Here is a 57,671-nt window from a genome sequence, read left to right as displayed (position 1 = left end):
GAAGATTTTGCAACAGCAACAACCCGGTTTCCGGGCCGTTGCTGCCAAAACGGATGGGTTCCACGACGCGGAACCCATCCGAAGAGCCCACTGTGCCATGCACGGTGGGCTTTCCAATATATTTTTATGTATTTTGAGAGCTGGCTACTCCTAGAAAACGAGAATACTGTCCTGGATAGCCGAAATACTGTCCGCTCGAACAGAAATACTGTCCCAGCCAGCCATATACTGTCCGCACGGCCAAAAGGCACAAAAAAACCCGAAAGCTCACAAGCTTTCGGGTTAACATCATGCACGCCCTTCGCGGTCGTCTTGGATCGACAGCAGGCGTTGTTTCAAATCTTCTTCCATTTTGCCGATTTCAATTTCTGCCGCTTTGCGGTTTTTGCGTCCTTCAGCTTGGATGCGAAGCGTTTCTTCAATCGTGGTCAGCAAGTTTTCCTGCGTTTGTTTCAAGGTTTCAATTTCCACTATGCCGCGCTCATTTTCTTTGGCCGTTTCAACGGAATTCACTTTCAGCATTTCGGAGTTTTTCAGAAGCAATTCATTTGTCGTAGCGGTGACTTGTTTCTGGGCTTCGACTGCTTTCATTTGGCGGTTCAACGTCAAAGCGATGGCAATCTGGTTTTTCCATAACGGAATCGATGTCATGATGGACGATTGAATTTTTTCCGCCAAGGTCTGGTTGGTCTGCTGGATCATCCGGATTTGCGGTGCGCTTTGAATTGTGATCTGGCGAGACAGCTGCAAATCGTAAAGCCGTTTTTCCAGGCGGTCCAAAAACTGCGCCATATCGTTGACTTCCTGGTAGGCCATTTGGTCGTTCGATTGCTCGGCGCGGCGGCGTAGAGTTGGAATCGTTTCATTCAAAATTTCATCGCGTTTTAATTCGGCAGCGGCAATATAGACGTTCAGCGCCTGGAAGTAAGTTTTGTTCTGGTCGTAAAGCTGTTCCAGCATTTGCACGTCTTCCAATAGGCCGCGTTTTGAGTGGTCCAGCTGGATGCTGATGCGGTCCACTTGAGTGGAAAGCTTCTGATATTTTGTCATCATTTCCTGAACGGAGTACTTCGCTTTCGCAAACAATTTGCGCAACCCCGACTTTTTGCTTTGGGACAGTTCTTCTGGATTCAATTCCTGCAATTTTTTCATCAAATCATTCAAAACATCTCCAACAGGGCCGATGTCTTTCGACTGGACGTGATCCAGCATTTTATGGGAAAACTGGCTTAATTGGTTTTGCGCATTCGCTCCGTATGTTAAAATAGCTTCATAATTGCCGGCAGGAATTTGTTTGGCCAGTTCGCGCGCCTTTTCCTGTTCGTCTTTAGTCAACCGTTCCATTAACGCTACAGGCTGTCCGCCCGGCTTAGCCAGATTTACTTCCTGCGCAACCGGCTCCATGCCGAAGGGGTTGCCCAGCAAATCATCAAGTTCACTTTGATTCGAGCGATTTTCTGTCATGTTCCACGTCTCCTTCACTGTCAGTAGGGTATTGTTCGAGCAATTTCTGGTTGTTGTGCTGGTCGACGGTCAGACGGGCATAGTCGAGCTCCATCCGAAGCTGTTCGACATCGGTAGACAGCACTTTTTTCAAATCGCGTTCCAGCACATCGCTCATCGAATGCAGCGTTTCGCGTGTGTCTTGAAGAGCCACTTTCAATTCACGGTCTTTTACCGGCTGGCCGACAAGCAAAGCGTATTTCTGGGTTAATTCCACTGCAGATTCGAGATGCGAATAAAAGAACGATTCCGCCAAATAAAACTTGCGGGGATTTTGCTGCACATGGGCAACAATCTTGTTGGCGACTTTCGCCATATTCATTAACTGCTTAAACGAAGAGATTGAACGTACCTGGTAAGAACTCTTCTGCAATTGTTTGATTTTCAATTTGGCTTCTTTTACTTGATTGCGTACATTTTTATATTCACTCCGGGTCATGCCGAGTTTTTTCGAATCGGACGAATATTGTACATGTTTCATAGTAGAGGTGCTGGCAAGATATGTTCCGGCGGCCACGGCTCCTGAAGCGATCAGCCCGATTTCTGCACCCATATACAATACGGGAAACATGACGGTCATAAGAGGCAGGCTGACGGTCTGCCGTTGGATGAATTTTTCAAAAGGCTTCATGAAACTGTCCTCCTTTGGTGCAGCTGTTACTATATATACGAAATAAGCCGCTAAAAGTTTCAAATGATTCCTTGTCTCCTTCCTATTTTACAAGGAATAAGAAGCCAATACAAACTTTGCGACTGCCAGAAAAAAGGCAGTCAAAGAACTAGACATATTTAGACAGTTCTGGGAGAATGCTTATAGGGAAAGAATGGAGCGGATTTACATGCATGAAATTTTTTACACGAAAGGCTTCGAAGAACCGTGGTGGATGTTGGAAGGCTGGGAAAAAGACATCTATGAACAGAAGAGCTTTGACGAGTTTCAGAAAGCTCTCGCCTATTTCGAAGAAAGAAAAAAAGGCATGGACCAAAAATTCTCCAGCAGCAAATCCAAAGGACAGGGAGCTATTGCATATTGGAATGAAGGCGATTTGGCTTTTTGCGAAGATTGCGAAGAAAATCTGCAAATTTATCATGGATTGTTATGGACGTACAACAAAAAGCCTATAAATAGTTTTTAGATTTATTTGACTTATCAGTTTTAATTGCTATAATAGACTTATAGAACTAAAGATTACACCACGAACCGCTATTCACCTATTCAAAAAAGTGATCAGCTAGTGATGGTACTTTTTTGAATATGTGAATTTTTTTAATGGAAAAATTCCATATTGAAAATTTTTTATTCCCAGGAGGTTTTTACACATGCAACAAGGTACAGTTAAATGGTTCAACTCAGAAAAAGGTTTCGGATTTATCGAAGTTGAAGGCGGAGATGACGTATTCGTTCACTTCTCAGCGATCCAAGGCGAAGGCTTTAAAACGCTTGACGAAGGACAAAAAGTAGAATTTGAAGTAGAGGAAGGCAACCGCGGACCTCAAGCTACAAATGTAACTAAAATCTAATCTCCAAGACCTGCTCATCATTGAGCAGGTCTTTTTTTTATAAAACAGAGCAGTGGCCTTTAAAAAATACCATCAAAATTTCTAAGCTAATCAAAAACATATCAAAAGGCAGTGCAATAGTAGTTTAATTAGTTGGAACATTTTAAACATTCATTTATCGGGATGTGAAATAACATATTTTGAGGAAATAAAAAACAGATATTGAAGCCTATATCCTCAATTAGGGCAAACCGCTATTCTTTAAGAAACCGCCAGACAATGACGGCAAATTAAAGGAGTGAACCCCAATGAAATCTAAGAAACTACTGACATTAAGTTTGGCCGCCGCGTTAGCCTTATCGGCAACTTCTGCATCCGTCTATGCCTCTCCAACTAATGCCGTCAATGAAAAAGTGCACGTCAACCAGAAAAGCGGAACCACTGATTTCATCGCTGGGAAATTGACGCTGCCATCGAAAAAGTCTGCTAAAGATACTGTCTATGATTATCTGTCCGAAAAGGAAGGGCATTATAAAATCGGCAAAGAAATTGCTGCAAACTTTAAAGTAATCAGCGAAAAGAAAGACGAGCTGGGCTTCACGAACTTAAAACTTCAGCAAGTCTATAAAGGAGTGCCGGTATTCGGTTCTGTCATCTCCGCGCATGTTGATTCAGAAGGAGTGCTGACTTCCGTTTCCGGAGGGCTGGTTCCGCAATTATCTAAACAAGCAAAACTCCATAAAGGGCATCAATTGAAAGCAGCCGAAGCTTCCGCTTTGGCCCTGGCTGATTTAAAAGCTGAACTTGGCGGATCTCCCGAATTGGACCATGAAGAAGCACCGGAACTGGTTGTCTATCTAGATGAAGAAACCGCAAAATATGCGTATAGCGTCGAATTCGAATTTTTAGCGCCATCACCGGGCAATTACCAGTATTTCATTGACGCCCAAAACGGGAAAGTGCTTGATTCCTACAACCAGATCCATGAAGCGAAGGGAGCTTCAGGAGTTACCGCTCCATCCGGCACCAATTCCGTCGCGAGCGGCAAAGGCGTACTTGGGGACATAAAATCATTGAATACGGTCGTCAGCAGCAATGGGTCGTATTTAGTGGATAAGACACGGGGCAACGGCATTTTTACATATGATGTAGGCAACCGTACGCGAGTGCCGGGGACACTGTGGCTGGATGCCGACAACGCATATAATGCAGCCTATGACGGAGCGGCAGTAGATGCCCATGTTTATGCCGGCCAGACTTTTGATTATTATAAGAACATCCATAACCGCAACAGCTACGACGGGCAAGGGGCTCAGCTGGTTTCCACCGTCCATTATGGCCGCAGCTACAATAACGCTTTCTGGAACGGATCGCAAATGGTGTACGGTGACGGTGATGGCTCGACGTTTATTCCACTGTCCGGCGGGCTAGATGTTATTGCCCACGAATTGACGCACGCAGTTACAGACACCACAGCCGACCTGATTTACCAGAACGAATCGGGCGCCATCAATGAATCGATTTCGGATATCTTTGGCACGCTTGTGGAATATCATGCCAACAACAAACCGGACTGGCTGATCGGCGAAGATATTTATACGCCGAAAGTAGCTGGCGATGCGCTTCGCTCCATGGCCGATCCGACATTGAACGGAGATCCGGACCATTACTCGAAACGCTATGTCGGCACGAGCGATAATGGCGGCGTCCATATCAACTCAGGCATCAGCAACAAAGCGGCCTATTTGCTAGCAAATGGCGGCACCCATTACGGCGTCCAAGTGACGGGCATCGGCAATGCTAAAACCGAAAAAATCTTCTACCGGACTTTGACACAGTACTTAACGCCAAGCTCGAACTACAGCCATTACCGCGTGTCTACTATCCAGGCGGCAACGGATCTATACGGTGCAAGCAGTGCAGAAACGGCAAGTGTGAAAGCTGCCTTTTCGGCAGTCGGTGTGAATTAAATAGAATGGGTAAGGCCACTCGCTTAGAGTGGCCTTTTTTCATTTTTCAATACAGGTATTTGAACCTGAATCCGTTAGAATAAAACAGATAAAGATGACTATATATTCTGAAAATTAAAGGAGGTAAGATGTATATAAAAGGAAAAGCACAGATGACAAAAAAGGAGTGAATCCAGTGAACAGGAGCCGTTTATGTTGCTTGGCAGTGGCCGCCTTTCTGATTTTGGCTTCACCGGTTCAAGCTGCAACCGGTACAGCAATTACGGAGCAAGTCTATGCCAGTTCAGACAGCACAGCTCCAGCATTTATTGCCGGGAGTTTAACTAGGAGTTCTTCTGAAAGTGCGAAAGAAATCATCTATGCCTATCTGGATGAAAAAGAGGAGCTGTACGGGCTGGTTGAAGATGAAGCCACCCAGTTTCAAATCGTCAGCGAATCAGTGGATGAACTGGGATTGGCCAATGTGAAGCTGCAGCAGCTGTTCAATGGCATTCCGGTATTCGGTTCGATCATTTCCGCTCATGTAGATGCAAACGGTGTGCTGAAGTCGGTATCAGGTGAACTGGTGCCGGATTTAGCAGCAATTCCTGCTTTAAAGGAAAAGGCAGCTTTGGCGCCAGCGCAAGCATCTGCCGGCGCGCTCCAAAACTTGCAGCAGTTGTACGGGCGGAAAATGGAGATGGCTCCTTTGGAAAAACCGGAGCTGATCATTTATTTAGATAAGAAAGTTCCTGTGCTTGCTTACCATATCCGCTATGAGTTTTTGTCACCGGTACCCGGGAATTACCATTATTTTATTGACGCCAAAACGGGTGCGGTTCTGGAATACTACAATCAAATCCACGGAGCTGCACCGGACGGCATCGATTCGATAACCAATGGAACGGGTGTGTTGGGCGACCGGAAACAAGTAAATACTGTACGGAACAGCGCAGGATCTTATTTAATCGACCGGACTCGTGGCAAGGGAATTTTCACTTATGATGCAGCAAATGGAACCGAACTTCCCGGAACGCTGTGGCTGGATGTGGACCATCAATTGGACGGCCTTTTGGACGGGGCCGCAGTGGATGCCCATCATTATGCCGGACTGACTTTCGATTATTTTAAAACGGTGCATGACCGCAATAGCTACGATGGCCAAGGAGCAGCGATTGTGTCGACGGTCCATTACGGCAAAGCTTACAACAATGCATTTTGGAGCGGCAGCCAGATGGTTTACGGAGATGGAGACGGTGAGAAATTTCTGCCATTATCGGGATCTCTCGATGTGATTGCGCATGAATTGACGCATGCCGTAACAGAATCGACAGCTGGACTCATTTACTGGAACGATGCCGGAGCGATCAACGAATCGATGTCGGATATTTTCGGTGTGCTGATTGAGCATGCCTACAGCGAAACCCCGGACTGGCAAATCGGTGAGGATGTGTATACACCGAAAGTTGAAGGCGACGCGCTTCGCTCTCTGGCCGATCCGACGTTGAAAGGCTTGCCGGACCACTATACAAAACGCTACTTGGGCTTGGAAGACTTCGGCGGCGTCCACATCAATTCGTCGATCAGCAATAAAGCCGCCTACTTGCTTGCGAATGGTGGAACCCATTACAACGTTAAAGTGGAAGGAATCGGCATCGAAAAAACCGGAAAGATCTTTTACCGGACCTTGACCCAGTATTTGACGCCGACCACAAAATTCAGGCAGCTGCAGGCAGCAAGCGTTCAGGCGGCCACCGATCTGTACGGAGCAGACAGCCAGGAAGTGACAAGCGTCAAAGCCGCTTTTGCTGCGGTGGGATTAAAATGATAGGGGATTCACAGAAGAAGTTCCGGAAGAGCCGCAAGTCATCTGCGGTTCTTTTTTTACGGAATGGTGAAGGAATTGTTTAGCCGACCTATAGATGAGGGTATAATTCATCTAAATCGGCTTGTACGCTAAGACTGACTTAATAGGGGGATTCGCAATGGCCAATGCCAATGATTATTTGAAAAAACCGCTTCCGAGCGAAGCAGAACAGCAGGATTTTTATAAAAAATTGCGCAGCAAAATAGAGGGTTGGCTCGATAAACGTTCCGGATTCGTCAGCAAAATCGGGAAATACGTTTTGTTTGCCCCGGATCTGTTTCACTTGCTGACTCGATTGATGCTTGATTCACGCATTGATGCGAAAAGCAAAGGGGCCGTAGGAGCAGGGATTCTGTATTTCTTTGCACCGATGGACTTTCTGCCGGAAATCCTGGTAGGGCCAGGAGGCTTCCTGGATGATGTGGTTGTAGCCGTATTCATCATCAATACGTTATTGAACAAGTTCCCAATCGAAGTGATTGAAGAACACTGGGCAGGGGATGTTGAACTGTTGTCCGTAGTGCGCGGCGTCACGCATTCGGGCAATAAATACGTTTCCAAACTGCCGGCAGGCCGCCTGGTAAAACGTTTCATGAATTAAAAAAGCCGCGGCGTAAATGCCGCGGTTTTTGCATAGGTTGATCCTTTTGCTGAGAGAAGTGCAAACAGATTCTGCAAAAGTGAGCAACCTGTTTGTTATGCCTTCTCACTGCTTCAACAAATGAAAAAATCCCGCCTGCCGAACTTCGGCAGGCGGGATTTCGTTTATTAGTTTGTAATGCCTTGCGTTTCTTTCCACTCAAGGAATTCATCGTAAGTCAATTGCTTGTCAAGGATGCTTCCGTCTTCACGGATTTCAATCACACGGTTTGCAACGGTTTGGATAAACTGATGGTCATGTGAAGTGAAAACCATCGCACCTTTGAATGCAATCATGCCATTGTTGAGCGCCTGGATGGATTCCAAATCCAAGTGGTTGGTTGGTTCATCCAAAAGCAGGACGTTGGCATGCGACAGCATCATTTTCGATAGCATGCAGCGGACTTTTTCTCCACCGGAAAGGACAGAAGGTTTCTTTTTCACTTCTTCGCCGGAGAACAGCATTCTGCCGAGGAAGCCGCGCAGGAACGTTTCGCTTTCGTCTTCCGGTGAGTATTGGCGAAGCCAATCTACCAGCGATTGCTCGCTGCCTTCAAAGTAAGCGGAGTTGTCGATCGGCAAGTAAGCGCGTGAAGTGGTAACACCCCAGCGGACCAACCCTTCAGCCGGCTCGTCTTCTTCAGCCAGGATGCGGAGAAGCGCCGATTTTGCAAGCGGATCGCCGATCAAGACGATTTTATCGTCTTTGTTCATATTGAAGCTGATGTTGTTTAACAATTGATTGCCGTCAACGGTTTGGCTAAGGTCTCTAACTGTCAGCACATCGTTGCCGATTTCGCGGCCGATGGTGAAGTTGACGAATGGGTATTTGCGGGAAGAAGGGCGGATGTCGTCGAGCTCAATTTTATCGAGCATTTTCTTCCGGGATGTCGCTTGCTTCGATTTGGAAGCATTCGCAGAGAAACGGGCGATAAACGCTTGAAGTTCTTTGATCTTTTCTTCCTTTTTGGCGTTCTGGTCGCCAGCCAATCGGGTAGCCAACTGGCTTGATTCGTACCAGAAGTCGTAGTTCCCTACATACAACTGGATTTTCCCGAAGTCAAGGTCGGCAATATGCGTACATACTTTGTTCAAGAAGTGACGGTCATGCGATACGACAATAACAGTGTTTTCAAAGTTGATCAGGAATTCTTCCAGCCATTTGATGGCGTTCAAGTCCAAGTGGTTCGTCGGCTCATCCAGAAGAAGGACGTCCGGTTTCCCGAACAACGCTTGCGCAAGCAAAACTTTCACTTTGTCTGAACCGGATAATTCAGCCATTTTTTTGTCGTGAAGGTCTTCGGAAATGCCAAGGCCCTGAAGCAAAATAGCCGCCTCGGATTCAGCTTCCCAACCGTTCAGTTCAGCGAATTCACCTTCGAGTTCAGCGGCGCGCATGCCGTCTTCATCGGAGAAGTCTTCTTTCATATAGATGGCATTTTTCTCAGCCATGATTTCATAAAGTTTTTTGTGCCCCATAATAACCGTTTCAAGAACCGGATATTCTTCGTATTCGAAGTGATCCTGTTTCAGGACGGCCAAACGTTCGCCGGAACCCATTGTTACGTTGCCCGATTGCGCTTCCAGGTCGCCGGACAAAATCTTGATGAATGTCGATTTCCCTGCCCCATTGGCGCCGATCAATCCGTAGCAATTGCCCGGGTTGAACTGGATATTTACATCTTCAAAAAGTTTGCGGTCGCCAAAGCGAAGGCTTACATCATTTACTGCTATCATTTTTATACGTACCTCCCAAATTTCACAATAAGAATAGTATACCATGAATGCTGTTAAAATCGATAGCATTCAGCAGCGGTCTGGGATAAACTTAAAAAAGGGAAAGCTGAAACGGCCTTTGAAACAAGCACCTCTGAAATTTGGAGAGCCAGAAGAGGTGCCGGCCCATCAAGCACAGAGGGGGTTTATTTATATTTGCGTTCTTTGTAAGCTTCCAGAAGGCCGAGGTCTTTATTAAGCAAGTATTCCATGCGCACATAGTCTTTGCGCGTCGGGATATGTTCTTTGGTTAAGCCTTTCATCGAGAAGATGAAATAATAGCCGCCGATTTGACGGAACACCACCACCACGTGGGGAAATTCGTCGAAAATGGCTTTGATGTTATAGCGTTTTGCATAGCTCCAGTTTACGATTTTCATCCTTGTGCCCGCCTTTCACATCCATTTTAATGGCTCGTGTCCGGGAACACAAGTTTGTATGACCGAATTGCTTAAGGAGGAATGATTTGTGACTGCTCCATCCAATAAATCGGTGCTTGGCCTGATGGTCTTGGCCATCTTTTTCGTCTCGCTGAACTTGCGGCCGGCCATTTCTTCCATCGGCCCGCTGCTTGAAACCATCCGCACCGATTTGGCCCTGTCCAATAGCCAGATCAGCCTGCTCACATCTGTTCCGGTGTTTTGCATGGGGCTGTTTGCACCGCTCGCGGTAGGATTTAACCGGAAATTCGGCATGAAGCGCTCGGTTTCCATCTTGATTATTGTCATCGGCACATTGACGCTGGTCCGCGGGCTTGTGCCGTCTTATCCTGCACTGCTTGCCAGCGCCTTTTTCATCGGCCTGGCGATTGCCATCATCAGCCCGTTATTGTCCGCGATGATCAAGCGCAACTTCCCGACACGGCCCGCGTCTTTGATCGGCGTGTATTCGTTCGGCATGGGGCTTGGTGCGACACTCAGTTCCGGACTGACGGGGGTATTTTACACGATTCTCGACTGGCCGCTGGCACTTGCCAGCTGGGGGTTGCTTGCCGTTGCCGCTTTGATTCTCTGGCAGCGCGTTGAAGAGCCGCAAAGTGATGCGCTGGAAGTGAGGGGAGAGCCGGCCCGTTCCCCTTGGAAAAACAAGCGCGCTTGGCTGATGCTGCTGTTTTTCGCTTTCCAGTCTGCTTTGTTTTTCTCCTTGATTACGTGGCTGGCGCCGATTGCAAGCGATAAAGGCATGAACATTTTGACAGCCGGTGCTGTCTTGACGGTCATGTCTCTGGTCCAGCTGGTTGGCAACTTGTCCATCCCGGCGCTTTTGGGCAAATTCCCAAGCCGCCTTCTTTGGACGTTTGTGTCGCTTGGCTCCGGTGCTGCCGGCATTCTGTTGTTGATGATTGAAGGGACCGCCTTTATCTGGCTTGCGGCTGTGCTGCTTGGCATTACGCTTGGCGGCTTGTTCCCGATTGCGCTGTTGATGCCGCTCGATGAAAACACACGGGCCGATGACGTCAACAGCTGGACGGCAATGATCCAGTCAGGGGGCTATATCATTTCCAGCATCATGCCTTTTGGCATCGGATTCTTGTATGACCGCTACGGCACGCATGACATCACCTTAAATCTGATGTTGGGCTATATCCTGGTGCTGGCAGTATGTGCATTATTGTTGAATAAAAAGGTGAGGGAAACTAAATGATCCGAATCCAAGCAATCAATCAACAAAATAAGATGGTTTTCGATCCGTCTTTGGCGGAATTGGAAGGGATGAAATGGTACTGGGTGGATTTTGTCGACCCTACTGACGAAGAAATTGGGCTGCTCAGCAGCCATTTCAAATTTCATCCTTTGGCTATTGAAGACTGCATCCACTCACTTCAGCGGCCGAAGCTTGAGTACTACGACGATATGAATTTCCTGGTTTTTCATTCGCTCGATCCGGAAACTTTGGAAGCCCAGGAAATCGATGTATTCATAGGAGATAATTTTATCGTTTCGTTCCATTTTCAGGATTTGAAAGAAGTCAATCTGACCTGGAATTATTTCAGTCCGCCAAATGCGCACGGACAGTTTAAGCCGGTGGAAGTGACCTATAAATTGATGGATAAAGTGGTGGATTCGTTTTTTCCGCTGGTCGAGCATCTGGAAGACCAGCTGGCAACCATTGAAGACGCCGACCGGGTGAAAAAAGCGGATAAAACGATTATGGAAACCACGTTTACGGTGCGGCGCGATTTGTTCAAATTGCGGCAAATCGTGGTGCCGACGAGGGACTTGGTTTACCGCATCCTGGAATCCAAGCGGTTTATCCTGCAGGAGCATAAACGTGCCTATTTCCAGGATATTTATGACCATTTGATCAAATTAAGCCAAATGATCGACTCCAACCGTGAACTGACGTCCGATATCCGCGACAATTACATTTCGCTGAATTCGTATCGCATGAACAATATCATGAAAACTTTAACGGTCATCACGACCATTTTCATGCCGCTGACATTCATTGCCGGCATTTACGGCATGAACTTTGTACACATGCCGGAACTGGAATGGAACGGCGGCTATTTTGCCGTGTTGACGGTGATGCTGCTTCTTGGAACCGGCATGTTCGCCTGGTTTTATTCCAAAGGCTGGTTTGAAAACGATTAACGGATAAGGAAGGGACGAGCCATGAAACAATACACGACGATTTTTTTTGATATTGACGATACGTTGATGGATTTTAGAAAATCCGAAACGGCTGCGTTGCATAATACGTTTATGGAACACGATTTGCCGACCGGCTTCGCTGATTACCACGGCAGCTACCGAAAAATCAGCCAAGTGCTCTGGCAGGACTTGGAACAAGGAAAGATTGCCATCCGCGATTTGGGCATCGAACGTTTCAAGCGCTTGTTTTTGGAGCACCAGCTGGATATCAGCGCCGAAGCTTTTTCAAAGTTGTATCTGGATTTCCTTGGCCAGGAGTCGCATTTGATGCCCGGCGCGGATGAACTGATGGAAAGCCTTCAAGGCTGCACGCTCGCGGTGATCACCAATGGCTTTGGGGAAGTGCAGAAAGCGCGCATCCAGAATTCCCCGCTCAGCGACCGCTTTGAGCATGTGATCATTTCAGAAGAAACGGGCTACCAGAAACCGCAGAGCGGGATTTTTGATTATGCGTTCAGACAGCTTGGCCTGTCATCAAAAGAAGGCGTATTGATTGTCGGCGACTCGCTGAGCTCGGATATCCAAGGCGGCCATAATTACGGCATCGATACTTGCTGGTACAACCCGTTTGGCAAAGAAAATCCCACCTCCATCCGGCCAAGCTACGAAATCCGGGAACTGCTGGAACTGCGAGAAATTGTTCGCGGCCAAAAAGTTGCATTGAATAATTTATAATAGAAGAAAAGGCGTCCAGCAAACGGGGCGCCTTTTTGATTTTTGGTCGCTATGCGTCATTTACAAAAAAACAGTGCCAAACCATGATAGGTTTCGCACTGCACAAAAATAGCCGGTTTAACTGCTGGCTTCGGTTTTTTTCCAAGTTTCAGAAAGGAATTCATCGCGTCCGGAAATGGCGCGGTCTTCTTTGTAGTGTTCCGGGTTTTTCTTGTAGAAATCCTGATGATAATCTTCAGCCGCATAAAACGGACCGGCGTCCAGAATTTCAGTGACGACCGGCTTTTTGAAGCGGCCGCTTGCGTCCAAGTCGCGCTTCGATTGTTCGGCCAGCTCCCGCTGTTTTTCGGTGTGGACAAAAATGGCGGGGCGGTACTGGGAGCCGCGATCCTGGAACTGGCCGTCGTTGTCGGTCGGATCGATTTGCTGCCAAAAGATTTCAAGCAGCTGTTCGTACGGAAAAACGTCTGGCTGGAAAGTGATTTCCACTGATTCCAAATGGCCGGTAGTACCGGTTTTTACTTGTTCATAGGACGGGTTTTCAACATAGCCGCCGGTATAGCCGGAAACGACGCGTTCAATGCCGTCGAACTGGTCAAACGGTTTGACCATGCACCAGAAGCAGCCGCCTGCAAATGTAGCTTTTTCTGTCATATAGGTGGCTCCTTTCGCCTTAATATAGAAAAAATCTTACCACTCCCCCTGTTTTACGACAATAAATATGTTTATAATAGTTGAGCAGAAACTTCTTCATGCCTTATGACGTCCCATGTAAGGCATCAACTAGAAAGGAACGTGTAGATTATGGAAGAAGAACTCAAGCCAAGCCGGAGCCGGCGCAAAAGAAAAAGGCTTCGATTCAGAGGCATTTTATTCCTGCTGTTTCTAGCGATTGTCGCGGCCGGAATTTATGCTGTTGTGCAGTTTCAAAGTGGATACAAACTAGCTGAAAATACAGATTTGCCTAAAATGGAATTTGACGGAGACCCAGAGAATGGAGATTTTCAGAATATCTTGATCATCGGAGTGGATTCACGCGGGGAAGAAAAGTCTCGTTCGGATACTATGATGCTGATGTCGCACGATAAAAATACAGACGAAGTGAAATTGACCTCATTTATGCGTGATATTTATGCAGATATTCCGGGATACCAATCATACAAACTGAATGCTGCTTATTACTTGGGGGGTGCCAATCTTCTCGCCGATACGTTGCGTGAGATGTTTGGATTAGAAATCCATCATGTAGCGCAAATCGATTTCGCAAATTTTGAGCAAATGGTCGACATAGCTGCACCAACTGGTGTGGAAATTGATGTAGAGAAAGATATGTCTGAAAAAATTGGAGTTTCTTTAACTAAGGGTACTCATACATTGAACGGCAAAGAACTGCTAGGGTATGCGCGTTTCCGTGCAGACAGTGAAGGCGACTTCGGGCGTGTACGCCGCCAGCAGCAAGTTCTGGCCGCGTTAAAAGATGAAATGATCAGCGTTTCGGCAATTCCTAAATATCCAAAACTGGCAGGAGCAGTTCAAGGCTATATCGAGACCGATTTGCCGACATCCGACCAGGTAAAGCTTGCGATGGAGCTTGCCAAAAGCGGGAAGAGTGATATCGGCCGTTTGACGGTACCCGTCAAAGGTACGTTTTGGGATGCCCGCTACCCGAATGCAGGAGCTGTTTTGGAAATTGATGTGGAACAAAACCGACAAGCCCTTTCTGAATTTTTGTCCCAACCACTTAATTAAAATGTCAGATAATATGCTAAAATAGTAGCATAACGAATTTTAAAGAAAGTAGGAGTGGCATGGAGACGGAAAAACAATCTTTTTTCAATACGAATTTTATCCGTTTTCTCGGAGGAACCAATACTTTATTCACCTTGATCGCTTTAGTGCTGATCGGCTTGGTCATTTTCATTTTCCGGGAAGTGTCGTTCATCTTTGATCCGCTGCTATTGTTTATGCGGACCATTTTCCTGCCGGTCATCTTGGCGCTCGTGCTGTATTACTTGCTGCGGCCGATTCTTCGGATGCTCGAGGGACTCAAAATTCCGCGCATTTGGGGAATTGTCATTATCTTTGTGGCGTTGACAGGATTGATCACCTTGCTTATCGTCCTGGTGCTGCCGTTCCTGCGCGAACAGACGCAGCGGCTGATTATGGAGTTTCCGGATTATTTCATGCAGCTGTTGACCAATTTGGATGCCTTTTTGCGCACTTCCTATGTCGGCGATTACTATGTGGATTCGAGCTTTAATATCGAACAGCTGCTGACGACGCTGCCGACGACGTTTAATGAAACGTTCCAAACAACTGCAACCGGCTTGCTGGCGCGGTTGACGGATTTTATCAGCACCGTGACGGGGGTCGTTCTATCGATCATCATTGTGCCATTTATCTTGTTTTACTTGCTGAAAGACGGAGAAAAATTCCCTGAATATATCCTGAAATTGATGCCCCCGCGTTTCCGTGAAGATACGAGATCGGTATTTCGTGAAGCGGACCGCCAAATTGGGGCCTATATCCAAGGGAAAATCATTGTCGGCATCTTTATCGGGGTGATGGTTTACATCGGCTTCCTAATCATCCGCCTGGATTATGCGCTGCTGTTCGGCTTCCTGGCAGGAGTGACGAGTGTGGTGCCATATATCGGCCCGGCAATCGCTTTTACGCCGGCTGCAATTGTCGGCATCGTCATTTCGCCGTTTATGCTGCTGAAAGTCGGCATTGTCTGGACCATCGTCCAGATTTTTGAGAGCAATTTGATTTCACCGCAAGTTATGGGGAAAACAATGATCATCCATCCGATTACGATCATATTTGTCTTGCTGACAGCCGGTTCCTTGTTCGGCATAGCAGGAGTCATTCTCGGAATACCGGCTTATGCCATTCTGAAAGTGCTTGTGGCCCATTTCTACAAATTGTTCAAACGGCGCTACAACAAACATGAATCCAATCTGGACCATCAATACGATTACACCGAATTGCAGTAACGGTTTAAAAAAGGCTTAATAGTGGTAAAGAAGGACTAGTAAATACTGGAGGGTGCAACTTTATGCATTTTAAACAATTTCTTAGCTCTATTGGGATTGGTTCACTGAAAGTCAATACAGTCGTAGAAAGGCCACATTTAGAAGAAGGCGAGACATTGAATGGAACGGTCTATTTTACCGGCGGCAACAGCGACCAGGAAATCGAATTCATTGAGCTGAATGTGATTAAGCAAATTGAAAATTACCGGGAAGACAGCGACTTTGATGTCATCGAAAACATTGTCGCCAAACAATCGCTCGAATTTATCGGTTCGGTCAAATCGAAAGCTGCAGTCATGCATCAATTTGAAATTGTGCCGGATGAACGCTGGATTTTGGAAAATCCAAAAGGAAAGCTGATTCTGCGGACGATTGTTCATGTCAACAATGGTGTAGATGTGCACGACGAAGATGAAATTACGTATGGAACGACAGATAGTCTTTAAAAAGAAAGGCATTCAAATTGGATTTCAATTTGGATGCCTTTTGGACTTTTTGGAGGTGTTTTGTATGGCACTCGTCAATAACAAAGAACTGGCAAAGAAAATTGAGTATATAAAGAGAAAAGGAACGAAAGACTATATTGAAAAGCAGCTGGAACGGAACCCTTTTGCCAATTCGGCTTGTTTATCGCTCGAAGGAAAAGGTGATTTTTTCTATACAGGGAGCATGAGTTTCGGCGTTGGATTCGGCATGGAAGATTCGCTAGCGAAAAGGGACGTGGAGCAGATTGAAGAGTTCATTCGGAACAAAAAAGGGATTTCGCATGCCCGTTTTGAATTGACGCCGTTTTGTGATCCGCTGTTATTGGCATTGCTGCAGGAACAGCGCTATACATTGGAGCAATTTTTGGCGGTGTGGGTGCTGGATTTGAAAGCTTGGAAGCCTGTGGAAAAATCATTCCCTGGCAACACGGTGGAGATTGCAGTAGTGGCTAATGAAGACAGTTTTGAATGGGCTTGGACTGTAGCCCTCGGCATTTCAAAAGACAATACGGTCAGTGAAGAAACGATGGAAGCTACTCGGACATTTTTGGAAGTTCCCGGCAATACGGGGTTTCTGCTGAAGGATAACGGGGAAAGCGCTGCTGGCGGGACACTGGCAATCGACGGGCGGCTAGGCGAATTGTTTTTGGCCAGCACGGTTCAGGCATACCAGGGGAAGGGACATCAGAACCGGTTGATTGAAGAGCGCATCCGCTATGCAAAAGAGAAGGGCTGTACGCATATCACGGTGACTACCGAACCGAATACCGTTTCAGCCCGGAACATGGAAAAAAACGGCTTTGGGCTGATTTATAACAAAGCGATCCTTAGAAGCTCCGAGATAAAGTAATGAAACAGCCGCAAGCAAAAGCGGCTGTTATTTTCATTTTAGAAATAAATCGATTTTTCTCTAATACATGTAGAAAATTACATAAGGGTATTTATATTCATTCAAGTAAAGCCAACAACACAAAAGACAAAGAAAACAAGAAAAAATTGCAATCAACAAATCTTTATGAAGAAGGAAGGCAAATTTTATCGGTTATAGAAATGACATTAAGATAATTGAAGTTCCTTTTCCAATATTAGTTTTCAATAGAGCAAATACATCTCCAGTCCCGTGAAAATAAAGCGAAGAAGTAACAAGTTTTATATAAAGAGCAATAAACAGGGTTTCATTGTTTAAAAAGCAAAAATCGCTTATAATTAATGATACTGATAATCATTATCAACTAAGGAGATGCGCCATGTTAGTAAAACTGAACACGTTTAAGGTACTGGCTGAATGCGGGTCTTACACAGAAGCAGCCAAACGGCTTTTTTGTTCACAGCCTTCTGTCAGCCAACAGATTAAATATTTGGAAAAACATTACCAGTCAAAGCTGGTGATTCGTAAAAATAACGGCATAGAATTAACGGAGAAAGGCATTCTGCTGAAAGCGCAGACGGAGCAGCTGCTTAAACTGTATGAGGAAATGGAGAGGACTATGGCATCCGCTGGACTTATTCAACAGCCAGTAGCTTTGTATATGAGCCATTACATAGCAGAGAATTATTATGGAGAATTATTTGATGCCAGGTATCCATGCTGCCAGCAATGTCCATGGGAAATCAATGGGCACTGCTATAAAGAACTTAGAAAAAATCTGATTGAGAAAAAAACGAAATTCGCCATCATGCCCATCTATCCGGCGGATAAGCAGATTCAACAATCTTATAAGATCCAGCCCCTTTTTGAAGAAGAGCTGTATTTGGTCTTTTCATCCGAGCACGCTCTTGCCAAACGGAAGCTAATTTACGCAAAGGACTTACAGAATTTGCCGGTACTGCTAACTCAGAGCGTTTATTTGCAGGATCTTGTCAAACAAGCCCTCAAGGAAAAAGGTGTTGCGGTTTTCTATATGCAAATGACCGATTTTAAAATCATCAAAAAAGCATTGGAACAAAATACAGGCGTGTCGTTCATACCCAAAAAAGCCTTAGATCTGAATGATGCTTCCTTGGTATGCCATTCCATTAAAGGTATGCGCATCGTGAGGGAGAACGGACTTGTCATTGACCCCAGCCAGGAACTTAGTCCTTCCGAACAGGCTTATTGCCGGCATATCACCGAAAAGCTTTCCTCTTAACCATGAGGAAAGCTTTTTTTATTTGGCTATAAGCAATCCTTATAAGCCCATAAAGAAAAATAATACTAGTGGTTCAAAGGCTTTGGACAGAAGGAAAAGCCGACTTTCTTCATTCTCGCTGAAATTGATAATCATTCTCACTGGTGCTAAGTTAAATGAGTAAAGTAAAAAAAGAAAACAAATACCCGGGAGGAAATGGCGATGAAAAAGAAAGGTTTATGTATACTTGCAGGACTGATGCTGCTATTGACAGCCTGCGGCAATGAACATACTCAACAAGCAAGCAGTGAAACGGCTGCTGCAGAAACGGAGCGGGTGGAAAACCTGACCATCGGTTTGCATACCGATGTAGGACCGCTGAATATTTACACAGGCAATCTGGATTGGATGACCGATCTGGTTTACGACAAGCTGTTCTCACCGTCTCCATATGTTGATGAACCGATTCCGTGGCTCGCGGAAAGTGCGGAACAGCTTGGCGATAAGACATGGACTGTGAAAATCCGCTCCGGCATCAAATGGCACGATGGAGAAGAATTCACAGCAGAAGATGTTAAATTTACATACGAATATTACCGCGACGGTCCGGCAAACCGCCACACGCACCATGTCAGCGAAGTGCCGAAAATTGACCTTATCGAAATAGAAGAAGACGGAGAAACCATTAAATTTGAATGTGCTTATGCATGTCCGTCACTGGCTTCCATTACATTCGCCGATTTGCCGATCCTGCCTGAGCACATCTGGAGCGATGTGAAAAACCCGCGGAAATTCACCAATTTGGCGGTAGGTACAGGCCCTTACGAATTGACTGATTACCAAGCCGACCAATCGTACCAGTTTAAAGCCAATGATGAATATTTCATGGGAACCCCTACCGTCGGTTCACTCACAATGCCGGTCATCAAAGATTCAACAGCGATGTTCAATGCGCTGCGCTCCGGTGAAATTGACGTGTCGTCCCGGACGGTCCCGGCTGAACTCGTTTCTTCATTCGCTTCTGACAAAAACATGCAATTGGCGGAAACCTCAGCGCTGTCCATTGTGCAGTTCGGCGTTAATTACGAAATGGCACCATTCAATGACGGTGCATTCCGCCATGCACTGTCGCTTGCTGTTGATGGCCAGTCGATTGTTGACACTATTTTACTTGGACAAGGAAAAGCCGGAGACCAAGGCTATCCGCATCCGGCTTCACCGTGGACCAATCCTGAATTATCGACGCCGTTTGATTTGGCGAAAGCCAACGCGGCATTTGATGAACTGGGCTACAAAGACCAGGACGGCGACGGCTACCGGGAAATGCCGAACGGCAAAAAATTGGCGCTTGCCATCAAAGTTTCTGCCGGCGAACCGATTTATGTCCGGACAGCTGAACTGTTGGTGGAACAGATGAAACAGGCGGGCTTGGAATTTGAAGTGAAGGCCATCGACCCCACAACATATGCTGCTGATGTTGCAGAAGACAATTTCGAAGCATACGTCAGCTTAATCGGACCTCATGGTGTAGCGGATCCGGATCAATTCATCATGTCGCACAAATCTGGTTACCTCTGGTCGAAAGAGCTGGAATACCCGGAGATGGACCGTCTGATTGCCGACTGGATGGCGGCCGCCACTATCGAAGACCGCAAAGCGATTTCGTTTGATATGCAGGAATTGTACAACAGCCAACCGACCGCTATTGCCCTTTATTATCCGCAGGAAATCTATGCTTATAATTCTTCCATATTTGATGGATATGTGGAGTCTCTGGGATACGGCGTCATCAACAAATACTCATTCCTGCCGAAAAAAACACAGCAAGCGGTATCCGCTACAAAGCCCCAGCTGATTGAATAAGGTGGTTGATAAAATGAATTCCAATTTTTCAGCTCTCGGGAAAAAATTGATCCAGTATGCCTTGGTGCTGTTTGTGGCTGTCACGATTAATTTTCTGTTGCCGCGTTTAGCTCCGGGCGACCCGTTATTGTATTTCTTCGATGAAGGAACTTTGAAAGAACTGACAGCTGCTCAAAAACAGACAGCGCTCGACTCGATGGGACTTGGCGGTTCGCTGTTTGAACAATACATCATTTACCTGAAAGGAATTGTCAGTTTCGATTTCGGCGTTTCGATCAAATACGGCCTGCCGGCAATGGACATGATATTGGAACGGCTGCCTTGGACATTGATCCTAATTGGCCCTGCGATGCTTTTGAGTGCTTTGGCCGGCGTTGCTGTCGGTGCTTTTTCTGCTTGGAACCGCGGCAAGGCAAGGGATGTTTCCATGTTGACTGTGATGCTGACTTTCCAGGCGGTACCGGGATTTTGGATAGGCATGCTGTTCATCGCCATATTCGCGGTGCAGCTTGGCTGGTTTCCGACTTATGGTGCGATGTCGATCGTCCAGGACGGCACGGCGCTCGGCTGGCTGAAGGACCTTGCACGGCATCTCGTTTTGCCGATTGCAACACTTAGCATTGCCACAGTCGGATCGAACTATCTATTGACGCGGTCGTCGATGCTGGAATCGCTCGGCCAGGATTATGTCGTGATGGCAGAAGCGAAAGGCGTCACCAAAAAGCGTTTGATCTTCAATCACGGCTTACGCAATGCGCTATTGCCGGTTTATACCCATTTTATGATGAATCTTGGTACTTTGATCGGCGGTTCTGTCGTCGTAGAGACCGTATTTTCTTATCCCGGAATCGGTCGGCTGTTGTATGAAAGCGTCGTAGCGAGGGACTTTCCAATGATGCAGGCAGTTTTTTTGATGATTACGGCCGGCGTTGTTGCAGCAAACATCCTGGCAGATCTCAGCTATCCGTTGATTGACCCACGGGCTAAATCGGTAAGACGCATAAAGGAGGAAGGCTGATGCGCAAATCAACAAAAATCATCGGAATGTCAGGAGTGGCAATGGCTGCTGCAATGATTTTGTTTGCGGTTTTTGGTCCATTGCTGATTCCCCATGACGCCTATGAACAAAGCGGGCCTTCATTCCAACCGCCAAGTGCCGGGCACTGGCTCGGAACCAATGATATGGGACAGGATATCCTGGCTGAGCTGGCAGTCGGCGCCCGTACTTCGTTGTTCATCGGCATTGCAACTGCTGTCATTGCCACTTTTATCGGCGGCATGATCGGGGTATTTTCGGGTTATTTTGGCGGCTGGTTTGAAACCTTGATGATGCGTTTCATTGATGTGGTGCTGACTTTGCCGTTTTTGCCTTTAATGCTTGTCATTGCCGTTTATATCGGGCCCGGCGCTTTCACCCAAATCTTGGTCATCACGCTGGTGATGTGGGCAGGAAAGGCGCGGCAAATCCGTGCCCAGACCTTGTCGATCAAAGGCGCGGGTCCGGTGCTCGCTGCCAAATCGATGGGTGCCGGGCATTTCTATCTATTTAAGAAACACATCCTGCCCGGCGTTTTCCCGCTGTTCATCCCGCAATTTGTTGGGGCGGTCAATGCCGCAATCCTGCTGGAGTCTTCGCTGAGTTTCCTTGGCATGAGCGACCCGCTTATGAAGAGCTGGGGCAGTATTTTGTATTACGCGAATAACCGCAGCGCCTTTTTAACGGAAGCATGGATGTGGTGGATCATTCCGCCGGGCATCTGCATTGTCCTCGTCGTACTGGCCTTTTCGTTTATCGGCTATTATTTGGAAGAAAAAGTGAATCCTCGGCTGCGCGCTTATGTGCCGGCAAGAAAGCGGCCAAAGCAGGACATTGTCGTGCGGGAAGACCTACTGGAAAAAAACATGGTGCTGCGCATTGACGGCATGACCGTCAAATATCCGAAAAAGGGCCGTTACACGCCGGTCGTTTCGGACGTATCGCTCTATGTGAACGAAGGAGAAGTGATGGGGATTGTTGGAGAATCAGGCAGCGGGAAGACCACGGTCGCTTCTGCCATCATCCAGCAGTTGAAAGAGCCTGCCCGGATGGAAGTGGAAGGCATTTATTTTGAAGGCAAAGACCTCCAGCGTTTCAGCGATGAAGAAATCCGCCAAGTTCGGGGCAATCAAATCGGCTATATCGCGCAAGCCGCAATGAACGCGCTGAATCCGGTCATTTCCATCGAAAAACAATTGGCAGAAGCGGTTGGAGCGCATTATAAATTACCGGCTGCCGAACTGAGCCGCCGAATCGATGAAGCGCTCCTGCAAGTCGGGCTTGAGTTGAAGTGGCGCCGCGCGTTTCCGCATCAATTGTCCGGCGGTATGCGCCAGCGCGTCGTCATTGCAATGGCACTCATCAACCGGCCGAAATTTGTCATTGCGGATGAACCGACCACAGGGCTTGATGTCATGGTCCAGGTCGAAATTCTGGAACTGCTGCAAAAACTGCAGAGGGAATTGAACTTATCGATGATTTTCATTTCGCACGATTTGCCGGCTGTACTGAAAATCACCGACCGGCTTGCCGTTATGAAATACGGTTATATCGTCGATGGCGGTGCATCGCTGGAATTGGCCGAGCATTCGACTCATCCCTATACGCGGAGACTTATTGATTCGATTCCATTATTGACTGAAAAGAAACAGGAAGCGGTGGTAGGCAGATGAGCTTGTTGCTGAATGTAGACAGCCTGCGGAAAGCATATGGACAAACGAAAAAAGAAAAGACAGCGGTGTTGGAAGATGTGTCATTCAGCTTGCAGTGCGGGGAAATTGTCGGCTTGATCGGTGCATCCGGTGCCGGAAAAAGCACAGTGGGCCGCATACTCGCAAGCTTGGAACAGCAAGATGCCGGGACCATCTGGTTTGATGGCTGTGATTTGACTGATTTGACGGGAAAGAAGCGGCGGGTATTCGCAAAAGACATCCAAATGATTTTTCAGGACCCTTATGGCTCCTTATCGAGCCGAATGCGCATTTCAGACTTAGTGGAAGAGCCCTTGCTCATCCAGAAGAGTGAAAAAGACCCGGCAAAAAGGCGCATGCGGGTTGAGGAAGCCCTGGAATTGGTGTCGCTTGATCCAAAGAAATATGCGATGCGTTTCCCGCATGAACTGTCAGGCGGAGAACGGCAGCGTGTCGGGGTGGCCCGGGCGCTCGTATGCCGGCCGAAACTGATTGTTTGCGACGAGCCCACTTCGATGCTCGATACGTCATTGCGGCTGGAGCTGCTTGTCCTTCTGAAAAAGTTGAATAAGCAGTTCGGCATCGCTTATTTGTTTATCACACACGACATCGCGTTGACGAAAGGTTTCTGCCAACGTTTGCTGGTTCTGTATGAAGGCCGCATCGTCGATCAAGGAGAAACCGATTCTGTTATCGAACAGCCGGATCATCCGTTTACGATTCGATTGATAGAAGCATTAAAAAAATTGGAGAACAGCAAAGGAGAATAATTATGACAACAGATTTTTTAGTACTGGACGCCGGTACGATTTTTGCGCGGACCCGTTCACAGGGGGTTGCCGATCAGCCGGATTTTGAATTTCTTGATATTTATTCACTAGGGGAAGCGGATTTGTCACCCTATAAATGCCTTGTGGTGACGGGTTTTTCTGATCAGGATTACTTATATGACATGAGGCACATCATCCGGGAATTCCTGGACGACCGGAAAGTGGTCATATATTGCGGCAACTTGGTAACGGATTGGCTGCCGGGCGGAAAGCCGTTTATCGCAAAAGACATCAAGCGTTTTTCCGATTACCGGGTTAAAAAAGTGAGCGACCATCCGATTTTCCGAGGTGTGGAGGAAGACGATATGACCTTGAAAAAAGGCGTCGCCGGATTTTTTGCGCGCGGCCACCATCCCGTTCCGGAAGGCGGCGAAGTGCTCTTAACATTAAATGAAGGCGAACCGATTACGTATATCGACCGCAGCAGCACGAACGGAACGATCCTTGCGCATGTCGGGTTTGATTTGTTCGGCTATATGCAAACCGATGAGAAAAAGTCGACAGATTGCATCAGCATGCAGCTGCGCAATTGGGTGCTGGAAGAATACGAAGCCCTTCAGAAAGGATTGGTGGCGTCATGAGAAAAATCGGAGTCTTGTACGGCGGCAGTTCCCAGCATAGCCGCACCTATAAAACAGGAGAATTCGCAAAGCACATCCACCGGCTGATACCGATAAGGGAGTTCGCCGAAGCGGACCTGGATTCGCTTGATGTTTTGCTGATTCCTTCCCAAACCCATTTGAAGCTGCTGGAAGCGAATGTCGGGAAAATCAAAGCCTTTGCTGAGTCCGGGCGCATCGTGGTGACATTCGGACCCCAAGGGTTTGACTGGCTGCCGGAACACAATTGGGAGTTCCGTCCGACAAACTTCTGGTGGTGGCTCGAAAAAGATGCGGACAGCGGTTTGGCATTGCCCGGGCACGAGCATGATCTGTTTCAGAATTACTTGACGCTTGAAGATGCCACATGGCACCAGCACGGTGTTTACTGGCCGATGGAAGGCTGCGAAACTCTTGTCGCAACAAAAGACGGCGGTTCAGTGATGTACATAGATAAAGTGAATACGAAAGGCATATGGATCAATACGACACTGGATCCCGATTACCATTACGGTTCTTATTTTATGCCGGCGACAGAGAGTTTTCTCAGAGGTTTCCTGCCATGGCTTGAAGAAGGGAAGATCTGACATGATCCAAATGTCGAAAGTCACGAAACGCTATGGCAGTGATGTTGTATTGCAAAACGCTGACTTCCATCTGGAGACAGGGGATTTTGCTGTTTTGCAAGGCCTTTCCGGATCGGGGAAGAGCAGCTTGCTGAAACTGCTTTACCGGGAAACGGAAGCGGATGAAGGGGATATCCGCTTTCGCCAAATACCGATTAGCCAAATTTTAAAGCATGTGTTAAGGCGGGAAATTGGTGTCGTGTTTCAGGCGTATCGCTTGATTGAACAAAAGACCGTCTTCGAAAATATCATACTGGCCGGCAGAGCGGTCGGCACACCGATGGAAGAAATTGAACGGGAAGCGATGCGGCTGCTTGAACGTGTAGGTCTGGCCGATAAGAAAACTGCTTTTCCAAACTCTTTATCCGGTGGACAGCAGCAGCGGGTGGCCATTGCACGCGCTTTGCTCAACAAGCCCGGTCTATTGCTGGCCGATGAACCGACCGGCAACCTCGACAAAGAAACGGCGGCGGATATTCTGCAGTTGCTGAAAGAGCTGCATGAAGAAGAAAACATGACGATGCTCATTGTGACACACGACGAACTGCTGCTGAAGCAACAGCATGCAAAAATTTGGACAATAGAGGATGGCAGGCTTCATGAACAGGCATTTAGTTGACTATATGATGCAAGATTCCTGGCAGGGTTTAAAGCGCAACCCATTAAGTACGTTCGCTTCCATCTTCTTCATTGCGCTCGCCTTGCTGCTGATTGGAATCCTGTTGTCCGTTCGGCTGGTCGCTGTAGAGGCGATTGATTACGTGGAATCCCAGCTGACAATGAAAGTGTATATTAATGAAGCGCTGAATGCAGAAGAAGTAGCCGCTATTCTAGCGGAAAAAGAGTATGTCGAAAAGGCTAGAGTTGAAAACGGAAATGAAAATTTAGAAAAACTGGCAGGTTTTTTTAATGGCAAAGAGCATTTGATGGATGCTTTCCGGAATGGTGCCATGCAGGATGCGGTAAAGCTGCAAGTTGCCGATAAAACCGAGTTGGCGGATATTGCGAAAGAACTGGAAGCCATCAACGGCATTGATCAAGTGGTGTACCCGCAGCAAATGGCCATCCTGCTGGATTCCTGGATCACCAATTTAGAGCGCTATGGCACGGCTTCAGCCGCCGCATTAGTCGGAATCGCCTTTTTGATGGTGTATTTCACATTCCATCTCGCTTTGTATAAACGGCAGCAGGAACTTGCCGTGAAATTATTTGTAGGAATGAGTCCGAAAGCTGTAAGAGCACAATTTTTGATAGAAGCGGCTTTGTTCAGTCTCATTGGGGCGGCGATAGCCATCCTGTTGACTGTCTGTTTTCAAGTGGCCGTTTTGGTTCCGTTTCTCGACAAGCTGCCGTTTCTCGGCCGATTGGAAGGTTCGGATATTGCTGCCGTAGTGGTCCTGCAGCTGCTATTGGCTTTAGTCATTGGCTTGGCGGCAAGCCGCCTGTCCACAAGAAAAGGGATTGCCGATGGCTAAGCGGCTTGTTATTGGAATGGCGCTGGCGTTTTTGGTTATGCTTCCTGCATCTGCCCATATGACAGGGGCGTTCGCTAACTTTTTGGCGATTGTTTATGATGAAACGACGATTGACGGGCTGAAAGCAGAAATGGCGCAGACAAAAGACCAAATCGAGGACTTGCAGCCGGAAGTGGACAAGCAAAAAAAGCGGTTTGAAGAAAATCAGCAACTGGCTGTCGAACAGCTGCAGCTTTATGCAGATTCGGGCCTTGATGGATGGCTTTCTATGATGGGAGACGGTCATGATGCTGCCGATTTATTGGGAAGCCATTGGCAGCTAGAGCGGGGCATCGATGCTTATTTGCTTAGCCTGAATGACCTTTACCTGCATTATCAGCAGCTTAAAGCTGCCCAGCAGTCGTTAAAAGGCCATGAAAAACTTTTAGGGGCCATTGAAAAGAACTTGTTAGCGCGCGAACAGTATTTAACGGAAAATGCAGATCTTCCATTGGAACAGATTGCGAATTACCTGGATATCGACTGGGTATCGGAAGTGGAATATGAATTGATTGATGATCTCAAAGCCGATCAAGAGCGGATTCATACGGAGCTTGGCAGCTGGATGGCCGTTTCAGAGGATAGAACATTGGCCGAATCCTGGCTGAACGAAAAAAGCCGGCTGCAGTATTTTTTCCGGAAAGACCATGTTTACGTCGAATATGAACTGCAATACGCTCATGTTATTTTATTGGGTCAGGTGCTTCAAAAAGGCGATGGACAATCTGCAGAACTGGTCTTTGAAGCCGGATTTTATAACGGGTTTTATTTGCCGGAGGAGCTGCTGGAGGAACTGCACGGATTTAAATTGGACTATGCAGCCCTGCAGAAAATAGCCGGCATCGATAATCCGTATTTTACTCAAACGGATGGTGCGCTTGAGATACACCGGAAATAGGAGTGAAGCGGATGAAGAAAATAGCTTTATTGCTGGCGCTGAGCTTTTTTGCATCATCGCAAGCGTCAGCGCATGTAACCAACGAAGCAACCGTATACAGTGACATTGCCTATAGCGAAGCGGCAGCGGATATTCTATTGCTCAATACACTTGGACTAATCTCAGGAAGTGGAGCCCAGGAATTTCGCCCGCTAGATCTTTTGACGGCAGCGGACTTCGAAGCTTGGATATCGCATTCGCCATTTGCAAAGAATTTGCCGGACTTTCTTAGAGGAAAAGCCGTCGATTACGGACTGGTTAATACGGTATTGTTTGGCGGCAGGCTTGTGCTGGAGCATCCGGGACAAACGATGACGCGGGGGGAATTTGCGGTATTTGTTGCGGACCATGCGGATGTGGAAGTAGATGGGCATACGCTCTTCACACGTGCAGGATTTGCGGCAGGGCCGACTGGAGAAATTACAGCCGTTGAACTTTCGGAAAAAGGCTATATCTTGGAAATAGGCAGTGAACGGTATCCGTTGGGCGTTCATCCGCGAATTCAAAGCGAATCGATTGATCCTGAAATCTGGGAAGGCATGGAGCTTGTGAAATCCTGGGTAGGACCGGATATAAAAGATAGACAAACAGGCTCGGGGGAAATGCAGCAAACAGAAGCTATTCAATATGCCGTCATTGAACCAAAAGCATTACATGTTTCGGAAGAGGCAAGCAAAGAAGAAATGAAAAGCAATGCCTTGGTTAAAGCGGATTTGGACGAAGATGCCGGAAAAGTAAATTGGATAACCATAGTAGCCGTATTTTGTGCCGCCTTGCTGGTTTACTGGATCAATAAAAAGAAGAAACATGAAATTGAGTGAAAATGTATAAATCATTGCAGCTGCCTTTTCCAAGGAAAAGGACTATATCCTACTGGAGGTATTCAAATGAAGAGCATACAAGTATACGACCGTAAAGATTTACTGGAAATTGAATTTCAGGATATCCGGAAATTCCATGGAACAAGAGCCTATATGGCAATCGGCGTAGCATTCCGCATGATGGAAGCGGCGTTTGAAGCGCTTTACGGAGACAAAATACCTGAACGCAGCGACATCTCCATCTTGGCCGGCCACGGTGGACCTGGATTCCGGGACACATTTGAATTTATTACACGTGCTGCCACGCGCGGAGAGTACGAAGTGGATACGGCTTACCCGATGGCGCAGTATGATCCATACCGGCCGACGTCTTACGCGTTCGTGTTTAGACGAAAATCCGGTGAAGAAGTGGAAGTCAGTTTGAAACAAGAGTTCCTGCCGCCGGTCTTTTATGAGTTCTTGAAAAAAGGCAGGGAAGAGATTTTTACAGCGGAGGAATATGAAGAGTTCGAAGAAATGAAAGAGCATTTATGCATACGTGCACTGGAACTGCCTTTAGACGAATTAATAGAAGTAAGGTGAAGGGATTTACCAAATAAAAATATTATGTAGTCCTATAAGTGTAATACTTGTATAAAACTACATAAGGTAATTTAATAAAATTCAAAACCAGCAACAACGTACAAAGACACAAAAGAAAAAAAGGAAGCGAAGGCGCCAGCTTTTCACTTCCTTTTTTATATTCAGCTTAACCAAATCCCTCCCAGACAGCTGGCAGCCAGCAGCAATGCAAAAAGGGCAGACATCCAAAAATCAATGCGGCCAATCCGGATGGGTTGGTAATAGTCGGTTCGTGCTTCACCGGTAAATCCGCGGGCTTCCATGGCGAAAGCGGAGCGTTCCGCTTTACGCACAGCGCCGGCAAGCATCGGCATCAGCACTCGCCGCATATCCAGCAGCCGCTTGAATACATTCTTTTCCTCGACGGCTCCGCGCAAGCGCTGTGCCTGTTGGATTTGAGTGAATTCGTCTTTCATGACCGGAAGGAATTGATAGCCGACCATCACGCCATAAGCAATTTTCGGAGATAATTTCAATTGCTGCATCAAGCTCATGATAAATTTTACCGGATCGGTTGTGAACGCGAACATCAGAGACAAAGTGGAAAACGCCAAGACCCGGAAAGAGAGGGACAGGGCTGTCTCCAGTTGTTCATCGGTGATATCCAAGCCGGCGAACGACCAGATGATTTGGCCGCCGGTTTTTGCGCCGAACACAATGGTTGTCCATAAATAACCGAAAGCACCGATAGCAAACGGCAGCATGAACAGCGCCCATACTTTCCAATTGAGCCGGCTCAGGAAAACTTGGAAAAGTAAAACACCCATCCAGAAAATCAGCGGTGTCCAGGGATTGAAGAAAAAGGCAATGGCGACCATTGACAAAGTCACGACAATGAATTTTACGGACGGGTTCATGTCATGCAAAAGATTCCGCACGAAGCTTCACTCCTTTTGGCACAAGCAAATGATGCGACTCCAGCAATTCTTCATTAGCCCATAATTCCTTACACGCAAATTTCCCCGTCAGTCTACCGTCTTTGATAAGAAGAATGAAATCGGCAACGGCTGCTGCAAATTCCATGTCGTGCGTGACGATCAAAATAGATATGCCTTCGTTTGCCCGTTCTGCAATCAACCGCGCTAATGCCTGCAGTGCCGCAGCGTCCTGCCCGGAAGTCGGTTCATCCATCAGCAGCACTTGCCGTTTGTCTGCGAGCATCGCGGCGATTGCGACCCGCCGCTTTTGCCCGTGGCTGACAGCGAACGGATGCGCATTTTGAATGTCTGTTAACCGCAGGCGCTCCATCAAATTCTGGACCTCCGCTGGAGTAGACGAAGCCGAATAGGCTATTTCATCTTTAATTCGCTGTGTCAGAAACAGGTACTCAGGCGATTGCGGCACGTAGCCGAGGCCGTCCGATTCGACGGTTCCGCCAGAACTTTTGTAGATGCCGCACAGCGTCTTCAGCAATGTCGATTTTCCGCTGCCATTCGGCCCGGCAACGACCGTGACTTCCCCGCGCTTGACGGAAAACGACAGCGGATGGAGCAAGCTTTTCCCGTTGACGCTAGTGGACAGCCCGGAAACCCGCAAAGAAAAGGGTTCTCGAAGACTAGTTACCCGTCTGGGGAATGTCATTGCCGCCCTTTGGACAAAGCGCTGATCAGCGAGAATGCGTCCGTCTTTGTCCAGTTGGATACCGCGGTCGAAAAATGATTCCCAAAGATCAAGCCGGTGCTCGACAGCCACAACCGTCAATCCAAATTGTTTCTGCAGCCTGTCTAGCCAGGTGATAAACTGCTTGGCTGTATAGGGGTCGAGATGGGAAATGGGTTCATCCAGCAAGAGCACTTCCGGTTTCATGATCAATGCACATGCGGTTGCCACGCGCTGTTTCATGCCGCCCGATAAAGACTGGATCACCGCATGGCGCATTGGCGTCAATTCAGTTAATGAAAGGACATCTGTTATCCGGCTCTCCATTTCCGTAAAAGGGACATGGAGGTTTTCCAGTGTAAACGCCAGTTCTGCTTCAACGGTCGGCATGCAAAACTGGGAGTCGGGGTCCTGGAACACGGTTGCGACCCGGTAGTTGATTTCTCCGGGTGTATAATCTTCTGCTCTTTTGCCGAACATGCGGATGCTGCCGCTCAGAATTCCGTCGCAGTTCAGCGGATACAACCGGTTCAATAAGTACAGCAAAGTGCTTTTGCCGCTGCCACTCGGCCCGGATATGACGACGCGCTCTCCCGGAAAGATATCGAATGTAAGATCTTTCAGCGTGTTTTCCTGGTCATCCGGAAAACGGAAATGGGTATTTTTCAATGAAAACACCGGCTCATGCACCGGCATCACCTTTTTCTGCGCGGGCAATGGCATAGCCTCGAAGCGAACCGGTTGCAAGCAGGGCGTCTGAAATGTACTTACCGCCGATGCCGGCGATGACCATGCCGCTTAAGACACGCAACGTAAACATCAAGGCCACAAATGAGGGATCAAGCGCTGCGTAGCCGGAGATGAAATAGCCGTACACAAAACTGAATACAGCAGATCCGGCTCCGGCAAGCATAAACACCGCCAGATTGAAATGCTTGTATCCGGTCACTGCAAACGCCGCTTCCGCTCCGAGTCCCTGGACAATGCCGGACAACAGCAGGCGCGGACCAACTGCATTGCCGAGCAGCACTTCAATTGCCGCCGCCATCGATTCCGACAGTACGGCAGCTCCCGGTTTCCGGATGATGTTCATGCAAATGATCGATACGATAAACCAGATGCCGAACAGCCATTCATAGGCAATCGGTCCGATAATGCCGGCCCAGATATTCGAAAGATGGACAAACAGCAAATAAACGATGCCAAACACGATGGCAAACAGCGACATCAATACAACTTCTTTCAGCTTCCACGATTTAAGCATCGTTTTTGCCTCCATGCGAAGGACTGTTGATGCTCATTGATACCGTCATGACCAAATGGCGGTGCTCTTCGGAGCGGGCATTCGTAAATGCTTCTTCGTAAAACGCGAAGACCTCATGGATATCGCCGTGGATGCCGCTCGCGTAATGCATCGATTCGTTAAAGACGCCCTGCGCCTTTGCACGGTCGACTTCGCGGTAAATAACGGTCATGTAATCCGGGTTGTTCATCGGATACAGCGCAAATTGCGATGACACGTATTGCTTCGTGTCATCGGTATTCAGCAGTACGTCATCTTTGTCCAAGTAGACATCGCCCGCAGAATCTCCCGGGCAGCCGATTGAAAATGTTCCGGACAATGCAACATGTTCGCCGGTCTTGGCTGCGTGCAGCGTAAGTGCTTTCGCCGTATTGAAGACATGGTTCTGTTTGCCACGAATCACAGTCGAGACGTCATCGGTATGCATCCAGACGTTCGTTGTATCTGTTTCGTTCAAAGCCCCTTTGATTACTTTGATAAAATCGCCGGTCATCGGATGCAAAGAAAAGCGAAATCCGACAATCGGGCTTGTGCCGCATTGCAGTGGTTCCATAATAAATTCTCCTCCTCAAAAAAATTGCACAAAAAAAGGCTGCATCCGTGAAGATGCAGCCACTATTCCATGCCAATTAAATTCAAGAAAGATCCAATTGCGGAAAGTCACCGCACTTCCTCACGCCAGTATTATCTGGATCGAGTCATAAGGGATCGAAGCTTGCGCTTGCATCTCAGCCGAAAATCGGGCACCCCCAGTGCAGAAAACGGTATGCAGTTTTTTTTGTGGTCCGGGGTTTGCCCCGATGGGTCTAGTGTAGCGGAAGGGGTGGAGGAAGTAAAGGGAATTTCGATTTTGGCTTTTGCAATCAAGATTTTTTTAAATTTTGAATAAGAAATACAGAACCCAAAATATTGTAACTATATAGTCAAAAAGCTGAATAAAAACTAATATTATTTTATCTTTTGTGAGACTTTTAAATCATTTAGGCGTATTATTAGAATAGATAGATAATAATTTTTAAGGGGGAATCTACATGATAAGAGCCGCTTTTGAAGGTGAAACTTTTTAGTGATTTAATCATTCTGCTTTAGAAGATGAGATGGAAAAATGGCAATAGCCGAGCAGCCGGCTGGGGGATTTCAAAGACAGAAACTGAGAATGTGAACTTTGTGGAAACGAACGCTTAGGGGAAGGTTAGTTGAAAAACTACTGGAAATGGGAGTTTGCCATGAATACTATAAACTGGTTTGAAAGGTTGAATCACACACTAGAAACTTACCAAAAAGACAACCACATTGATCCGCACCGGCTGCAATACCACTTAATGCCCGCGGTCGGTCTGCTGAATGACCCGAATGGACTCATCCAGTATAAAGGCACTTATCATGTGTTTTTCCAGTGGAATCCGTTTGGGACTGTACACGGAGCTAAATGCTGGGGACACTGCACATCCCAAGATCTCATCTATTGGCAAGAACACCCGCCATCACTCGTTCCGAGTGAGTGGTATGAAAGAGACGGATGTTTTTCCGGAAGTGCTGTTGAAGTTGATGGAGACATGGTGCTGTTCTACAGCGGGAACGTTGGACATGACAACAATATACTTGAAACATATCAATGTATGGCTGTTTCCCACAACGGGTTTATTTTTGAGAAAAAAGGCCCTGTGGTTCTGCTACCGGAAGGATACACGTCCCATTTCCGGGACCCGAAAGTTTGGAAACGAGATGGCGTCTGGTACATGGTTATAGGTGCGCAAACCTTTTCTCAAGAAGGTGCCGTTGTCCTGTTTGCTTCATCCGATTTGAAGGAATGGGAGTTAAAAGGAACGCTTGCTGGGAACCGGCTTAACGGATTGATTGATTTCGGCTATATGTGGGAGTGTCCCGATTTTTTTGAACTGGATGGAAACGACATTTTGATCGTGTCGCCTCAAGGATTGGAGGCAAAAGAAAGCTTTTACCACAATGTGTTCCAGTCAGGATACTTTGTAGGGAAATGGAAAGTCGGAACCACTGAGTTTCCACACGGCGAATTTATCGAACTGGACCGTGGGTTTGATTTCTATGCCCCCCAAACGTTTCAAGATCAGCTGGGGAGAAGAATCATGCTGGGCTGGATGGGAATTACAGACGAACAGGAATCCCACCAGCCAACCATTGAAAAAGGCTGGGTGCATGCCTTGACGATCCCCCGGGAAATCGAACTGAAAAACAACCGGATTATTCAAAAGCCGGTGCAAGAACTCCAAAAGCTGCGGGAGGCGAATGGGTTCCAGTGCAAAACAAGCATCGAAGATGAAACAAAAACTTGGCCAGAACTGGCCGGGACAGTCAGTGAAATCAAAGCCTGTTTCCACCAAAATCTCGCCGACACAGTAAAAATCGAAATCCGAAAAAACTTGTCAATCGTCTATATTCAGCATATGAAGCGCTTGACCTTAGAGAGAAAGCGGTTCATCGATGGCAAGATTGAAAGCCGCAGCTGCTTTTTGGATAAGCTTGAAGATCTTCATATCTTCCTCGACACCAGCTCGATTGAGTTGTTTGTCAATGGAGGAGAGGAAGTGTTTACGGCCCGGTTCTTTGCTGAAGCAAATGATGTAGATGTATTCATCACTGCAGATGGGCGGGTTGATGCAACGCTTGAAAAGTGGGATTTGCGCAATCCGAAAGAGTTGTAACACAAGCCACTGGCCGAAGCAATTTCGGCCGGTGGCTTTGTAAAGAAGCTGGAACCGCGAAAAAGCGGGTTTCCTTATTCGGTTTACTCACCATTTATGCAGCATAGACTAAAGGGGGAATGGAATATGGTGGACGTCGTCGCACTTGGTGAACTCCTGATCGATTTTACACCAGCTGGAAAGTCGGCAAATGGAAATGCCTTGTTTGAATCGAACCCTGGCGGAGCACCCGCGAATGTTCTTGCCACGCTGGCCAAATTCAATACAACGACCGCATTTATAGGAAAAGTGGGAAATGACCAATTCGGCTCTTTTTTAAGGGAGACGCTCCAGAAAAATAGAATTGATACGCAAGGCTTAATCTATTCAAAAGATGTAAATACCACTTTGGCGTTTGTGCATCTGAAGGAAGACGGTGACCGTTCTTTCCAATTCTACCGTTCTCCCGGAGCTGACATCATGCTGCAGGAACAGGAAGTTGATGTTGAATTGGTGCAACAGGCAAAGATCTTTCATTTCGGTTCGCTTTCGATGACACATGAACCGGCCAAGACGGCCACATTAAAGGCACTGCATGCGGCAAAAGAGAAAGATGTTTTAATTTCATTTGATCCGAACCTGCGTCCGGCGCTCTGGGAAAGTTTAAGCCAGGCAAAAGAAACGATTCTTGAAGGCATGCAGTATGCGGATGTTTTGAAACTATCTGATGAAGAATTGGAATTTACTACGGGCATTCGTGATCTGGAAGAAGGATCCCAATTTTTGTTTGAGAAGTTCGAATTGAAAGTTGTCTTAGTTACGTTGGGTGTCAATGGCTGTTTCTACCGATTTGGAAAAGGTACGGGACACATGACCGGATTTCAAGTGGGTACAATCGATACCACAGGAGCAGGCGATCTGTTCTTCGGTGCTTTTTTGCATCAATTTCTTCAGAAAGATGTTTCGTGGGAGGCAATAAAAACTGAAGAACTGGAAGCAATGATTTTATTCGCCAATGCGGTCGCGGCTTTGGGGACCACTAAAAAAGGGGCGATTCCGGCAATCCCTTCTCTCGACGAGGCTAGGCAACTGCTTGAAGGAAGAAACTGAATAGGCAAAATGGCAGTTCAACTTGGCTTGTTAGGCGTTGGATGCCGCTACTGGAGCGAGCGGACCAAAGTTTTGGATTTACTTTTAAAGCGCTGCTTTTTTTAGAGAAAATAAAAACAGCCGACTTCCTCTTTGAAACGAGGGAAGTCGGCTGTTTTGTTATCCGCTGTTTTATCTGTCGCGCAATTTAGCAAGCAGACGAAGAATTTCAAGATACAGCCAAACCAGTGTTACCAGCAGGCCAAATGCTCCGTACCATTCGAAATACTTTGGCACGCGTTTTTCGGAAGCCTTTTCGATGTAATCGAAGTCCAGCACCAAATTCAAAGCGGCAATGATGACAATGACGATGCTGATGATAATGCCAAGCGGCGTCGATTCGTGCAAATGCGGGATGTTAAAACCGAAAAAGCTGCCGACAAACGAGATCAGATACACAACGAAGATTGCGCCGGTTGCAGCCACTACGCCCAAGCGGAAGTTCTGCGTTACTTTGATGAATCCCGACTTATACGCAAGCAGTAAACTCAAAAGCACCCCAATGGTCAACAGAACGGCCTGGAACACGATGCCGCCGTATTGCACTTCGTACTGGGCGGAAATCGCCCCGATGAACAAGCCTTCCAGCAATGCATAAAGCGGAGCTGTAAACGGTGCCGCTTTCGGCATGAAAATCGTAACCATCGCGACGACAAAGCCGCCGATGCCGCCGACCAGGATCAAGGGCAGGATGGTTTCAGGATTGCTCAAGTACTGATTCCAGGAATAGACCGCTGTCGCTAATACCAAAAGCAATAATATAAAGGTCTTATTGACCGTTCCTTGAATGGTCATCGTGCGGCCAGAATTGGTGTAACCGCCTTTTTCAAATACTTCATCTTTTAAACTCGGGTTTCCACTTCTCACATCAATCGTCTCCTTTAATTTTAAAAACAGGTTCATAGTATTCCTTAAATTCCAGGGAATCAAACCTGAATAAATTTAATTTCAAATCGTTGAAAATGTTTCTTTGTTGTTGTTACGTATGGAACGCGGCAAAAGTTTCATTCAATCAGATTTTAGCAGAACTTTTTTAAAAAGTTGTGTTGCAGTTGTGTCTAAAAAAAATGGAAAACGGCACAAAAACTGGTTCCGCAAGACGAAGGTTTGACATAGTCAGATAATCATACTATAGTAAGTTACATAAAGTAACTAATAATTTGCCGTTGCGGACGGCAGCGTAAGAAGGAGCGAATTAAGTGGCTAAATTAAAACAACAAGGCTTTGAAGTCGGAATCTACACGTTAGCGGATATCGGACCGAATCCCCTGACAGGAGAAATGATCAGCCCCAAACAGCGGATGGACGAAATTATAGAAGCGGGAAAACTGGCGGACCGGGCTGGCCTCGATATCTTCGGGGTAGGTGAGCATCACCGCCTGGATTACGCGGTTTCTTCGCCTGCGGTCGTGCTGGCTGCAATTGCCCAAGCGACCGAACAAATCCGCTTGACAAGTGCAACCAGTGTCTTGAGTACACTTGATCCGGTCCGGTTGTACGAAGACTTTGCAACTTTGGATTTGGTTTCCGGCGGCCGTGCTGAGATTTTGGCTGGCCGAGGAGCTTTCATTGAATCGTTTCCTCTGTTTGGATACAGCGTGAAAGACTATAATGAGCTCTTTAGTGAACATATGGAGTTAATAATGAAGCTGAACGACAGCGACATTGTTTCGTGGAAAGGTAAATTCCGATCACCAATAGACCACGCGGAAATTGCGCCCCGGCCATTGCAAAGCAAACTTCCCATCTGGATTGGGGTTGGCGGAACGCCTGAAAGTGCAGCCCGCGCCGGACGCATGGGCGTCGGAATGGCGCTTGCTATTCTTGGAGGCGATCCCATACGGTTTAAGCCGCTTGTCGATATCTATCGGCAGGCGGGAATCGAAGCGGGCCATTCGCCCGCATCGCTGCAAGTCGGAGTGACCGGCCACGCTTATCTGGCAAAAACTACAGAGCAAGCGAAAGAGGAGTTTTATCCGTACTATGCCAACTACTGGAACTACGTCAATCGCCAGCGCGGAATGAGTTCGCGAATGACACGGAATGATTTTGAACAGTTAGCGGGTCCGGAAACCGCTTTGTTTGTCGGGAGCCCGGAACACGTTGCAAAGAAAATAATCCGGCAGCAGGAATTGTTCGGCCACAGGCGCTTTATGGCCCAAATGGATATTGGCGGCATACCGTTCGGCAAGGTGCAGGAAAACATCGAAATGCTGGCTGCTCAAGTAGTGCCGATTCTTGGGAAAGAAATCGGCCGTATGGTGGCACCGGTCTAGAATGAAGTCAAAATCTTTGACGATCCAAAGACTATCGCTATAAGCAGCCCCAGCTTCCAAAACGGAAAGCTAGGGCTGCTTTTGATTTCGTAGGGAAAAAGACATATTTTTGAAAAACTTAAAAAATTCTTTTACAATAAAATTATCTTTTGCCCTATTGTTAATCTTTCTTAGCATTGGTATCATAAAAAACGATGCAAGTTTATTAAAAATGTAAAATTTATCTTATTTTATTTTTTATTAAATCATAATATTATTTTATATAGAGGTTTTTTGTTAATTTTGAGTCGATTAGTTTTGTTCAGGAGGAACGTCATGAGCTTTCAGGGAATCAGTTTAGAAGAACTAGAAGAATTAGAGCAAGAACTGCTGGGCCTCGGTGAAACGAGGCTCGGCAGTTTAAGCTATTCTAAAATAGAAGTATATGAGGCTATGCACCGTCAATTAGAAGCGCTAGTGCAAGAGGATGAAGATTACCGGGAATATTACACCTTCATCAAGAAAAAGTTGGTGTCTTACCTATTGCGCTACGGCGCAGCTGTTTCTGGCAGTGACCGCACCATTTACGAAGATTCCGAGAAAGTCCTGAAAAAAGTTCTTTCCTATGACTCGCAAAACCCGATTGCCGCTTACCGTTTGGGATTTTTGGCTTACCGTTCAGGAGCTTTCTTTGATGCGGCGGCGTTTCTCCAGCAAGCGCTGAACAGCCAGACTTTTTATACCGATGAGCGTTTCCTGATGAATGCGGAGCAAATCAGCCGTGCCGTCTTGTATATTGCTAATTGCGCGCTTCATCCGGCAATCCGGGGCGAAGTGACAGCCATGGATTTTATGGCCAGCGCCGAGCATGCCACTTCGCTGTCCACCCAGCTTTGCTACAACGATGGTATGCTGAAGAGCCAGGCTTACCGCATTACCACACCGTTTGGCTCCGTGCTTTGTTCGAAAGAAGAAAGCGTCGAAGCGCCGATGCAGGATGTCATTTCGCTGAAGTTCAATAAATTCGGCGCCGTCTTGACTTACAACGGTATTTCCGAGAAATTAGCGCCGGTACAGGCGAATCTGCTTCGCTACCTGTTGATGAAGACCCGGAGAGGGCAAGCCGCAACGCCTTTAGCTTTGAAAGACTATTTTTTATTCACCCATGTGGTTACCGGGGTTCCCGAAGAAACGTTTTTGCTGGTAATGGCAGAAGTGAAGCAAATACTGATGGAAATGGAAATTCCTTCAGCGATCCAGACCGCAGAAGACGAGGATTACGGCTTTTATTTTGACGGCTCGATGCCGTTTGTCGTGATTGACCGGGTTGATGAAGAAATGTCCCTGTAATAATATATAATGAAATTCAATAATTGAACCTTTTCAAAAAAAGGTTTGACAGCAGCCAAAATGTTGACTACTATTAGAACCAAGTTAAAACCAATTACATAAGGAACATTATCAAGAGAGACTGAGGGACAGGCCCGATGACGTCCAGCAACCTACAGAGTGATCTGTAAGGTGCTAATTCCTGCAGAATGATTTCATTCTGAGAGATAAACCTATTCCGTTATGGTGCTTCTTTCTAAATGAAAGAGGCATTTTTTAATGGCCAAAAAAGGAGGGACCCCACCATGATCAGCATCACGAATCTTACGAAGGACTACAAAACAAAAAAAGGCACCGTTACCGGCGTGGACAATGTCTCTCTGACCGTGAACGAAGGAGAAGTGTTCGGCATCGTCGGCTACTCAGGAGCCGGGAAAAGCTCGCTGCTCCGCTGCATGAACTTGCTGGAGCGTCCGACAAGCGGCGAAATCAAAGTGGACGGCCTTGACCTCACCCAGCTGAAAGGCGAAGGGCTGCGCCAGGCAAGGTTGAAAATCGGCATGATTTTTCAGCATTTCTACTTGATCAGCCAAAAGACGGTCGGGGAAAATGTCGGCTTCGCTTTGAAAGCGGCGAAACTGCCAAAAGACCAGATCGCCAAACGGGTCGACGAACTGCTCGAGATGGTCGGCTTGACCGATAAACGGGACGTCTATCCCGCGCAACTGAGCGGCGGGCAAAAGCAGCGTGTCGGCATTGCCCGGGCGCTGGCGAACAATCCATCGGTACTCCTGTGTGACGAAGCGACGTCCGCACTCGACCCGAATACGACGCTTTCCATTTTGCGGCTGTTGAAAAGGATCAACCGTGAACTGAATATCACGATCGTTCTCATCACCCACGAGATGAATGTCGTCAAGGAAATCTGCGACCGCATGGCGGTCATGCAGGACGGCCGGGTCATTGAAGAAGGCGGCGTTTACGATTTGTTTTCGGATCCGAAAGCAGAACTCACAAAGGAATTCATCTCTTCAGTCGTGTCGTTCGATGTGCCGCAGCCGATTCTGGCAGCCTGCACCGGCAGCGTCATCAAAGTGCAGTTCAAAGGCGCCGTTGCCGGAGAAGGCATCATCACCGATACGGTGCAGCATTTCGATGTCAAAGGCAATTTCCTTCATGGTTCAATCGAGTACATCCAGGAAAAGCCGCTTGGCTTGTTCCTGATGGAAATTCAAGGAAGACCGGACAATATCCACCGCGCCATCACTTATATGGAAGGCCGGGGAGCAACTGTGGAGGTGATTTCAAATGGGATTTGATTTTCAGCATATGATGGAATTGTGGCCGGACATCTCGAAAGCGTTCGGCGAAACCTTGTATATGATCGGCGTCTCGCTCGCGATTGCCATTGTCATCGGCTTGCCGCTTGGCATCGTGTTGTTTGTCACCGACAAAGGCTTGTTTTTGCAAAACCGTTTTGTGAAATCGGTATTGGGTTTTGTGGTCAACATGATCCGCTCGATTCCGTTTATCATCTTGCTGGTGGCATTGATTCCATTGACAAAGATGTTGGTGGATTCGACCATCGGGCCGGCAGCAGCCAGCGTGTCGTTGTCGGTTGCGGCGATTCCGTTCTTCGCCCGCATCGTTGAAACTTCGCTGCGTGAAATTGATAAAGGGGTCATTGAAGCGGCCGTTGCTTGTGGAGCCACCCCGTGGATGATCATCAAAGACGTGCTGCTGCCGGAAGCGAAAGCCGGCATTGTCCAAGGGATTACAATCACCATCATTTCACTCGTTGCGTATTCCGCGATGGCTGGCGTCGTCGGAGGCGGCGGCATCGGCGACTTGGCGATCCGCTTCGGCTATTACCGCTACGACAATACAATCATGATCGTCACCGTCGTCATTTTAATTGTTCTCGTCCAAATCCTTCAGCAATTGGGTGACTGGACGTCAAAAGCAATAGACAAACGATAAAAAAGGGAGAGAAACTCACATGAAGAAATTTTTATTGCCAGCAATCCTACTTGTTTTACTGACTTTGCTCGCTGCTTGCGGTGAAGAAGAATCCAGCGCCGACTCGAAATCCATCAAACTGGGTGGCACCGCCGGTCCATACAGCGACATGCTGAACGAAGCGTTTAAACCGGCGCTTGAAGAAAAAGGCTATAAAGTGGAAATCGTGGAATTCAGCGACTACATCCAGCCAAACAACGCTTTGGACAACGGCGACCTCGATGCCAACTTGTTCCAGCACTCGGTGTACCTTGAAAACTTCTCAAAAGAAAACGGCATGGACTTGACCGGCCTGATTACGGTGCCGACAGCGCCAATGGGCATTTACTCGAATGTCTTTGACTCACTGGAAGATATCAAAGACGGAGCGACGATTGCAATTCCGAACGACCCGGTAAACGCAGCCCGCACATTCCTGGTCTTGCAGGACAACAACTTGATCACACTTGATCCGGCAGCGGAAGAATTGACGGTTTCAGAAAAAGACATCCAGGAAAACCCGAAAAACCTTGTGTTCCAGCCGATCGAAGCAGGCGGCTTGCCGCGTGCAGTGGAAAGCTCTGATTTATCAGCCGTGCCAGGAAACTTTGCGTTGGCAGCTGACATGAACTTGCTGGATGCACTGGTACTTGAAAATATGCCAGACCAATACCGCAACTTGGTCGCGGTGAAAACGGAAAACAAAGATACACAGCTGTCAAAAGACTTAGTGGAAATTGTGGAATCGCCGGAATTTGAAGCATTGATCGATTCCGATTTTGAAGGCTTCGGCAAACCGGAATGGATGGCTAGCCGTTAAGAGAGGAGAATCTTTGTGGAAGACATTATCGTAAAAGGCGCGCCGGCTGAATATATCTGCAATACCCATGTTCTCGAAGGACTCGAGGACAAACTGTTGGCGCGTAATATCAACAAAGTGTTGCTCCTGACCGGCACCAAGTCGTGGGAAGCGCTGCGTCCGTTCTTTCCGGAACTGGACAAAGTTGAAGTAGCCTATGAAAATTACCACGGGGAATGCTCGCTTACTGAAATTGCCCGAGTGGCAGAAATCGCAAAAGCCATCGGTGCGGACGCCGTTATCGGAGCGGGTGGCGGCAAAGTGCTTGATATTGCAAAAGCCGTCGCCCATGACACCGGCATCAAGTCGGTGCTGATTCCGACACTCGCTTCCAACTGCGCGCCATGGACGCCGCTTAGTGTCGTCTATACCGAAGAAGGGACGATGACTCATTACACCATTTTCCCGGGAAGCGTCGATCTGCTTTTGGTTGAGCCGCGCGTTCTGCTTGACGCTCCCGTAGCGATGCTGGTCGCGGGAATTGGCGACACCATCGCGAAATGGTACGAAGCGGACGTCCAGATAAGCCGCTTCGATAACCCGCCGCTTGCCTTGAAAATCGCCCATTACACCGCGAAGCTCTGTGCCGATGAAATGTTTGAACATGCGGAAGCCGCCATTCAGGATGCCAAACAAGGCCAATTGTCGGATGCCTTCATCAAAGTGGCCGAAACCATCATTATGGCGGGCGGCATGGTCGGCGGGTTCGGCGACAAATTCGGCCGCACGGCAGGTGCCCATTCCATCCACAACGGCATGACCATTTCGCCGGAATCGCACCAGGCACTGCACGGCGACAAAGTGGCATACGGCGTACTGGTGCAATTGCTGCTTGAAGGCAAGAACGGTGAAGTGGAACGGCTGAAAGTGTTCTATCAAAAAATCGGATTGCCGGCTTCACTGAAAGAAGTGGGGATTCCGAGCAAGTGGATCGAAGACATTGCCATCCAGTCCACACGCGTGGGTGAAACAATTCATGTGTTAAGGGAAGAATCAATTGCAGCATCGGAAGTCGCTGCTGTGATGAAGGGGATTGAAGAAACGGTAACTGCTTGATTAGACTAAGCAATTCAACGGATGGAATCTAATTGGCCTTTAACGGCCCATTAAAATCTAAATACTGTTCGTAAACCTCTTCGCAAAAAAAGCGAACGTTCGTAAAGTGCTTTAGCACTTTTACGGACGTTTTTTTATGGGGTTTTGGAGCAGAATTAGAGCGTTCGGAAAGGTGTACTTTTACGAACGGTTTAATAATTTAGGAGTAGACCTAAAAGCAGTGAAGCAAATATTGAATTTGCTTCACTGCTCACTGTTAGAAAAAATTAACTTATAACTTTGCATCTGTTTATTTCACTTTTTCCAACCCTGCGGAAATGATTGCCGCTGCGTTTTCAGTTTCTTGCGCAGGGACTTCGACAATGACTTCGTCCATAATTTTAAAACAGAAATAATTCTGCATCACGGTACGTATATAATTGGTCGACATTTAAAAGGCGTTTATATCAGACGAACTTTAATTACCGCCGCGCGCGCTTAAGAGAATAGCTTTTTTGCCATATAGGAAGAATTCTTTTTGGTCTTGCTATTTGTGATCAACTACGAAAAGAGATAATCTTCTTCTATTTTAATTGCTTGTTTTTCAATGTATTGATAAATATAAAATATTCTACTAATTTTCCTGAAAATTAGTTCCATTAAGGAGAATGAAAGTTACTTTCAGGTCCTTTCGTTACGTAAAAGTGCCGACTTAACCACGTTGAAGCCAGTTGAAGGAGGATTATCTTATTTTGGATAAGGGGGAGTGTGAGCATTACGCTTTTTAGCTATACTATTTTTCTAACTTCTTTCCCAGTATTATTCTTTCACTTCAAAAGGAGCAGCTAAGGAGCCATAGCGAGCTCGATATTTACCAGGGGTTAATTCAGCGTCCAGTTCGATAGCTTCTGTATACATTTCAATCGTTTCTCTAGGAGGGATACTAATCCCTTGTGATGTATACGTATCACTTTTAAAAGGTACTTTATACCAGCTTCCTGCGAAATACTTATCAATAGGAAATTTTCCGCCACCGATCCCTGTATATTCCGTTTCTCTGTGGTTGTGTATCGTTATACCAATCTCCTTGGTTGAAGGTTGGTACACTTCTTGCTTCATTGTAATTTCTATTCCATTTCGAGAAGTTGGCAACTCCTGTACAGGCGCCCTTTTTAGTGCATGTAAAAACAAGATAAGTAAAAACAAAGCAGTAATAATATAAATAATCATCTTAATTCTTTTCATTTATATCCTCCTCTATATCTCAACTTACAATAACCCTTCCAAAAATTGGGTGGACAATAATTAAGGAATCACGTTTCTCTAGATACTAGACACTCAAACGTTCAACTAATAAATACTTCATCTTTTTCATTAGTGCGTTAAGATAGGTAAACGGTTTTATATAAATAATTATAAATCAAATTTATAAAATTTTTATTATTTTTATAATTTTAATTTTATTGGTAATTTTAACATACATCAATATCCTCTAATGGTAAAATTTATATAATAAAAGTAAAAGGAGGACATTGTTATGAGAATTTTAAAAAGTGTAACAGTAGTATTACTATTAGCTTTGAGTTCAGTTTTTGTGCTTGGCGCTCCTGTTAATGCGACAGAAAACAGCAACGAAATCGAAAAAGATAAGAAAGAAAAAGAAAAGATTGAAAAAAGTCATGGAAAATCAAAACGACAAAATGAAATCAGAAAAGAACTTAAAGAAGAATTAAAACTAGAGGGTCTCGAAAAAGAACATATAAATGAGGAAGGGGGATTTTATTTCACTGCTAATGATGGAATTGTGCTTCAGGTAAAAAAAGAAGCTTCTAATAAAGAAAAGCATTCCAAGTTAGAAAAAGTTTTTAAAAAGTTAAGTAATAAATCAAATTCTAAATTCAATATCGAATATATCTCATATTCACAAGAAGAGTTGGAAAGTTTGGTGATAAATTGGTTCGATCTAAACCCTAATATCGAATTCTCCGAAAATATTATTGTCAGGTTTGATTATTTAAACAATCGAGTCGAAGTACAGACAGATGAGTTATCACAAACGGAACAAAACAAATTACTTAAAAAGTATGGTAATAAAATTCATTTGAATATTGACCCTTCTTTGGAACTATCTACTTCCTATTCCAAGGAGAGAACTGATGATTGGAATAAACTTGGTGCTGGAATCGCCGTACGACAATATGCAAGCGGAAGCTGCTCTACAGCCGGTGTAGCGAGGAAAGATTCACGTTACTTTCTATTAACTGCAGGTCATTGTATAGACGCCATTGGTTCCTCAGTACTTCAATATGATAGGAGAGTAGGAACAGCACATGTGGATGGCCGTTCAAGAGATTACGATATCGGCTTAATTGAGATTGAACTAAGCGGTATAACAAGATATGCATATAATGGATTGTACACATATGATACTAATCCTAGTGATTATCAAGGAAGACTTCAACACTATGACACACCTGATAATGCAGAAACTCTATGTAAGAGCGGTATAACAACAGGATACACTTGTGGAATAGTGACCACCACTGCTGCAAATGTTTCAGGCGAACTAAATTTTGAACTAACAGACACTGATTACGGAACGAATGGATGGTTAGCCGGTGAAGGTGACAGCGGATCAGCTGGATTTAGATCTTCAAATGGCTATTTAATTGGCATTCAATCTCGTATAGGAAGATCTTTTGAAGCAAGTGATGGTGTTAGATATGCTAGTATTGCTTACTTTACTCCTTATAAAGCTGCTGCAGCTAGTTATGGCGTTTCTTTATATACTAGCAGTACGCCAATCGAAATTTCTTATTAATATTGATTGTAGATTTTCAATCGATTTAAGTAGAAGAGAAATGGTTCAGCAGATTGATCTAAGCTTCATTTAAGAAACAGTTTATAAAGAAAATGTTAGCAGTTTTGCTACTAAAAGATGAATCCGGTATCATGCTGATTTCATTAGAAAAAATGATACATTCAAAACGTTGTTCTGTAAGACCTTAAATCTTGAATCTGAAAGGGTTTAGGTTTACATATGAGAGATTATCGGTAGCCGCATATAAAGGGAGAGAAAAAGCTGAATACAGCATGGTAGTGACCCCTTAAAGTTAGAGTTTAGTTATGCAGTTAATTGGCTGGCATGAATTCGGTAATTTACCGGACTCATACCGGCCAATTTTTCTTTGATGCGTTCGTGATTGTAGTAATAGACGTATCGATCAATTTTCGCCTTCAATTCTTCATACGGAACCAGTTTTTCTCCGTAATACATCTCCTGTTTAAGCAAACCAAAGAAGTTCTCCATCGCCGCATTGTCGGCACACGTCGCCTTTCGGGACATGCTTTGGAAAATTCCGTTCTGCTTTAATGTCTTCACCCACAACCGGTGTTGGTAATGCCAGCCTTGGTCGGAATGAAGGGTTGTCCGGTAAGCAGCCCGGTCCCCAATAATCGGCAGAGCTTGATGCAGCGATTCCAGGACGAAGTCGAGGGTGGGACGTTTGGACATGCCCAGTCCAATGATTTCGCCGTTATAGAGATCCATCACCGGGCTCAAGTAAAGCTTGTCTTCGCCCATACATTTGAATTCGGTTACATCCGTCACGATTTTTTGCAAGGCGTGCGAGGTGTGGAACCGGCGGTTCAACCGGTTTTTCGCGATGGTCCCGACCTTGCCTTTATAGGAGCGATAGCGCGATTTCCGGATGAACTTCACACATTTTAACTTCATTTCATTCAGGATGCGTTGGACTTTCTTGTGGTTGATGACGTAGCCTTGCGCCTTTAATTCTAAGTGGATCCGGCGATACCCATACCGGTCTTCGTGTTTCTCAAACAATGCCCGAATCACTGTTTTCCATTCCATATCCGGGTCTTCCGAATCGAACCGCTGCCGATGGTAATGGTACGTGGCTTCTGGAAGATCGACGATCTCCAGCACATCCCTTAATCGGAATCCTTCTTCTTGGAGTTCGAATGCCAGCGCTGCTTGTGCTTTTCGAGGTAGGCATTCGGGTTCTCCTGGAAAGCGTCTAACTTTTTTAAATACGTAATCTCCAAGCGGAGAAGCTCATTCTCGCGTTCAAGTTGTTCTTCACGGGACATCGTCCCAGTTGGTTTTGCCGGTTTCTTTTTCGGATTTTTCGCCATGGGTGGCCGTCCTTTCGTTCTCAGGCCTCCTGCCCCTTTCGCCAAAAATGCTTGTTTCCATTTCGCAATGAGGGTAGGGTTGTGCATCTTGAATTCAATCGCTGCATCCTGGTAGGAAGCGCCTGTTTGTTTCATAAAGTGTAATACATCCAGCTTGAATTGAACAGAATACACCCGGTTCTTCTGCCTGTTCCGCAAGCCTTCTTTTCCGAATGCCTGGAAAGCTCGCACCCAGCGGGCAATTTGCCCGTGGCTGGATAGGCCATATTTTTGGGCTAAGCGTGGATAGCCCAACGGGCTAGCCAAATACTCGTTGACCAGCTTCAGTTTGAATTCTTCGCTATATTTTGCCATAGAAAAAACACCCCTAAAGTTAGATTTTAACTCTAACTTTAGGGGTGCAGCACCCATTCTTCTCTCCCTTTGTTATTGTTTCCTAAAAAGTATATATATGACCGCTTAGTGTGGAAACGCATTCGTGTATTCCATAGTGCTGTTACTGAAGTAGACACCATATTGCGGCAAACACATTTTGAATCATTTCAAAATATACACTTATATACCCGTAATAGATCTTGAGTAGCGTTAGGCGAATCCTTGAACTTTCATCCAAGTGAACAGCTAGCTCTTTGTATTCCTCATTATTCTGGGTGTCTCCGATCGGGTCGGAGTTTAGTTAATGGGGCAGAGGTTTTGAATTGTTCATCTCTTCTAAGAAAGCATACATCACTGCCATATCTAAAAGCGGCTCATAATTCTCGATGCCGGTATCCCAATCATTAAAAGTATAATTTCCAATTATCATGAAAGTAGTAAGATTATTTTTTATTTTCACCTAATTATGATAACGTTATTTTCAAAGGAGTTTCATATTTTTAGTTATATATGAAAGTCTTAACCATTTTTGATACTGGGTTTCAGGGGAATGAACTTTAGTATAGTATGTTGAATATTTTAGAAAAGGGGAGGAAAACGATGACGAAAGTTTCGTGGTCAAGATTAATGTTCTTTACAATGCTGATCTTTGTATTGGTTTTGGCAGCATGTGGCAATGATGATACTTCAAATGAAGAATCAACGGATGACCCGGATGCTGCAACAGAAGAAAGTGCTGACGAAAACCCTGAAACAGCAGAAGGTACTGAAGAGGGCGTTGAGGAAAGTGCAGATGGAGAAGCTGCAGAGACTGAACCAAAAGTTACTGAGTTTGAACCGGCATTTCCAGAACAAACAAGAGCACCTGCAGTAAAGACTGAAACAGAACTTGATGTGGAAGTTGTTGTTGAGGGGCTTGGCGTTTCTTGGGGTATGGCAGAGTTTGAACCAAACCGCTTGTTTGTTACGCAAAGGGATTCAGCAGAACTTCTTATTGTGAACCTTGAAGATGGCTCTGTTTCCGACCCAATCGCAGGTACACCCAAAGTGAATAGCGAAGATCAAGGTGGTTTGCTTGATGTCACGATTGCTCCTGATTTTGATGAATCAAGATTGGTATTTCTGACGTTTTCCCAAGATGTTGAAGGGGGGACTGTCACTGCTGTCGGTAAAGGTGTTTTATCAGAAGATGAAGCCTCACTTGAAGGATTTGAAGTGATCTTCCAAGCATTGCCAGCATATGAGGGTACCTTGCACTATGGGGGACGTATTATCTTTGATGATGACGGCAACCTGTTCTTAACAACTGGTGAGCGCTCAGATGATCCAATTCGTGAACGTGCACAAGACTTGGATGCTTATTTAGGCAAAGTAATTCACATTACACAAGACGGGGAACCGGTAGAGACGAATCCATTTGTTGAAGATGAAGACGCACTGGATGGCATTTACAGCTACGGTCACCGTAATATTCAAGGTATAGACTTCCACCCTGAAACAGGAGACTTATGGATTGTTGAATTCGGTCCACAAGCTGGGGATGAACTGAATATTATTGAACCAGGCAATAACTATGGATGGCCGATTGTTTCTTATGGTCTCGAGTACTCTGGTGAATTAATCAATGAGGGCATTTCAGAACACGAGGCGCAAGGTTTTATTGAACCAAGATATTATTGGGATCCGACAAGTGCGCCAAGTGGTAGTTCATTCTATGATAACAACGCAATTCCTGAATGGGAGAACAACTTGTTCATCGGTGGTTTAGTGTCGAGCTATATTGCACGTGTCGTTATTGAAGGCGACACCATCGTTGGAGAAGAACGCCTATTGACTGATGAAGGCGAACGTTTCCGGGATATTCTTGTAACGGAGGATGGCGCGCTTATTGCAGCCACTGATGGCGGTAAGATTTATAAGATTACTGCAGCAAATTAAGGCGGCGGAGTTGAAGGTGCAGAAGAAGACAAGGATGCTGAATGATTTTATATTCGCTAAAAGCATCCAGGCTTATGCCGATTTCATCGACTTAAGGCGCTTGACGATATGAATGAAGCAGGCAATCATGGAAATCCACGATTGCCTGCTTCTTTTTGCTGCCTGTGCAGATTGGAAATATAAAGGGAGTATGATTGACTTGACCCGGTGGATGCACAGCGCTGATGACAGCGAAATGATGAAATAAGAAAAGTGTCTATCATGCAGGAAACCATTGAAGTGTTCAAAATTTTTTGAAATTGTGGATTTGGTGGTTGCTCCACAATCGCTAAATCAGATTGTCGAATTGCTGATAGGGTAGAATCAGAAAATCAGTGAGCTGCAGAGCGATCTGGATGAATTGAAAAAAGCCGCGGCAAAATCCAAGTAGAAGTTTTAGGGTAAAGACTAGGATTTGAATGTAACTTTTGTGCAGTTAAGTTACATTCAAAATTAAGATAAAAATAAATGTCTAACAGTTAGTTTATATTTGATTTTTTTGTGTTCCCTGACCTCTTGTTTGTATATAAAACATAAATAGCATTTAGAATGAACAATACTATTGCGGATATTAAAAACCCAAATATTCCAGGTATATTTGGCCCCGTTATTAAGAAGAAAATAGTAGCTAAAACAAACGCAGTAAAGCCAGCCATACTCATTTTCCATCGGGAATTATCTAGTCTCGACATACCAACGCTCCCTTTTCTTATACAAAGAGTAGTTATCTCAAAAATTACTAGTTCTGAATCCTTAAGTGGGACTAGCTTAGGACGATTATCTTTTTTAAAAAGATAATAATTGTCTTTAGTATAACTGAAATGAAGAATATTTTTTAATAATTTTGAATGTAATTTAAAGCTATTTAAGTTACATTTAAACTTCCGATACCATGCGCTATATTAGAAAATCCCTTAAAACTGATTTTATACGAAAAAATGATAGATTCAAATGGCCGTAACATAAGGTTTTGAAACTTGCATTTCAAAAGGATCTGGGTTACTCAGTAAGAGTTGTCCAAAGAATAAAAGATTGTAAATCCAATGCTGCGATTAATTGCACTGTTATTAGCTATTATAATAATTGCAACTAAACAATCACTAATTATGGTGCGATTCCAGGAACAGCTTATAATTGGAAAATTACGATATTAAAGGACTGGAATAAAATTGAATAATGGAAAATACCTATCCGAAGTTGGTATTGACGCCGTGTTGTTCTAAGCTTCCATCGCCGGTGTGTCTGTAGTGTTCAATTTTGATCAGGTTAGTGATGTGAAACCAATAGAAAGCTAACTATTCGGTGCTATTAATGATTTTAAGCCAGATCATTTTCAAAAAGAGTTATATGCCAAAACAGAAGTTACCTTTGAAACCATGCTTATACAGGTGGAAATCTGATATAATTTATTCAATATCGGCACTTTTATTAAATTGAAATTTGGTGAATCTCATGAAGGAAAAAGAGAGAAGAAGCAGCGATAATTCTGATCTGAAGAAGACCTTATTGCGATACAAGGAAGAAACAAATGAAGACCGTTTGCCGCAGCAGGCTTATATAATTATTCAAAAAGCGATCCGGAACTTACAGCTTCAGCCTAATGAGGCTTTTTTGGAACGTGAAATTATCGAAATGCTGGAGATGAGCCGGACGCCGGTTCGCGAAGCATTGATTCGATTGGAGATGGATCGCTGGATTCGGTTGATCCCCCGCAAAGGGTTTATCGTCGAACCAATCGTCAAAGAAAATATTGAGCAACTGTGCCAAATCGCTGAAGCGTTGGAGGGAGTGGCTGCCGAGTTAGCGACATTGCATATCAGCGAAGAGCAGCTCGAAATTCTGGATTCTCTCATTGCGAATCAGGAAAAGTATCTGAAAGAAAATAATTTAAAGGCTTATTTAGATATAGACAATCAATTTCATAATTTGATCGTTGAGTCCTCACGGAATGAACGGTTGAAAAATATAATGGACAGCCATTCGGATCAGTTGTACCGGGCAAGGTTGTTTACCATTAATGAGCGAGAGCTTCCTGTCCGGTCCATTAAGGAACATCGGGCAATCGTTGCTGCCATGCGAGCCCAAGACAGCAAAGCGGCTCAACTCTTGATGCATTCCCACAGGCATCGCGGCGGGCAGGAAATTTTGAGAATTATCGAAAACAAACCAAGGAATAAGAAAAACGAATAATAGAAGACGTTTCTTAACATGAAGCGTCTTTTTTATATGCATTCAAATTAAAAAATTTATTACTGAGCTTTTTTAACTAATTTAAAGTAAATAAGCGCTTTACATTGACATTAATAAATTTATTAATTATTCTTAAACTAGATTATAAATTCGGAATGGGAGGTTTCAAGATGAAGATTATTGATATCAAAGAAAAAGCCGTACCTATTAAATCGAGTATCAGCAATGCGTATATTGATTTTTCAAAAATGAATGTTTCGGTCGTAGCAATCGTCACGGATGTGTTTAAGAATGGCAGACGAGTGGTAGGATACGGTTTTAACTCAAATGGCCGGTATGCGCCAAGCGGACTGCTTCACGAACGGTTTATCCCTCGTTTGTTGGAAGCGGAAACAAATGATATTTTAAATGATGAGGGATCTAATTTTGATCCTCATAAGATTTGGGATATTTTAATGACGGGCGAAAAGCCAGGCGGCCACGGGGAACGGTCGGTTGCGGTCGGAACGCTTGATATGGCAATTTGGGACGCCGTTGCCAAAATAGAAGAGAAGCCGCTTTATCAATTGCTGGCCGACCGTTACGGGGATGGAAAGCCGGACGATAAAGTATTTGTTTATGCGGCAGGCGGCTACTATCAGCCAGGAAAAGACGATAAAATGCTTCAAGATGAAATGAGAGGCTACCTGGATCTGGGGTATTCCGTTGTGAAGATGAAAATCGGAAACGGTTTAGACGAAGATCTTCGAAGAATCGAAGCCGTCCTGGAAGTGGTGCCATCCGGCCAATCTCTGGCGGTGGACGTAAACGGACGGTTTGATCTGGAGACAGCGATTCAGTATGCAGAAAAATTAGAGCCCTATAACTTGTTTTGGTATGAGGAAGTAGGAGATCCGTTGGATTATGAACTTCAAGCGGAGCTTTCCAAGCATTATAAACACCCGATGGCTACAGGAGAAAATCTGTTTTCCATGCAGGATGCCCGAAACCTCATCCGCTACGGGGGAATGCGGCCGGACCGGGATTATCTGCAGTTCGATTGTGCATTGAGTTATGGGCTGGTGGAGTATATGAGAATACTGGATATGTTGAAAGAACATGGCTGGTCTTCTCGCCGTTGCATTCCACACGGGGGGCATCAATTGTCTCTGAATATTGCAGCGGGATTGGGGCTAGGCGGGAATGAGTCGTATCCGGGAATTTTTGAACCATTTGGAGGATTTGCCGATGATATTCCAGTTGAAAATGGATATGTGGGTTTACCGGACGTTCCAGGAATAGGATTTGAAACCAAAGCCCCGTTGATTAAATTGCTTCGCTCGGTTGCTGAATAATGCATGATAAAAATCAAGATTTTTTAAAGTTGCGGAACATATTTTGAACAATTCAAGAAAAAAGACACTCAAGTTTTATTCTAAAAAGATGACACTGATAATGTGGGTTTACCACTCTGTCAGTGTCATCTTTTTTAGTTCCCCAGCTTTCGCGTTAAAAGAGGCTGTCTTCACTTAATTCATACTCTATAATGTTCTTCTTGTGCTGCGGTATTTCAACGTTTGAATTTAAACGATTCATTAACAGCATTGAATATACAACTTTAGAGCTCAATACCTTATGTTTACATAAACGATTTACATGTGACTGCTTTAATAAAGTGAACTATCTGCTGATAAAGGAAAAGATGCTATATTTGTAGTGAAGTGATCTTTCATACTTTATGTTTGTTAGTAAAAAACTTATTGAACGAACAAAAGTAAATGAAGATTAATCTGTTTGTATAATAATTTAAGATACTGGAATAAGTTTATAATCTATATTTTAACAGGGTGTTTCTGAAATAGATTCCTTATCCCTTGAAAGAATTCACTTCATTCTTATATTCCTATCTAACTTCAATCCCAAAAATGAGGACTTACATAAAAATTGCGGAACAGGAGAAAGTTGTTGCGTTTATGTACAATGAAAGGGCAGGGTGAAAAGAACTGCCGTTGCAAGAAGTTTTGTAGCGAACGGTCGGTTTTTTTTCCTTCGATCATTACTTGTACTTCAGGTGATTTGGCTTATTTGAGATTAAGTTAATGCTTTCAATTCAGCAAAAATATTTATAGAAAGGACGAAATTGATAAGCAAATAGCGTGAGGATGAACAAAATTTTTAAAAAAAGCGATTTCTTTATCTTAGTTGCGTTCTCAAATTCAATTGCTTTTAAGTCTTTTCTTTTTTCTCATATATTGAACATAAAAAATAGCGGCAATTGCTATAGAAGCTAAAAACGCTCCAATTTTAATTTCGTCTGGAAATAGAAACGTTAACGTTAAAAAAGCAAGACCAACAATCAACATTACGATGGACAATAATAAATTGACGTTCATTGGATTTCCTCCTTAATTTAAACTGTCATTACTGTCTATACCCGTATAATGGCAATAAAGTTTCATTTTTCTTTAAAAATCATATAATTTAGGACAATTACTCCATTTGAAAGAAACTTTCAGTCCTACAGCATTAAATTTTGTTATTGATTTTGTAAAGTTAATAAGTAAATGCATAAGAAGTACTTGCATAGTAATTGATTTATACGCAGGACAGGAAATGTTAAAACCAATACACTTTACTGAAATTATTAGGCAATCGGCCTATCAACTAATTTACACACAAGGCGAGGGATCAAATGTCGGATTTTGAAAAACATCCACCAAAGAAGAAGAAAAGAAAAGATGCCTCCACAAGAAAAAAGATTTTAAAGAAAATCATGCGATCCCTGCTAGTCATAATCAGTGTATTGGTGATGGCTGTTCTGCTGGTTGTCAATCTATCGCCGACTTTTGGTGGTAATCCGAGCAAAGAACAAAAAGAAACATATGAGGCATTTGATAATTACAAGGATGGAAAATTCGTCAATCTGCCTTCTGAAATACCAGCCGGCAGTATTGAAGTTCCTGCGACACTTGCTACTTCAATGTCCTCGCGAGAAGAAACCAGCCCGTCCGTTCGCTTGCCGGTTTCTGAAATTGATTGGAATGCGATCAACTCGGATGAAGACAGCTTAACCTGGCTTGGCCATTCTGCTTTTATCTTAAGCATCGACAAGAAGAAAATTTTGGTGGATCCAATGCTGGGCCCTATTGCATCCCCGGTTTCCTTTATCGGCCCAAAGCGATACAGTGACGATTTGTTGGGGATTGTAGAAAAGCTGCCTGCTATTGACGCGGTACTTATCACACATGACCATTATGACCATCTGGATTATCAGTCCATAACCAAACTGCAAAGCAAAGTCGCTCATTTTTTTGTGCCATACGGTGTGAGCAGCCATTTGATTGAATGGGGCATTGCAAAAGAAAAAATCACAGAACTGAACTGGTGGGAGGAAGCGGAGTTCCAAGAGTTGACTGTAGCATTAACGCCCGCCAAGCATTTTTCCGGTAGAGGCCTTTTAAACCAGAATTCGACGCTTTGGGGCGGATGGGTCATTCTCGGAGAACAAACCCGTTTCTATGTCAGTGGAGATGGAGGGTATGATGCGCATTTCAAGGAAATTGGCGATACGTACGGACCCTTTGATATTGCTTTAATAGAGGGCGCCCAATACGATACGCGCTGGCCCGAATCCCATATGCAGCCGGAAGAATCCGTTCAGGCCAGCATCGATGTACAAGGCAAGGAAATGGTATTGACTCACTGGGGAGCGTTTACGCTAGCGCGGCACGGATGGACAGAGCCGATTGAACGGGCAGCGGCAGCGGCCGAAGAAAGAGGAGTAACCCTCACTTCTTCACCTATGGGTGAAACTGTCCCGCTGGATGGAAACATGTCTTCTCCTTTTTCCACATGGTGGGAGAGTGCAACAGTCAAGTGATAAAAGAATTTAAGAGACAGCAATACTAAACAGAAAACGGAGAGGAATGCTAGCTATAGAGCATTCCTCTCCGTTTTTTTGCTATAGCCAATGTATGGGTTTTAGAATCACTGAGTGGAGAATGACGATTGTGCAATGGCATTTCAACGAAAGCTTAATTATTAATCACAATAGAAAGTTTATAGTTTATGTGTTCATTCAGCTTGATTAGGAATTGGTCCAATTCTGCGTTGGAGGGAAATTTACACTCAAGCAAATAACAGCTGTCTCCACTGATTTGTAATTTTTGAGCACAAAAGCTTCTTGTGATTTAAGAAAAGACAAATAGGGCTACTTCTATGTGTTTCTGGTGAAAATGCTGATGATGGCTTGCACAAGAAAACTCATATTTGCTTGAATGACTTTGAATAGTTCTCGATAGTTCCGCTGTCTTCTAATTTCTTTACACTAGCTGAGGCAGCTGTTCAAGGATCTTTTTTCTGGCAACCGTCACCCTTATACGAAGCAATTAATTTCTTTCTATGATTGAAATGTTCGTTGTCTTTCGTTACAGTAAATTTCGAGTGTAAAGAGATTAGCGAATAGGAGCATTTCTATGAACCACAAATCGTATTTGGCATTAGCATTGCCGCTGACGCTTTCGACAGTTACCACACCTTTATTGGGAGCCGTGGACACGGCTGTCGTAGGCCAACTCGACAACCCCGCATACATTGGGGGAGTAGCCATTGGTACAGTGATTTTCAACACCATGTACTGGTTATTCGGATTTTTGCGCATCAGCACTTCGGGCTTTGCTGCCCAGGCTTTTGGAGCAAGGGATGAATTGCAGGAAAGACTTTCTTTCATAAGGCCTTTTTTTATTGCTTTGTTGATCGGGCTTGTGTTCCTGCTTTTACAAAGCCCCATTGAGTATGCAGCGTTAAAATTACTTAACCCGGAATCTGACGTTGAGGCGTTGGCTTCAAGTTATTTTGCAATTCGCATATGGGGAGTTCCGGTGACGTTTGTCAATTACGTTATTCTTGGGTGGCTTATGGGCATGTCCCGCATCAAAATAGCAGTGATGATCCAGGTGTTGATGAATTTAGTCAACATATTCCTTGATCTCCTTTTCGTGCAGGGGTTTTCCTGGGGAGTTCCGGGGGTTGCTGCGGCAACATTGATTGCTGAGAGCCTGGCCTTGGTGATTGGAATATATGTAATAGCTAAAAGTACATCAATTACGTTCAAATCCTTATCAATGGCTCATATTCTGGATACTTCGGCATTAAAGAAAATGTTGTTGGTCAATCAGGATTTATTTGTCCGGACAGTGTGTTTATTGCTTGTATTCAACATCTTTACATACAAAAGTGCTTCTTTTGGCACCGAAACCCTTGCTGCGAATGCGGTGCTGATTCAAATCCATTATTTGATGGCGTACTTTTTCGATGGTTTTTCCAATGCTTCCAGCATTCTTTCCGGAAAAGCGGTGGGATCACAAGATTACCCGCTGCATAGAAAGACACTTTCCATTTCAGCACAGTGGGCTGCTTACACGTCCATCTTTCTAACGGTCTTGTACGGACTATTTCATGAAAGAATCATTCAGCTTTTCACGAACAATCAGGAAGTCATTGCAATTGCAATGACTTATAGTGATTGGCTATTATTGTTTCCCATATCAACAAGTATCGGCATCATCTTTTACGGTATTTTTACAGGAGCTACAGAAACTGCCCCTGTCCGAAAGTCGATGATTTTTGCCTTCCTTTTCTTCTTGGTAGTTTACTTTGTATCAGTTCCATTATTAAATAACCATGGACTTTGGCTGGCTTTTATCGCTTTTAGCGCCGGCCGTTCTATATTTTTATCATTCTACGTACCGAAGCTGAAAACCAGCTTCGCGAGTTTGAATTAAATTCAGCGAGTTTTTTAGAAGGGCAATTAGCGAATTCGAGTCTTCCAACAGCTTTCATGAACACTTAAATTTAGATGCTTTTCTTAAAAAGAGAAATCTAAATCGGAATTCTTTGCGTTAGTACTGATGAAGCACAGCCGACCAACTTCAACGATTCTTATGGAAAATGTAAGTAAGTGAAGTTCGAATCCTTATCAAGAAACGGAAAATTTCAAGGCGGCTCGGGAAAAGAGGAGTAACAAATGGAAAAGAATACAGAGAAAACGAGTGCTGCTAAAGCACCGAAAAAATCAGTG

General features: G+C 45.3%; 56 protein-coding genes and 2 riboswitches (1 of these 58 cut by a window edge). Of the genes, 41 read left to right on the top strand and 15 right to left on the bottom strand.

Translation table 11 applies throughout. The features are described 5' to 3' along the window. Positions 1 to 288: 288 nt before the first annotated feature. Positions 289 to 1,464: a toxic anion resistance protein gene (locus QWY22_RS11360; RefSeq protein WP_300980993.1), complete on the bottom strand. Its 1,176-nt coding sequence runs from the start codon at positions 1,462 to 1,464 to the stop codon at positions 289 to 291. Then, on the bottom strand, positions 1,436 to 2,134 hold the full coding sequence (locus tag QWY22_RS11355) for a 5-bromo-4-chloroindolyl phosphate hydrolysis family protein (protein ID WP_224077074.1): 699 nt from the start codon (positions 2,132 to 2,134) through the stop codon (positions 1,436 to 1,438). The genes QWY22_RS11360 and QWY22_RS11355 overlap by 29 nt, the downstream gene beginning before the upstream one ends. A gap of 208 nt (positions 2,135 to 2,342) precedes the next feature. Between QWY22_RS11355 and QWY22_RS11350 the strand changes: the two genes are divergently transcribed. The 5 genes from QWY22_RS11350 (at position 2,343) to QWY22_RS11330 (ending at position 7,420) form a co-directional block, all read left to right on the top strand. Then, positions 2,343 to 2,639: a DUF1033 family protein gene (locus QWY22_RS11350; protein WP_300980992.1), complete on the top strand. Its 297-nt coding sequence runs from the start codon at positions 2,343 to 2,345 to the stop codon at positions 2,637 to 2,639. A gap of 184 nt (positions 2,640 to 2,823) precedes the next feature. Beyond that, complete coding sequence (locus tag QWY22_RS11345) at positions 2,824 to 3,024, top strand: cold-shock protein (protein WP_036803234.1); 201 nt, start codon at positions 2,824 to 2,826, stop codon at positions 3,022 to 3,024. A 287-nt stretch (positions 3,025 to 3,311) separates the two neighbouring features. Beyond that, complete coding sequence (locus QWY22_RS11340; protein WP_300980991.1) at positions 3,312 to 4,973, top strand: M4 family metallopeptidase; 1,662 nt, start codon at positions 3,312 to 3,314, stop codon at positions 4,971 to 4,973. A 175-nt stretch (positions 4,974 to 5,148) separates the two neighbouring features. Further along, positions 5,149 to 6,780: a M4 family metallopeptidase gene (locus QWY22_RS11335; RefSeq protein WP_300980990.1), complete on the top strand. Its 1,632-nt coding sequence runs from the start codon at positions 5,149 to 5,151 to the stop codon at positions 6,778 to 6,780. A gap of 157 nt (positions 6,781 to 6,937) precedes the next feature. After that, the gene (locus tag QWY22_RS11330; protein ID WP_300980989.1) at positions 6,938 to 7,420 is read left to right on the top strand and encodes a YkvA family protein; all 483 of its coding nucleotides are present in this window, start codon (positions 6,938 to 6,940) and stop codon (positions 7,418 to 7,420) included. Between the two features lie 167 nt (positions 7,421 to 7,587). Here QWY22_RS11330 and QWY22_RS11325 read toward each other — a convergent pair whose 3' ends face one another. Together QWY22_RS11325 and QWY22_RS11320 are read right to left on the bottom strand one after the other, a co-directional pair. After that, positions 7,588 to 9,195 carry an ABC-F family ATP-binding cassette domain-containing protein gene (locus QWY22_RS11325; RefSeq protein WP_300980988.1) on the bottom strand — a complete coding sequence of 536 codons (1,608 nt, stop codon included), beginning with the start codon at positions 9,193 to 9,195 and terminating at the stop codon, positions 7,588 to 7,590. 185 nt (positions 9,196 to 9,380) lie between these two features. Beyond that, positions 9,381 to 9,614: a protein YuzH gene (locus QWY22_RS11320; RefSeq protein ID WP_074510928.1), complete on the bottom strand. Its 234-nt coding sequence runs from the start codon at positions 9,612 to 9,614 to the stop codon at positions 9,381 to 9,383. Between the two features lie 88 nt (positions 9,615 to 9,702). Between QWY22_RS11320 and QWY22_RS11315 the strand changes: the two genes are divergently transcribed. Genes QWY22_RS11315 through QWY22_RS11305 form a run of 3 tightly spaced genes read left to right on the top strand, consistent with a single transcriptional unit; the run spans position 9,703 to position 12,563 of the window. Next, positions 9,703 to 10,878 carry an MFS transporter gene (locus tag QWY22_RS11315; RefSeq protein ID WP_300980987.1) on the top strand — a complete coding sequence of 392 codons (1,176 nt, stop codon included), beginning with the start codon at positions 9,703 to 9,705 and terminating at the stop codon, positions 10,876 to 10,878. Further along, the gene (gene corA / locus QWY22_RS11310) at positions 10,875 to 11,828 is read left to right on the top strand and encodes a magnesium/cobalt transporter CorA (protein ID WP_300980986.1); all 954 of its coding nucleotides are present in this window, start codon (positions 10,875 to 10,877) and stop codon (positions 11,826 to 11,828) included. Before QWY22_RS11315 ends, corA begins: the two co-directional genes overlap by 4 nt. Positions 11,829 to 11,849: 21 nt before the next feature. Next, positions 11,850 to 12,563, top strand: a complete 714-nt coding sequence (locus tag QWY22_RS11305; protein WP_300980985.1) for a YjjG family noncanonical pyrimidine nucleotidase — start codon at positions 11,850 to 11,852, stop codon at positions 12,561 to 12,563. 117 nt (positions 12,564 to 12,680) lie between these two features. Here the strand turns inward: QWY22_RS11305 and msrA are convergent, their stop codons facing one another. Next, a complete protein-coding gene (gene msrA, locus QWY22_RS11300) occupies positions 12,681 to 13,217 on the bottom strand; it encodes a peptide-methionine (S)-S-oxide reductase MsrA (protein WP_300980984.1) in 537 nt (178 codons plus the stop codon). Positions 13,218 to 13,367: 150 nt separating this feature from the next. Here msrA and QWY22_RS11295 point away from each other — a divergent pair, with 150 nt between their 5' ends. The 17 genes from QWY22_RS11295 (at position 13,368) to QWY22_RS11215 (ending at position 28,690) form a co-directional block, all read left to right on the top strand. Continuing rightward, positions 13,368 to 14,312 (top strand): LCP family protein, encoded by a 945-nt coding sequence (locus QWY22_RS11295; RefSeq protein WP_300980982.1) that lies wholly within the window; start codon positions 13,368 to 13,370, stop codon positions 14,310 to 14,312. 59 nt (positions 14,313 to 14,371) lie between these two features. After that, a complete protein-coding gene (locus QWY22_RS11290) occupies positions 14,372 to 15,559 on the top strand; it encodes an AI-2E family transporter (protein WP_300980980.1) in 1,188 nt (395 codons plus the stop codon). A 62-nt stretch (positions 15,560 to 15,621) separates the two neighbouring features. Beyond that, positions 15,622 to 16,044, top strand: coding sequence for a sporulation protein (locus QWY22_RS11285; RefSeq protein WP_036803264.1), 423 nt, complete (start codon positions 15,622 to 15,624; stop codon positions 16,042 to 16,044). Between the two features lie 64 nt (positions 16,045 to 16,108). Beyond that, positions 16,109 to 16,933 (top strand): GNAT family N-acetyltransferase, encoded by an 825-nt coding sequence (locus QWY22_RS11280; RefSeq protein WP_300980979.1) that lies wholly within the window; start codon positions 16,109 to 16,111, stop codon positions 16,931 to 16,933. Then, on the top strand, positions 16,933 to 17,148 hold the full coding sequence (locus QWY22_RS11275) for a hypothetical protein (protein WP_300980978.1): 216 nt from the start codon (positions 16,933 to 16,935) through the stop codon (positions 17,146 to 17,148). The genes QWY22_RS11280 and QWY22_RS11275 overlap by 1 nt, the downstream gene beginning before the upstream one ends. 113 nt (positions 17,149 to 17,261) lie before the next feature. Then, complete coding sequence (locus tag QWY22_RS11270; RefSeq protein WP_300980977.1) at positions 17,262 to 18,212, top strand: LysR family transcriptional regulator; 951 nt, start codon at positions 17,262 to 17,264, stop codon at positions 18,210 to 18,212. Between the two features lie 201 nt (positions 18,213 to 18,413). Continuing rightward, positions 18,414 to 20,054 carry an ABC transporter substrate-binding protein gene (locus tag QWY22_RS11265; RefSeq protein WP_300980976.1) on the top strand — a complete coding sequence of 547 codons (1,641 nt, stop codon included), beginning with the start codon at positions 18,414 to 18,416 and terminating at the stop codon, positions 20,052 to 20,054. Between the two features lie 13 nt (positions 20,055 to 20,067). After that, complete coding sequence (locus QWY22_RS11260; protein WP_300980975.1) at positions 20,068 to 21,072, top strand: ABC transporter permease; 1,005 nt, start codon at positions 20,068 to 20,070, stop codon at positions 21,070 to 21,072. Continuing rightward, positions 21,072 to 22,763: a dipeptide/oligopeptide/nickel ABC transporter permease/ATP-binding protein gene (locus tag QWY22_RS11255; RefSeq protein WP_300980974.1), complete on the top strand. Its 1,692-nt coding sequence runs from the start codon at positions 21,072 to 21,074 to the stop codon at positions 22,761 to 22,763. The genes QWY22_RS11260 and QWY22_RS11255 overlap by 1 nt, the downstream gene beginning before the upstream one ends. After that, on the top strand, positions 22,760 to 23,551 hold the full coding sequence (locus tag QWY22_RS11250) for an ABC transporter ATP-binding protein (protein WP_300980973.1): 792 nt from the start codon (positions 22,760 to 22,762) through the stop codon (positions 23,549 to 23,551). The genes QWY22_RS11255 and QWY22_RS11250 overlap by 4 nt, the downstream gene beginning before the upstream one ends. Positions 23,552 to 23,553: 2 nt before the next feature. Beyond that, a complete protein-coding gene (locus QWY22_RS11245; protein ID WP_300980972.1) occupies positions 23,554 to 24,192 on the top strand; it encodes a phosphate starvation-inducible protein PhoH in 639 nt (212 codons plus the stop codon). After that, positions 24,189 to 24,797, top strand: coding sequence for a hypothetical protein (locus QWY22_RS11240; RefSeq protein WP_300980971.1), 609 nt, complete (start codon positions 24,189 to 24,191; stop codon positions 24,795 to 24,797). Before QWY22_RS11245 ends, QWY22_RS11240 begins: the two co-directional genes overlap by 4 nt. A 1-nt stretch (position 24,798) precedes the next feature. Next, positions 24,799 to 25,455, top strand: a complete 657-nt coding sequence (locus QWY22_RS11235) for a cell division ATP-binding protein FtsE (RefSeq protein WP_300980970.1) — start codon at positions 24,799 to 24,801, stop codon at positions 25,453 to 25,455. After that, positions 25,436 to 26,311, top strand: a complete 876-nt coding sequence (locus QWY22_RS11230; RefSeq protein WP_300980969.1) for a cell division protein FtsX — start codon at positions 25,436 to 25,438, stop codon at positions 26,309 to 26,311. The genes QWY22_RS11235 and QWY22_RS11230 overlap by 20 nt, the downstream gene beginning before the upstream one ends. Continuing rightward, positions 26,304 to 27,248 (top strand): hypothetical protein, encoded by a 945-nt coding sequence (locus QWY22_RS11225; RefSeq protein WP_300980968.1) that lies wholly within the window; start codon positions 26,304 to 26,306, stop codon positions 27,246 to 27,248. The genes QWY22_RS11230 and QWY22_RS11225 overlap by 8 nt, the downstream gene beginning before the upstream one ends. An 11-nt stretch (positions 27,249 to 27,259) precedes the next feature. Further along, positions 27,260 to 28,108 carry a hypothetical protein gene (locus QWY22_RS11220; RefSeq protein WP_300980967.1) on the top strand — a complete coding sequence of 283 codons (849 nt, stop codon included), beginning with the start codon at positions 27,260 to 27,262 and terminating at the stop codon, positions 28,106 to 28,108. 66 nt (positions 28,109 to 28,174) lie between these two features. Further along, complete coding sequence (locus QWY22_RS11215) at positions 28,175 to 28,690, top strand: hypothetical protein (RefSeq protein ID WP_300980966.1); 516 nt, start codon at positions 28,175 to 28,177, stop codon at positions 28,688 to 28,690. 161 nt (positions 28,691 to 28,851) lie between these two features. Here the strand turns inward: QWY22_RS11215 and QWY22_RS11210 are convergent, their stop codons facing one another. Genes QWY22_RS11210 through QWY22_RS11195 form a run of 4 tightly spaced genes read right to left on the bottom strand, consistent with a single transcriptional unit; the run spans position 28,852 to position 32,184 of the window. After that, the gene (locus QWY22_RS11210; protein ID WP_300980965.1) at positions 28,852 to 29,607 is read right to left on the bottom strand and encodes an energy-coupling factor transporter transmembrane component T family protein; all 756 of its coding nucleotides are present in this window, start codon (positions 29,605 to 29,607) and stop codon (positions 28,852 to 28,854) included. After that, positions 29,588 to 31,045 (bottom strand): ABC transporter ATP-binding protein, encoded by a 1,458-nt coding sequence (locus tag QWY22_RS11205; RefSeq protein ID WP_300980964.1) that lies wholly within the window; start codon positions 31,043 to 31,045, stop codon positions 29,588 to 29,590. The genes QWY22_RS11210 and QWY22_RS11205 overlap by 20 nt, the downstream gene beginning before the upstream one ends. After that, entirely contained in the window at positions 31,011 to 31,592 is a 582-nt protein-coding gene (locus QWY22_RS11200; protein ID WP_300980963.1) for an ECF transporter S component, read from the bottom strand. The genes QWY22_RS11205 and QWY22_RS11200 overlap by 35 nt, the downstream gene beginning before the upstream one ends. Beyond that, positions 31,585 to 32,184, bottom strand: a complete 600-nt coding sequence (locus tag QWY22_RS11195) for a YkoF family thiamine/hydroxymethylpyrimidine-binding protein (protein ID WP_300980961.1) — start codon at positions 32,182 to 32,184, stop codon at positions 31,585 to 31,587. The genes QWY22_RS11200 and QWY22_RS11195 overlap by 8 nt, the downstream gene beginning before the upstream one ends. A gap of 100 nt (positions 32,185 to 32,284) precedes the next feature. Further along, positions 32,285 to 32,392: riboswitch (TPP riboswitch) on the bottom strand. 435 nt (positions 32,393 to 32,827) lie between these two features. Here QWY22_RS11195 and QWY22_RS11190 point away from each other — a divergent pair. Together QWY22_RS11190 and QWY22_RS11185 are read left to right on the top strand one after the other, a co-directional pair. After that, the gene (locus QWY22_RS11190; RefSeq protein ID WP_300980960.1) at positions 32,828 to 34,312 is read left to right on the top strand and encodes a glycoside hydrolase family 32 protein; all 1,485 of its coding nucleotides are present in this window, start codon (positions 32,828 to 32,830) and stop codon (positions 34,310 to 34,312) included. A gap of 126 nt (positions 34,313 to 34,438) precedes the next feature. Continuing rightward, positions 34,439 to 35,401 carry a carbohydrate kinase family protein gene (locus tag QWY22_RS11185; protein WP_300980959.1) on the top strand — a complete coding sequence of 321 codons (963 nt, stop codon included), beginning with the start codon at positions 34,439 to 34,441 and terminating at the stop codon, positions 35,399 to 35,401. Positions 35,402 to 35,572: 171 nt separating this feature from the next. On the opposite strand, the gene QWY22_RS11180 is transcribed toward QWY22_RS11185, so the two are convergent. Then, entirely contained in the window at positions 35,573 to 36,307 is a 735-nt protein-coding gene (locus tag QWY22_RS11180; RefSeq protein ID WP_407072316.1) for a Bax inhibitor-1/YccA family protein, read from the bottom strand. A 332-nt stretch (positions 36,308 to 36,639) separates the two neighbouring features. On the opposite strand from QWY22_RS11180, the gene QWY22_RS11175 reads away from it, so the two are divergent. From QWY22_RS11175 to QWY22_RS11150, 6 genes are all read left to right on the top strand, one after another. Further along, positions 36,640 to 37,716 carry an LLM class flavin-dependent oxidoreductase gene (locus QWY22_RS11175; protein ID WP_300980958.1) on the top strand — a complete coding sequence of 359 codons (1,077 nt, stop codon included), beginning with the start codon at positions 36,640 to 36,642 and terminating at the stop codon, positions 37,714 to 37,716. 315 nt (positions 37,717 to 38,031) lie between these two features. Next, positions 38,032 to 39,045 carry a tetratricopeptide repeat protein gene (locus tag QWY22_RS11170; RefSeq protein ID WP_300980957.1) on the top strand — a complete coding sequence of 338 codons (1,014 nt, stop codon included), beginning with the start codon at positions 38,032 to 38,034 and terminating at the stop codon, positions 39,043 to 39,045. Positions 39,046 to 39,150: 105 nt separating this feature from the next. Next, a riboswitch (SAM riboswitch) is annotated at positions 39,151 to 39,258 on the top strand. Positions 39,259 to 39,329: 71 nt separating this feature from the next. Then, positions 39,330 to 40,343 (top strand): methionine ABC transporter ATP-binding protein, encoded by a 1,014-nt coding sequence (locus tag QWY22_RS11165; RefSeq protein ID WP_300980956.1) that lies wholly within the window; start codon positions 39,330 to 39,332, stop codon positions 40,341 to 40,343. Next, positions 40,333 to 41,004 carry a methionine ABC transporter permease gene (locus tag QWY22_RS11160; protein WP_074510910.1) on the top strand — a complete coding sequence of 224 codons (672 nt, stop codon included), beginning with the start codon at positions 40,333 to 40,335 and terminating at the stop codon, positions 41,002 to 41,004. Before QWY22_RS11165 ends, QWY22_RS11160 begins: the two co-directional genes overlap by 11 nt. Before the next feature lie 19 nt (positions 41,005 to 41,023). Then, positions 41,024 to 41,842, top strand: a complete 819-nt coding sequence (locus tag QWY22_RS11155; protein ID WP_300980955.1) for a MetQ/NlpA family ABC transporter substrate-binding protein — start codon at positions 41,024 to 41,026, stop codon at positions 41,840 to 41,842. Between the two features lie 15 nt (positions 41,843 to 41,857). Next, positions 41,858 to 42,937 (top strand): iron-containing alcohol dehydrogenase family protein, encoded by a 1,080-nt coding sequence (locus QWY22_RS11150; RefSeq protein ID WP_300980954.1) that lies wholly within the window; start codon positions 41,858 to 41,860, stop codon positions 42,935 to 42,937. Positions 42,938 to 43,226: 289 nt separating this feature from the next. On the opposite strand, the gene QWY22_RS11145 is transcribed toward QWY22_RS11150, so the two are convergent. Together QWY22_RS11145 and QWY22_RS11140 are read right to left on the bottom strand one after the other, a co-directional pair. Continuing rightward, the gene (locus tag QWY22_RS11145) at positions 43,227 to 43,367 is read right to left on the bottom strand and encodes an NADPH-dependent FMN reductase family protein (protein ID WP_300980953.1); all 141 of its coding nucleotides are present in this window, start codon (positions 43,365 to 43,367) and stop codon (positions 43,227 to 43,229) included. Between the two features lie 368 nt (positions 43,368 to 43,735). After that, entirely contained in the window at positions 43,736 to 44,161 is a 426-nt protein-coding gene (locus QWY22_RS11140; RefSeq protein WP_300980952.1) for an immunoglobulin-like domain-containing protein, read from the bottom strand. A 292-nt stretch (positions 44,162 to 44,453) separates the two neighbouring features. Here QWY22_RS11140 and QWY22_RS11135 point away from each other — a divergent pair, with 292 nt between their 5' ends. Continuing rightward, positions 44,454 to 45,737 carry a S1 family peptidase gene (locus tag QWY22_RS11135; protein ID WP_300980951.1) on the top strand — a complete coding sequence of 428 codons (1,284 nt, stop codon included), beginning with the start codon at positions 44,454 to 44,456 and terminating at the stop codon, positions 45,735 to 45,737. A 303-nt stretch (positions 45,738 to 46,040) separates the two neighbouring features. Here QWY22_RS11135 and QWY22_RS11130 read toward each other — a convergent pair whose 3' ends face one another. Together QWY22_RS11130 and QWY22_RS11125 are read right to left on the bottom strand one after the other, a co-directional pair. After that, entirely contained in the window at positions 46,041 to 46,904 is an 864-nt protein-coding gene (locus tag QWY22_RS11130; protein ID WP_300984382.1) for an IS3 family transposase, read from the bottom strand. Continuing rightward, positions 46,868 to 47,425, bottom strand: coding sequence for a helix-turn-helix domain-containing protein (locus QWY22_RS11125; RefSeq protein ID WP_300980950.1), 558 nt, complete (start codon positions 47,423 to 47,425; stop codon positions 46,868 to 46,870). The genes QWY22_RS11130 and QWY22_RS11125 overlap by 37 nt, the downstream gene beginning before the upstream one ends. Positions 47,426 to 48,046: 621 nt before the next feature. Here QWY22_RS11125 and QWY22_RS11120 point away from each other — a divergent pair. From QWY22_RS11120 to QWY22_RS11105, 4 genes are all read left to right on the top strand, one after another. Continuing rightward, positions 48,047 to 49,384, top strand: coding sequence for a PQQ-dependent sugar dehydrogenase (locus tag QWY22_RS11120; protein ID WP_300980949.1), 1,338 nt, complete (start codon positions 48,047 to 48,049; stop codon positions 49,382 to 49,384). A 112-nt stretch (positions 49,385 to 49,496) separates the two neighbouring features. Next, entirely contained in the window at positions 49,497 to 49,631 is a 135-nt protein-coding gene (locus tag QWY22_RS11115; RefSeq protein WP_300980948.1) for a hypothetical protein, read from the top strand. Positions 49,632 to 50,929: 1,298 nt separating this feature from the next. Continuing rightward, the gene (locus QWY22_RS11110) at positions 50,930 to 51,613 is read left to right on the top strand and encodes a GntR family transcriptional regulator (RefSeq protein WP_300980947.1); all 684 of its coding nucleotides are present in this window, start codon (positions 50,930 to 50,932) and stop codon (positions 51,611 to 51,613) included. 170 nt (positions 51,614 to 51,783) lie between these two features. Next, positions 51,784 to 52,947, top strand: coding sequence for a mandelate racemase/muconate lactonizing enzyme family protein (locus QWY22_RS11105; protein ID WP_300980946.1), 1,164 nt, complete (start codon positions 51,784 to 51,786; stop codon positions 52,945 to 52,947). An 861-nt stretch (positions 52,948 to 53,808) separates the two neighbouring features. On the opposite strand, the gene QWY22_RS11100 is transcribed toward QWY22_RS11105, so the two are convergent. Then, complete coding sequence (locus QWY22_RS11100) at positions 53,809 to 53,985, bottom strand: hypothetical protein (RefSeq protein ID WP_300980945.1); 177 nt, start codon at positions 53,983 to 53,985, stop codon at positions 53,809 to 53,811. A gap of 380 nt (positions 53,986 to 54,365) precedes the next feature. Here QWY22_RS11100 and QWY22_RS11095 point away from each other — a divergent pair, with 380 nt between their 5' ends. From QWY22_RS11095 to QWY22_RS11080, 3 genes are all read left to right on the top strand, one after another. After that, positions 54,366 to 55,472, top strand: a complete 1,107-nt coding sequence (locus tag QWY22_RS11095; RefSeq protein WP_300984381.1) for an MBL fold metallo-hydrolase — start codon at positions 54,366 to 54,368, stop codon at positions 55,470 to 55,472. A gap of 595 nt (positions 55,473 to 56,067) precedes the next feature. After that, positions 56,068 to 57,375 (top strand): MATE family efflux transporter, encoded by a 1,308-nt coding sequence (locus tag QWY22_RS11085; protein WP_300980944.1) that lies wholly within the window; start codon positions 56,068 to 56,070, stop codon positions 57,373 to 57,375. A 242-nt stretch (positions 57,376 to 57,617) separates the two neighbouring features. Beyond that, positions 57,618 to 57,671: the 5' portion of a PepSY-associated TM helix domain-containing protein gene (locus QWY22_RS11080; protein ID WP_300980943.1), read on the top strand. 1,326 nt of this gene lie beyond the right edge of the window; 54 of the gene's 1,380 nt are visible here — the first part of the coding sequence; the start codon lies at positions 57,618 to 57,620; its stop codon lies off the right edge, out of view.

Source organism: Planococcus liqunii (assembly GCF_030413595.1).
Classification (GTDB): domain Bacteria; phylum Bacillota; class Bacilli; order Bacillales_A; family Planococcaceae; genus Planococcus; species Planococcus liqunii.
The sequence above is the reverse complement of the archived record's forward strand: the minus strand, read 5'-3'. Positions and strand labels throughout refer to the sequence as shown.

Coding starts and splice junctions, on each gene's coding strand:
- QWY22_RS11355 (WP_224077074.1), bottom strand. CDS start 2,134: ATGAAGCCTTTTGAAAAATTCATCCAACGGCAGACCGTCAGCCTGCCT.
- QWY22_RS11105 (WP_300980946.1), top strand. CDS start 51,784: ATGAAGATTATTGATATCAAAGAAAAAGCCGTACCTATTAAATCGAGT.
- QWY22_RS11240 (WP_300980971.1), top strand. CDS start 24,189: ATGAGAAAAATCGGAGTCTTGTACGGCGGCAGTTCCCAGCATAGCCGC.
- QWY22_RS11275 (WP_300980978.1), top strand. CDS start 16,933: ATGAAACAGCCGCAAGCAAAAGCGGCTGTTATTTTCATTTTAGAAATA.
- QWY22_RS11320 (WP_074510928.1), bottom strand. CDS start 9,614: ATGAAAATCGTAAACTGGAGCTATGCAAAACGCTATAACATCAAAGCC.
- QWY22_RS11265 (WP_300980976.1), top strand. CDS start 18,414: ATGAAAAAGAAAGGTTTATGTATACTTGCAGGACTGATGCTGCTATTG.
- QWY22_RS11220 (WP_300980967.1), top strand. CDS start 27,260: ATGAAGAAAATAGCTTTATTGCTGGCGCTGAGCTTTTTTGCATCATCG.
- QWY22_RS11245 (WP_300980972.1), top strand. CDS start 23,554: ATGACAACAGATTTTTTAGTACTGGACGCCGGTACGATTTTTGCGCGG.
- QWY22_RS11305 (WP_300980985.1), top strand. CDS start 11,850: ATGAAACAATACACGACGATTTTTTTTGATATTGACGATACGTTGATG.
- QWY22_RS11125 (WP_300980950.1), bottom strand. CDS start 47,425: ATGGCAAAATATAGCGAAGAATTCAAACTGAAGCTGGTCAACGAGTAT.
- QWY22_RS11195 (WP_300980961.1), bottom strand. CDS start 32,184: ATGGAACCACTGCAATGCGGCACAAGCCCGATTGTCGGATTTCGCTTT.
- QWY22_RS11285 (WP_036803264.1), top strand. CDS start 15,622: ATGCATTTTAAACAATTTCTTAGCTCTATTGGGATTGGTTCACTGAAA.
- QWY22_RS11290 (WP_300980980.1), top strand. CDS start 14,372: ATGGAGACGGAAAAACAATCTTTTTTCAATACGAATTTTATCCGTTTT.
- msrA (WP_300980984.1), bottom strand. CDS start 13,217: ATGACAGAAAAAGCTACATTTGCAGGCGGCTGCTTCTGGTGCATGGTC.
- QWY22_RS11185 (WP_300980959.1), top strand. CDS start 34,439: ATGGTGGACGTCGTCGCACTTGGTGAACTCCTGATCGATTTTACACCA.
- QWY22_RS11340 (WP_300980991.1), top strand. CDS start 3,312: ATGAAATCTAAGAAACTACTGACATTAAGTTTGGCCGCCGCGTTAGCC.
- QWY22_RS11200 (WP_300980963.1), bottom strand. CDS start 31,592: ATGCTTAAATCGTGGAAGCTGAAAGAAGTTGTATTGATGTCGCTGTTT.
- QWY22_RS11280 (WP_300980979.1), top strand. CDS start 16,109: ATGGCACTCGTCAATAACAAAGAACTGGCAAAGAAAATTGAGTATATA.
- QWY22_RS11095 (WP_300984381.1), top strand. CDS start 54,366: ATGCGATCCCTGCTAGTCATAATCAGTGTATTGGTGATGGCTGTTCTG.
- QWY22_RS11170 (WP_300980957.1), top strand. CDS start 38,032: ATGAGCTTTCAGGGAATCAGTTTAGAAGAACTAGAAGAATTAGAGCAA.
- QWY22_RS11085 (WP_300980944.1), top strand. CDS start 56,068: ATGAACCACAAATCGTATTTGGCATTAGCATTGCCGCTGACGCTTTCG.
- QWY22_RS11330 (WP_300980989.1), top strand. CDS start 6,938: ATGGCCAATGCCAATGATTATTTGAAAAAACCGCTTCCGAGCGAAGCA.
- corA (WP_300980986.1), top strand. CDS start 10,875: ATGATCCGAATCCAAGCAATCAATCAACAAAATAAGATGGTTTTCGAT.
- QWY22_RS11350 (WP_300980992.1), top strand. CDS start 2,343: ATGCATGAAATTTTTTACACGAAAGGCTTCGAAGAACCGTGGTGGATG.
- QWY22_RS11215 (WP_300980966.1), top strand. CDS start 28,175: ATGAAGAGCATACAAGTATACGACCGTAAAGATTTACTGGAAATTGAA.
- QWY22_RS11135 (WP_300980951.1), top strand. CDS start 44,454: ATGAGAATTTTAAAAAGTGTAACAGTAGTATTACTATTAGCTTTGAGT.
- QWY22_RS11120 (WP_300980949.1), top strand. CDS start 48,047: ATGACGAAAGTTTCGTGGTCAAGATTAATGTTCTTTACAATGCTGATC.
- QWY22_RS11115 (WP_300980948.1), top strand. CDS start 49,497: ATGAAGCAGGCAATCATGGAAATCCACGATTGCCTGCTTCTTTTTGCT.
- QWY22_RS11235 (WP_300980970.1), top strand. CDS start 24,799: ATGATCCAAATGTCGAAAGTCACGAAACGCTATGGCAGTGATGTTGTA.
- QWY22_RS11360 (WP_300980993.1), bottom strand. CDS start 1,464: ATGACAGAAAATCGCTCGAATCAAAGTGAACTTGATGATTTGCTGGGC.
- QWY22_RS11145 (WP_300980953.1), bottom strand. CDS start 43,367: ATGTCGACCAATTATATACGTACCGTGATGCAGAATTATTTCTGTTTT.
- QWY22_RS11155 (WP_300980955.1), top strand. CDS start 41,024: ATGAAGAAATTTTTATTGCCAGCAATCCTACTTGTTTTACTGACTTTG.
- QWY22_RS11160 (WP_074510910.1), top strand. CDS start 40,333: ATGGGATTTGATTTTCAGCATATGATGGAATTGTGGCCGGACATCTCG.
- QWY22_RS11255 (WP_300980974.1), top strand. CDS start 21,072: ATGCGCAAATCAACAAAAATCATCGGAATGTCAGGAGTGGCAATGGCT.
- QWY22_RS11250 (WP_300980973.1), top strand. CDS start 22,760: ATGAGCTTGTTGCTGAATGTAGACAGCCTGCGGAAAGCATATGGACAA.
- QWY22_RS11345 (WP_036803234.1), top strand. CDS start 2,824: ATGCAACAAGGTACAGTTAAATGGTTCAACTCAGAAAAAGGTTTCGGA.
- QWY22_RS11295 (WP_300980982.1), top strand. CDS start 13,368: ATGGAAGAAGAACTCAAGCCAAGCCGGAGCCGGCGCAAAAGAAAAAGG.
- QWY22_RS11140 (WP_300980952.1), bottom strand. CDS start 44,161: ATGAAAAGAATTAAGATGATTATTTATATTATTACTGCTTTGTTTTTA.
- QWY22_RS11165 (WP_300980956.1), top strand. CDS start 39,330: ATGATCAGCATCACGAATCTTACGAAGGACTACAAAACAAAAAAAGGC.
- QWY22_RS11325 (WP_300980988.1), bottom strand. CDS start 9,195: ATGATAGCAGTAAATGATGTAAGCCTTCGCTTTGGCGACCGCAAACTT.
- QWY22_RS11260 (WP_300980975.1), top strand. CDS start 20,068: ATGAATTCCAATTTTTCAGCTCTCGGGAAAAAATTGATCCAGTATGCC.
- QWY22_RS11100 (WP_300980945.1), bottom strand. CDS start 53,985: ATGAACGTCAATTTATTATTGTCCATCGTAATGTTGATTGTTGGTCTT.
- QWY22_RS11230 (WP_300980969.1), top strand. CDS start 25,436: ATGAACAGGCATTTAGTTGACTATATGATGCAAGATTCCTGGCAGGGT.
- QWY22_RS11225 (WP_300980968.1), top strand. CDS start 26,304: ATGGCTAAGCGGCTTGTTATTGGAATGGCGCTGGCGTTTTTGGTTATG.